Below are 54,901 nucleotides of genomic sequence, written 5' to 3' on the forward strand. Positions count from 1 at the left end.
GGCCGCAAGGTGCTCGTCCTCGAGCGCAACGACCGCATAGGCGGCTGCCTGCGCAGCGAGGAGATCACCGAACCAGGCTTCATCCATGATGTCATGGCAACGACGATGGTGCTGTTCCTGACGTCGCCGGCCTATGGTGCCATCGGCAAGGATTTGGAGGCCCGCGGCCTCGAATTCGCCCATGCCGACCTGCCCACCGGCGTGTTAAGACCGGATGGTTCGCACGTCATCTTCTCGAAAGATCGGCGTCGCAACATCGCCACCTTCGACGAACTGTCGCTCGGCGACGGTCAGACATTCCTGCGCGAGATGGATGCGCTGGCCGCCGACGCCCCCTTCCTGTTTTCGCTGCTCGGCGGCGCACTGTGGTCGGGCTCGACCTTGAAGGCCGTCGCCAAGCAAGGTTGGGGCCGCGGCCTGCGCAAGCTCGCCGCCTGGTTCGGCAACGCCTTGACGCCGGCTCGCGGCTATCTCGAAACCACCTATCGTTCTGAAGATATTCATGCGCTTTGGGCGCCGTGGGTGCTGCATTGCGGCCTCGGGCCAGAGAGCGCCTACTCGGCCGAGATGCTAAAGGTCATCGGCTTTGCCCTGGAGCTTGCCGGCACTCCCGTCGTCAAAGGCGGCACCGGTGCGCTGCTCACCGCCTTCGAACGGCTGATCACGGACAATGGCGGCGAGATCCGCACCGGCACCGATGTCGAAAGCATCGGTCCCGGCCCCGGCGGGCGCGCCGGCAGCGTCAAGCTTGCGGGTGGCGAAACCCTGAACGCCAATGCCGGCATCATCTGCTCTGTAACGCCGAACCAACTCTACGACCGGCTGCTGAAAGACTGGCCGACGCCGCCACCCCCGGACGTCAAGACGAGCGTTGCCCGTTATCGTTATGGCAAGGGCAATATGCAGATCCACTACGCGCTGTCCGAGCCGCCACGCTGGAAGGCGGATGCAGAACTTGCCAAGGTCGCGCTTCTTCATTTGACGCCAGGCCTCGACGGCGTTTCGCGCGCCGCCAATGAATGCGAACGGGGGCTGCTGCCGGCCGAACCGACCATCTGCGTCGGCCAGCCCACCTCCTTCGACCCCAGCCGAGCGCCAGCGGGCAAATCGATCCTCTGGCTGCAGCTTCCCGAGGCGCCGCGGCATATCAAGGGCGATGCGGCGGGCGATATTGCGATACCGGCTGACGGCCGCTGGACGGACGAGGTGCGCGAACGCTATGCCGACCGCATCGAGGCGGTGCTCGAAAGCCATATCGAGAACTTCTCCGGCATAAAGCTCGCCCGACGCGCCTATTCGCCCGCCGATCTCGAAGCCATGAACATGAATCTCGTCGGCGGCGACCCCTATGGCGGCTACTGCGGCATAGACCAGTTTTTCCTCTGGCGCCCCTTCAAGTCCTCTGTTAACCACCGCACCCATGTAGCAGGCCTGTACCACATTGGGGCTTCGGCACATCCTGGGCCGGGTCTCGGAGGAGGTTCGGGTTTCCTGCTTGCATCATCATTAAAATAACAGGAATCCACGGGGAGATATCATCTTATGGAGGAACGGTTTTCAGGTACCGTTTTGCGGCGTCGCAAGGAGGGCACGGAAAAACGTCCGACCATGGGCGAGATAGGGCTCAACCACTTTGCCCCCTACCTGATGAACCGGCTGATGGCCCGCTGGAACATCAACATGTCGGAAGAGCTGCGCGAATACGACATGACGACTGCGAAGATGCGGGCTCTCGCCGTCCTCAGCGTGTCCTCCTCGGTCACCATCAACGAACTCTCCGTCTTTGCCGTCACCGAACAATCGACGATGAGCCGCACGCTGGATTCGTTGGAGCAGCAAGGCTTCATCCGCCGCCAGCCCCGCACCGAGGACATGCGCATCCGCGACGTCTCCATCACCGAAGAAGGCCGCGCCGCCTTCGAAAAGGTCTGGCCAACCATGTACGATCTGTTTCTGCAGATGTTCGATGGCGTGGAAGAAACGGAGTACCGGGCGTTCATCTCGACGCTACACAAGGTGCTGCACAATATCCGCAAGCATGAGATTTGAGGACGCTTATCCCGCCCTTGGCAGGCGGGAAAGCAAATTCTTATATTTAGCCGCAAGGCTAAGTATTAGAATTTGCAAGGGCGGGGGTAGGCAGGGACGCACAGAACCCCTGAACTAAGTTGAGCAAGGCACGGACCCCTGCTCTGGCAATTTCAATGGCTTAGAAATTGCGCCAAACTTCCGCACATGGCGCGCCTCCTGTGCCGCAATTCCTAAACCAGTGAAATTGCTTTCTCGCCCGCCAAGGGCGAGATAAGACTCCGCGCTCGCCGCAGCTCCTCGGCCAGAGCGCACTCTTGAAGTAGAAAAAGCGAACTTCTCACTACGACGGAGATTGGACATCATCACCCAGCTTGAGTTTTTCTGCGTGATAGGTGCGTAACTCCTCGAAGACATCCTCAGCCGAGACATCTGGACGGCCGTCCTCAAGCGCTTGTCGTATCTTTGCCCGAATCTTCTCATTCTGGGCATGGTCGTCAATCATCACAGCGTCGCCACCGTCTTCAGCGCCCCATCGAGCGCAATCCCCTTCTCATCCAGCAACGCCGCCTGCCTCAACGTCTTCATCCACGCTGCCCCGTCGTCGCGATCACGCAGCATCGATAGCGCCGACATCACGCGATCGAACTTGGAAAGGCCGCGCGCATGGGTGTCGGAATAGCCTTTGACCAGACGGCGGTTGTTGAGGACTTCGACGGCGAGATCGTAGTTTACCTCAAACAAGTCGGTCGCGGCTGCAAGCCAGGTTTCGCGATGCTCGGTTTCGCGCATATGGCGCAGCGTACCGCGGCGGGTTCGGCGCAGCGCTGAGACGATGTAAAGCCCGAGGAACCAGAAGAGCGTTCCGGTCTGCACACGGCGGCCTTTGTTGACGAGACGATCCAGGCGATTGAAGAGCTTGGGCCGGCCCTCGATCCAGAGGCCGAGGCCTTTCGGCAAGGTGCCGCAAACCTCTTCCATGCGTGGATGCATATATTCGGTCACATAGACGATCTGGTCGTCCTTGGCGCCAACTTCCTTGCGTACGCGATCGAAGCGCGACGCGCGCACCTTCAGATCGGCGACGCGGATGACATCGTCATAGGCCATGGCGACCGCGGTATATTTCGCTGCCTGCACGGTGAAGGCGAAATCCTTGGCCGCGCCGCCGGCCTTCTGATCCAGGGCATAGAGCGCTGCAACGCGGGTCAGATATTCATCGGCATAGGCCGGGTCCTGATAGTCGGTGAGTTTCTTGACGCCGGCAAACAGCAGCGGCAACGCCTCTTCCGGAAACTCGGTGCGGATGCGATATACGAGACCATCGAGCGCCGGATGACCAGCCGTTTCCGGCAGGGCATCGAAATGTTTCGATGGCGTCGCGGAAACGGGATCGCGCGGCTTGTCCTTGGCGCGATCGAAGGCTGCATTGAAAGCCTTCAGGCTGGGTTCGATGCCCCTGCCGCCGGCACGGATCATGGCTTCAAAGGCCTGCTTGGCGAAGGGCAGCGCCCCCGAGGCCGCGAGCGCACCGAACATCGAAGCGGAAATCACGCTGCCGTTCTTGACCGCCAGTGTTTCCATATCGAAGGCGATGGTGCGTTTGGCGGCAAAATCCGTGGCATCGACCACCACTTCCGGATTGCCGATTCCATCGCCCGGCTTCTCCTTTTCGCCGACAGCGAAGGAGCGATGCGTCGAGGCGATCAGCACGGTCTTGTCGGGCGTGACCAGGCCGCGCAGCACGGAGCGGCCGGCTTCCATCAGCTCGGCAGCCAGGACGACATCGACATCGCCCGGCGTCGGCATCAGCGAAAAGATCGGCGCATGGCCGTCACGGACCGGCAGCATCTCGATATAGTAGATCGTGGCGCCCGTGCGCTGCGCCACGCCGGGGACAGAGGTGGTCTGCGCCATCCAGCCTTCCGCTTCGGCAAGCCCGACGATCCAGTCGGCCAAGACACCGCCACCCTGCCCGCCCATGGCGAGGACTGCCAGCGATAGCGGTTTGTCGGTCGACAGACGTTGGGCGCCAATATTATTGGTCATGCTGACATGCTCGTTCATATCGATCCCTCAGTCCGCAAAGACGATGCGGCCGGCCCGGCGGCGGGCCTGCAGCCAGCCGATGACGGCCGCGCGCATGCGGGCGAGGAAGCGATCCCAGCCAGAGGGATTGTGGATGATATCGGCGCGATAGAAGGAAGGACAGAGGACGGCAGCCTCCGCCACTTCGCCGCAATTGCCGCAGCCGACGCAATTATTGTCGACCGCCGCCACCGGATCATCCTTCAGCGGATCGTCGGTATGCTTGACCGACAGCGACGGGCAGCCGGAAAGACGGATGCAGGCATGATCGCCCGTACAGACATCCTCATCGACACCAAAGCGTTCCTTGACCATGCGCGCGCCGGCCTTCACCGCCTGCGCGAATTGCGGCTTCACGCGCCGCTGCTTGTTCAGCATGCATTCCGACGAGGCGACGATGATCTTCGGGCCGGGCTCCTTCGAAGTCAGCGCCTCGCGCAGCGTGTCGCGCATCTTGCCGACATCATAGGTCCGGTCGATCTGGCGAACCCAGGTGGCGCCGATGCCCTTGACGGCGTTGACGATGGAATTGTTGGTCTTGCGGCGCGGGTTCAGCGCCCGCGAAGACGGGATGTCCTGGCCGCCGGTTGCCGCCGAATAATAGTTGTCGACGACGAGAATGACGCCGTCCTGCTTGTTGAAGACGGCATTGCCGACCGAGGTCGCCAGGCCGTTATGCCAGAACCCGCCATCGCCCATCACGGAAATAGCCCGCTTGTCGGCGGCGACATTGAAGGCGGAGGCGGCCGCCGGACCGAGGCCATAGCCCATCGTCGTGCTACCAATGTTGAACGGCGGCAGGATCGAAAACAGGTGACAGCCGATATCGCCGGAGATGTGATGCTGGCCGAGTTCATTCTCAACCAGCTTCATCGCCGCGAAAATCGGCCTTTCGGGACAGCCGACACAGAACCCCGGCGGGCGTGGCGGCACGACTTCGGCCAGCGCCTTAACCTTCGGGTCGTTGAGAACAGGCGTCGGGTCCGGCAAAGGCGGCTGGTTGCCGAGCAACACGCGCTGATGCGTTTCGACGAAGTTCTTGATGCCCTTCACCAGCACCGGCGGGGTATATTCGCCACCCATCGGCAGGACATCCTTGCCGGAAACCTTGGTCTGGATGTCACGGCGGCGCAGGATGGTGTTGAGCGACTGTTCGATATATTCCGGCGCCCCCTCCTCGACCATCAGCACGGCCTTTTTGCTCGCGCAGAATTCGGCCATCTGATCGTCGATCAGCGGATAGGCGACGTTGAGGACATAAAGCGGAATAGCCGAGTTACCGTAGACATCGGCAAGGCCGAGCTGCTGCAGCGCGCGCATGACGCCGTTATACATGCCGCCCAGCAGGATGATGCCGACGTCGCCTTCGGACGGACCGAAATATTCGTTGAGCTGACGCTTCTTGATGAAGTCGACAGCGGCCGGCCAGCGCTTCTCCAGCTTCTCCTTCTCATGCAGGAAGGAGGCCGGCGGCAGCACGATGCGGTTGACGTCGCGCACCGGATTTTCCAGCGCCTGCCTAAGCGTATATTTCGGCCGCTTGTTGTCCTTGGCATCGAACTGGCCGTGAACATGGCAGCTACGAATGCCCACCTGCAGCATGACCGGCGTATTTGAGGCTTCCGACAGTTCAAAGCCCTCTTCGACCGCCTGCACGATCGAGGGCAGGTTCGGGCGCGGATTGAGCAGCCACATCTGCGACTTCATCGCATAGGCGTGGCTGCGCTCCTGCATGATCGAGGAGCCTTCGCCATAGTCTTCGCCGATGATGATCAGCGCGCCGCCGGTGACGCCACCGGATGAGAGGTTGGAGAGCGCGTCGGAGGCAACATTGGTGCCCGCCGTCGACTTCCATGTGACGGCGCCGCGCACCGGATACATGACCGAGGCCGAAAGCATGGCGGCAGCGGCAGCTTCCGAAGCCGAAGTCTCGAAATGAACGCCCAGGTCCTCCATCACATCCTTGGCATCGGCCAACACGTCCATGAGATGGGAAATCGGCGATCCCTGGTAGCCGCCGACATAGGAAACACCGGATTGCAGCAGCGCCTTGGTGATCGCGAGAATACCTTCGCCACGGAAGATATCGCCTTCTCCAAGCTTCAGATCCTCGACTTCGCGCGCAAACGACCGTTCGGCCATCGAAGCTACCCCTTTGCCTTATCGGGCTTGTTTTAAATCATTTGCAAAATCATATTTTGAACCCCATCCGGCTGTCAACGAACAAATGGGAAACCTCGCAATCCGGCGAATCGCGCGAGGCAGACATAGAGTTGAGGGTTCAAAAAATACTATTCTGAGTCATAAATGACGAACGTACATATATGCAATTGCATAAATTATGAGCTTCATCGCCGAAATCGCGATCAAAAAAGCACGCCGGAATCTGCGAAATGCCCAGAGAAAGCGCTTGCCGGTTTTGGAGGCTTATTTTAAGATTAAAACATTCCGAAAATAAATCGCCAGTGGCAGGTGGGCGTCACGCTTCTCTGCCGCTTAACAGGGGAACGGAGTGATCATGACGACACTTACTCGGCGCGAGGCATTGAGCCTCGGCGCGGCCGCTTTCATTACGGGAATTCTCGCAGGCAGGACGAGCGTGGAAGCCGCCGAGGCCGGCACGCTGACGATTGCCTTCAATGTCAATTTGCCCTCTTTTGACCCTACCACCGGCCCCTCGGCGGTCAATCCGACGATCCAGGCGATCTATCGCTCCGTCTTCGACCAATATATCGGCCAAGGCCCGGATCTGAAATTCCAGCCGGGCTTGCTCACCGCCTGGGGCTGGAACGACGACAAGACCAAGGTCTGGATGGATGTCCGCGAGGGCGTCACCTGGCATGACGGCTCCAAGTTCACTCCGGACGACGTCGTCTGGTCGCTGGAGCGCGCCGCCAAACAAGAGACCGGCAATCCGATCCAGTTCATCTGGTCGACGGCCAACAATTATAAGGTGGAAGGCAACCGCATCACCGGCGATGTCGTTCGCTTCGAGCCGACCTATTTCAAATGGATGGCTTTCCTGACCGGCTATGTCCTGCCCAAGGATTACTACAGCAAGGTCGGCGCGGAAGGCTTCGAAAAGAAGCCCGTCGGCACCGGCCCCTACATGGTCGACGCCTATGAGGGCAATTCCTATCTGCGGCTGAAGGCGAACCCCAACTATTTCGGCGGCAAGCCGGCCTTCGATACCGTCATCTTCAAATTCGTACCGGATACGACCAGCCGCGTCGCCGAGATCGAATCCGGCTCCTCCGACGTGACGCTCGAAATCCCCTACGAGGATTTCGACCGCCTGAAGAAGAAATCGGGACTTGCCGGCGTCGCCACACCGATCTCCGATATCGGCATGATCTTCATCAGCAATGTCGATCCGATGCTGGACAAGAATGTCCGCCTCGCCGCTAATATGGCGATCGACAAGGAAGCGATCATCAAGCGCCTTCTACGCGGTTACGGCAAGCCTCTGTCAACGCTGGAAGCGCCGGAATACGAGGCCTACGACGCCTCGATCAAGATCCCCTACGATCCGGAGCAGGCCAAGAAGCTCTTGGCGGCCAGCGGCTATTCGCCGGAAAAGCCGGTGAAGTTCGGCATCAAGACTACCCGCGGCTTCAAGCCAAAGGATTACGAGATGATCCAGGCGATCGTCGGCATGTGGCGCAAGGTCGGCATCGAAGCTGATATCGAGGTCTACGAAATCGCCAAGCATTACGAGCTGCGCGCCGCCCACAAGCTCGGCCCGGCCGCCTTCTACAACTGGGGCAACGCCATCGGCGACCCGACGACCTCAACCGGCTTCGCCATGTTCGGCCCCTCGCCGCACTCAGCCTGGAAGACCAAGGATGTTGACGACATGCTGGGGCCGCTCTGGGTCGAAAAGGACGAGGCGAAGCGAATTGCCGGCTGGAAGGCTGCGATCAAGTATATCGCCGAGCAGGGCTACGTGATCCCCCTGCTGCAATATGTCCAGCCGATCGTCTATAAGTCGAGCCTGAAGGTGACGCCGAATGTTTCTGGCGCCCTGCAGCCGACACTGGTGTCGAAGGCTTGATGGGCAGAGTTTCGCTCTTGCGGCTTTGCCCCTCACCCTAGCCCTCTCCCCGCAAGCGGGGCGAGGGAACGACCTTTGTACCCTCGCCCGGGAAGGCAGTCGGATGGAAGGCTGTGGATGCGTCTTTCCCCTTCTCCCCGTCAAAATGGGGAGAAGGTGCCCGACAGGGCGGATGAGGGGCTCGGGGCTCTCCATCGCCACCAGCGAATGCGATCGGAACTCATAACGAATGCTAGCAGTTTCCATTCTCAATCGCCTGATCATGGCCGCCATCACGCTGTTCGGCGTGGCGTTGATCGTCTTCGTGCTGCTGCGCGTCGTGCCGGGCGATCCGATTGCGATGATGATATCGCCGGGCGCTACTCCGACCGATATCGCCGCGCTGCGTGCCCATTACGGCCTCGACTCCAGCCTGCCGATGCAGTTCGGCATCTGGCTGAAATCGGTTTTGACGGGTGATTTCGGAACCTCGATCTCGTTGAAGCGTGACGTTCTCTCCTTGCTCGGCGAACGCCTGCCGGCGACGCTGGAGCTAGCCTTTGCAGCCCTGGCGCTGGCAGTTCTTCTCGGCGGCACGGTCGCCATTGTCGGCACGCTTGTCCGGCGCACGCCGCTGGAGCCCATTATCGATAGCCTCAACGGCCTCTTTCTCGCCGTGCCGGATTTCGTCTGGGCGCTTGCTCTCGTGCTGGTCCTCGGCGTTCTTTTTCCGCTCTTCCCGCTTTCCGGCCGCATCGATCCGAGCATCGACGCGCAATTCACGACGCCCTTCTATCTCATAGAAAGCCTGGTCACCTTCCGTTTCTCGATCTTCGCGGATATCGTCTCCCACATGGTCATGCCGGTGCTGGCGCTTGGCCTGCCGCTCGCCGCCATCATCGCCCGTGTGCTGAAGACGACGCTCTCGGAAGCCATGGTGCAGGACTATATTCTGCTCGCCAAACTCAAAGGCATGTCGAACCTGCGCCTGGTGCTGCAGGAAGCGCTCCGCAATGCTGTCGGCCCGACGATCGCGCTCACCGGCGTGCAGTTCACCTTCCTGATCGGCGGCACCGTCATCGTCGAGCGCATCTTCGCCTATCCCGGCATCGGCAATATGGCGATCGACGCCGTCATCAATCGCGACCTGCCCCTGATCCAGGGTCTTGTGCTGGTTTTCGGCGCCCTCTTTATTCTCATCAATCTGGCCGTCGATCTGCTGGTGGCCGCCTTCAATCCGAGGCTCGCCCATGGCTGATATCGCTGCGACCGCCTCCCTCAAACCACCACGCAACGCTAAGCGCCTGCGCGCGCTGCTATCGGAACCCAAGGTGATCTTCGGCGGCGGCTTCATCCTCATCCTGATCATCCTTGCGATCTTCGCACCCTATATCGCACCGAAAGACCCGCTGGAGCAGGACCTGATGTCGGGTACTTTGCCGCCCGTCTGGCTTAACGGTTCCGATCCGGGCTTTCTCCTTGGCACGGACGATCTCGGCCGCGACGTACTGTCTCGCGCCATCTTCGGCTCGCGCGTCGCCCTCATCGTCGCCTTCGTCGCGGCAGGCTTGGCGGCCTTGATCGGCACGCTGCTCGGCCTTTTCGCCGGCTGGTATGGCGGCTGGATCGACAAGGTGATCTCCAGACTCGTCGATATCTGGATGGCCTTTCCGCCGGTGCTGCTATCGATCCTGCTGGTGGCCGTTTTCGGCTCCGGCGTGCATTCGGTCATCGCCGCCATCGTCATCATCGACTGGACGCGCTTCTGCCGCGTCGTACGCTCCGAAACCCAGGCGCAGGCACAAATGGATTATGTCACCGCCGCCCGCACGATCGGCTTCTCGCGTGCAAAAATCCTGTTCAGCGAAATCCTGCCAAATGTCGCGCCTGTGCTGATCGCCCTCGTCAGCCTGGAGATGGGTATCGCCGTCATCGTCGAGGCCATCCTTTCCTTTGTCGGCCTGTCGGTCTCCTCGGACACGCCGACCTGGGGCGGCATGATCGCCCAAGGTAGGCAGATCATCTATGACGGCTGGTGGGTGCTCCTCGTGCCGCTCATCGCACTCTTCGCCACGGTGCTTGCCTTCAACCAACTCGGCGACGGCCTGCGCCGCGCCCTCGACCCGGTGATGCGCCGATGACCGAACCGCTTCTCTCCATCACCGGCTTGAACGCCGTCTCCGACCGCGATGACGGCGCGCCTATCCTGCGCGATGTCTCCCTGATATTGCAACGCGGCGAAGTCCGCGGCCTCGTCGGCGAAAGCGGCGCCGGCAAATCCACTATCGCCAAGGCCTTGCTCGGTATTTTGCCACGTACCGTACGCGTTACCAGCGGCTCAATTCTATTCGAAAGCCACGACTTGCTGAAACTGCCCGCGAAGCAGCTTCGCGACATCATGGGCAACGAGATCTCGCTGATCCCGCAGGACCCGCAGACCGCCCTCAATCCCGGCCGTCGCATCGAGGCGCAATTGACCGACGGTTTGCGGCTGAAGCGCGGCCTGTCTTCGCGCGATGCCAGGCTGCGGGCCCTGAAATTGCTGACGGAAGTACATATCCGCGATCCTGAACGGGTATTGCGCGCCTATCCGCACGAACTCTCCGGCGGCATGCGCCAGCGCATATTGATCGCCGCCGCCTTCGCGCTGGAGCCAAAACTGGTCGTTGCCGACGAGCCGACGACAGCGCTCGATGTCACGGTACAGAAGCAGATCCTGCGGCTAATCCGCGGCCTGCAGGAAGCGCACGGCACCGCCGTCATCTTCGTCACCCACGATCTTGGCGTCGTCGCGCAGATCTGCGACACCGTCACCCTGCTTTATGCCGGCAAGGTTATCGAGGAAGGCCGCACTGCTGACGTGCTCGGCAATCCCCAACACATCTATACGAAATCCCTCATCGCCGCCGGTCCGCGCTATGACCGGCCCGATGCCGGGCTGACGCCGGTGCCGCAAGCGGTTTTCGAACAATTGCGCCATGAAATCGGCATTCGGGAGGGCGGAAGATGAGTGCGTCCGACATACTCCTCTCCGCCAAAGGCCTCGACGTCACCTACGGCGCCAAGCGTCATCTTTTTGGCCCCGCCGACGGCGGCAACAGGGTGCTGCACAGCGTCGATGTCGACATCCGCCGCGGCGAGACTGTTGGCATCGTTGGCGAAAGCGGCTCCGGCAAGACGACGCTTGGACGGGCGCTGCTGCGGCTGGTCGACCTCTCCGCCGGCACGATCCATTTCGACGGCAAGGACATTACTCACATGCCGGACACCGAGATGCGGCCGCTGCGCCGGCGCATGCAGATGATCTTCCAGGACCCCATGGCCTCGCTCAATCCGCGCCATACGATCCGCCGCATTCTGGTCGAGCCGCTGTTGCTGCACGGGCTGGTGACTGACCGGCAGGCCGCCGAACGCCGGGTCGCTGCCATCCTCGACCGCGTGACGCTGCCGCATGCCTGTCTCGACCGCAATCCGCATGAGCTTTCCGGCGGCCAGCGCCAGCGCATCGGCATCGCCCGCGCCGCCCTGCTGGAGCCGGATTTCGTGCTTGCCGACGAAATCGTCTCCGGCCTCGATGTCTCGACGCAGGCGCAAGTGCTGAATTTGCTGAAGGAGCTTTCCCGCGATCTCGGCCTGTCCATGGCTTTCATCAGCCACGATCTCTCCGTCATTCGCGCCGTTTGCGACCGCGTCTATGTGATGCGCCGCGGCCGCGTCGTAGAGGAAGGCGATTGCGAACGTGTCTTTGCAGCACCGGCCTCCGGCTATACCCGCATGCTGCTGGACGCCATCCCGCTGCCGGAGATCGACCCGACCTGGCTCGGTCGCGAAACCGAGCAGGAGGATGCGGCTTAAGCCAGCTATTTGAGCCGAAAACGCTGGATCTTGCCCGATTCCGTCTTCGGCAAAGCGTCCACGAAGACGATCGAGCGGGGATATTTATAGGGCGCGATCATTGCCTTGACGTGATCCTGCAGCGTCTTCACCAGCAAATCCGAGCCGGCGATGCCGGGCATCAACACCACATGCGCCTGAACAATATGGCCGCGATCTTCATCGGGCTTGCCGACGACAGCGCATTCCAACACGTCACCATGCGATAGAAGTGCCGCCTCCACTTCCGGCCCGGCAATATTGTAGCCGGCCGAAAGAATAATATCGTCGGAGCGTGCGGCGAAGTGGAGATAGCCGTCTTCATCCTGGATGAAGCTGTCCCCCGTCACGTTCCAGCCATCCCTGACATAATCGCCCTGACGGTGGTCGGCGAGGTAGCGGCAACCGATCGGGCCGCGAACCACCAGCTTGCCGATCGTGCCGCGCGGGACTTCGTTCATGTCGTCGTCGACGACGCGCGCCTCGTAGCCGGCAAGCGGCTTGCCGGTGCAATTGGGCTTGGCATCGTCAAGCCGGTTGGAAATGAAGATATGCAGCAACTCGGTCGAGCCGATACCGTCGAGGATCGGCTTGCCAGTCTTTCGCGTCCACTCTTCGAAGATGGGCCCCGGCAGCGTCTCGCCGGCCGAAACCGCAATGCGGAGGGAAGAAAGATCCGCCCCTTCCTCCATCGCCGCCAGCATGGCGCGATAGGCAGTCGGCGCGGTGAAACTGATCGTCGCGCCATATTCCTGAATGATCTCGATCATATTCTTCGGCGAGGCGTTTTCGAGTAGCGCCGTCGACGCTCCGAACCGCAGCGGGAATACGACGAGACCACCAAGCCCGAAGGTAAAGGCGATCGGCGGTGAGCCGATGAAAACATCCTCGGGCGTTACCTGCAGGACTTCCTTGGCATAGGCATCGGCGATGATGAGGATATCCCGATGGAAATGCATGGTGGCCTTGGGAACGCCCGTCGACCCCGAGGTGAAGCCGAGCAGCGCCACATCATCCCGCCCCGTCTTTGCCGCCTCGAAACGCACCGGCTTGTTGAGCGCGATGCGATCAAGCTCTGCGTCGTGATTGGCGGTGCCGTCGAAGCCGACGACCTGCTTCAGAAACCGGCTTTCCTTCGCCGCCGCAACGAGATCTTCCAGCAGCCTCGTGTCGCAGAGCGCAAAAGTGATTTCCGCCTTGTCGATGATCTTCGACAACTCGCCTGATCGCAGCATCGGCATGGTGTTGACCGCGACGGCGCCGACCTTGGTCACAGCCAACCAGCAGGCAATCATCGCCGGATTGTTGCCCGAGCGGATGAGAACGCGATTGCCGGGCTTGATACCGAAATTCTCGACAAGCGCATGGGCGATGCGATTGGTCCAGTCCGCCAGCTCCTTGTAGGTACGCCGGCGGCCGTTGCCGATCAGCGCGACATGATCGCCGAAACCGCGCTCGACCATGCGGTCGCTGAGTTCGACACCGGCATTCAGCCATTCGGGATAGTCGAAACCGTCCAGCAGCAGCTCCGGCCATTCCCCTGCTAGCGGCAGGTTGTCCCGCGTGAATGTATCGGCATGACCCGTCGGTCCAAGCATGGTTCGCTCCCGCATTCCTCTCGACCCAATTCGACACCCAACGCCGATCTCCCGGTAGCGTGTGCAGCATCGCGGAAAATGATTGCACCGAAGGCGCAAATGTTCAAGCAAGAAATTTTAAGCCTAAAATAATTTAATACCCATTGATTTCACAGGATATTTTGATCTGATTGCGCCATCGGAATCGCATTTCGGGCTCAAAATCCCGCAACACAACTCTTGACGAATGGTGGCGACAAGATATTTTAAACTTAAATAATTTTCGTGACCCGGGCTTCGGCGTCACAGGAGGGATAAGCGATGCAAATCGTCTGTATCGGCGGCGGACCCGCGGGCCTCTATTTCGGGCTTCTGATGAAGAAGTTGCATCCCGAGCTTTCCATCAAGGTCGTTGAGCGCAACCGCCCCTATGACACCTTCGGCTGGGGTGTCGTCTTCTCCGATGCCACCATGGTATCGATGCGCGAATGGGATCCGGAAAGCGCCGCCGAGATCGAAGATGCCTTCAATCATTGGGATGATATCGAGGTCTGGTTCAAGGGCACGCGCCAGCGCACCTCCGGCCACGGCTTTGTCGGCATCGGCCGCAAGAAGCTGCTGAATATCCTGCAGAAGCGCTGCGAAGCGCTTGGCGTCGAGCTGATCTTCGAGACCGACGTAACGTCCGATCTCGACTTTCCGGACGCCGATCTGATTATCGGTTCGGATGGTCTTAACTCGAAGATTCGTAACCACTATCCCGACGTCTTCCAGCCGGACATGATCACCCGGCCGAATCGCTACATCTGGCTCGGCACCAACAAGCTCTACGACGCATTTACCTTCGATTTCCGCAAGAGCGAGTACGGCTGGTTCCAGGCGCATATCTACAAGTTCGACGACAAGACCTCGACCTTCATCGTCGAAACCACCGAGGAAGCCTATCTTGCCCACGGTCTCAACAAAATGGATCAGGACGGCTCGATCGCCTTCTGCGAAAACTTGTTCTCGGAAGTGCTCGACGGCGCCTCGCTGATGACCAATGCCCGCCATATCCGCGGCTCGGCCTGGCTGAACTTCAACCGGCTGATCTGCGGCAAGTGGAGTCATTTCAACGGCAATTCGCATGTCGTGCTGATGGGCGACGCCGCCCACACCGCGCATTTCGCCATCGGCTCCGGCACGAAACTCGCCATTGACGACGCGATCGAGCTGACCCGGCAATTCCAGATCCACGGGCACAGCAAGGAAAAGATTCCGGCGATTCTCGAAACCTATGAAGAGATCCGCCGCGTCGACGTCGCCCGCATCCAGAACGCGGCGCGCAATGCCATGGAATGGTTCGAAGTGGTCGGGAGGCGCTATGCCGACACGCTAGAACCCGAGCAGTTCATGTATTCGATGCTCACCCGCTCGCAGCGCATCAGCCACGAGAACCTGCGGCTGCGCGATAAGGACTGGCTGGAAGGTTATGAACGCTGGTTCGCCAAGAAATCCGGCCTTGCGGTCGGCAACGAGCGCTGCCTGCCGCCGATGTTCACGCCCTATCAGCTACGCGACGTGACGCTCATCAACCGCATCGTAGTCTCGCCCATGGCGATGTATTCGGCAGAAAACGGCGTGATGAACGATTTTCACATCATCCATCTCGGCTCACGCGCGCTCGGTGGTGCTGGTCTCGTCTTTGCGGAAATGACCTGCGTCACGCCCGATGCCCGCATTACCCCCGGCTGCCTCGGCCTCTGGAACGAAGAACAGGCGGCACAGTGGCGGCGGCTTGTCGAATTCGTCCATTCAAACAGCGCCGCCAAGGTCGGCATCCAGCTCGGCCATGCCGGCCGCAAAGGGGCAACCAAAGTTGCCTGGGAGGGCATCGATCAGCCAGTAGCCGAAGGCGAATGGCCGCTGATCTCGGCATCCGCCGTTCCCTATCTCAGGAATAGTCAGATACCCAAGGCCATGGACCGCGCCGATATGGACCGCGTCAAGGCCGATTTCGTCCGTGCGACGGAACTGGCGATCACCACGGGCGCCGATTGGCTGGAACTGCACTGCGCCCACGGCTATCTCCTGTCGAGCTTCCTGTCGCCGCTCACCAATGTGCGCGACGACGAGTACGGTGGCAGCCATGAAAACCGCGCCCGCTACCCGCTGGAAATCTTCCGGGCCATGCGCACAATCTGGCCGGAGGACAAGCCCATGTCCGTGCGTCTTTCCTGCCATGACTGGACCGATGGCGGCAACACGCCGGAGGATGCGGCGATTTTCGCGGCCCTGTTCAAGAAAGCCGGCGCCGATCTGATCGATTGTTCGTCCGGTCAGGTGTCGAAGGAGGAAAAGCCGGTCTATGGCCGCCTGTTCCAGACACCATTCTCGGACAAGATCCGCAATGAGATCGGCATTCCAACGATCGCCGTCGGCGCGATCTCGGAGGCCGATCATGCCAATTCGATCATCGCCGCTGGTCGTGCCGATCTCTGCGCTGTCGCCCGTCCGCATCTGGCCGATCCCGCCTGGTCGCTGCACGAAGCCGCCAAGATCGGCCTGACCTCGATCCCCTGGCCGAAGCAATATCTCTCCGGCAAGATGCAATATGAAAACAATCTTGCCCGCGCGGCAGCGGCCACGCCGGCGAAGTGAGCAACCGATGACGACATCAGGCAAATTTGTGGGCCGCCACGCCCTCGTCACCGGCGCCGGTAGCGGCATCGGCGCCGCGATCGCGCGGGCGCTCGCTGCCGAGGGTGCACGCGTGACGCTTGCCGGGCGAAAAAGAGAACCGCTCGAGGCCGTCGCTGCCGACATTGGCGCGAATGCTCTCGTCGTTGACGGTTTCGACGTCACCAGCGTCGAAGCGATTGCCGGCGGCGTGAACGCTGCCCGCGAAAAATTCGGCCCTGTCGATATTCTCGTCAACAATGCCGGCGAGGCACCAACTGCGCCTTTCGAGAAGACCAGCCTGGACATGTGGAATCGCGTCCTGACGGTCGATCTCACCAGCGTTTTCCTGGTGACGCAAGCTGCCCTACCCGACCTTAAAGCGCACGGAGCCGGCGCGCGCATCATCAACATCGCCTCGACGGCGGGCCTGACCGGCTACGGCTACGTGTCCGCCTATGTTGCCGCCAAGCATGGCGTCGTCGGCCTGACGCGCTCGTTGGCGCTGGAGCTGGCAAAGACTGGTATCACGGTCAACGCCGTGTGCCCCGGTTTCACCGATACGCCGATCATCGAACGCTCGATCGCCACCATCGTCGCCAAAACAGGGCGCACGGCGGAACAGGCGCTTGCGGAGTTCACGAAATCCAATCCGCAGGGACGGCTCGTCAAGCCCGAGGAGGTTGCCGACACCGTTCTTTGGTTGGCATCGCCGGCGGCGGCATCGATCAATGGTCAGGCAATTGCGGTTGCCGGTGGGGAGGTTTTAGCGGGATGAGCGATCGGGATATGACGATGCGGGGCCATCTGAAGCCCTTCAAAGATTACAAGCCGCAGCATTTCCTCTGGGAGGTCAGCGATGACGGCCGCGTCGCCACGATCCGGCTGAACCGCCCGGAGCGCAAGAACCCGCTGACGTTCGACAGCTATGCCGAACTGCGCAATCTCTTCCGCGACCTCGCCTACGCCTCTGACGTCCGCGCTATAGTGCTGACCGGAGCTGGCGGTAATTTCTCGTCCGGCGGCGATGTCTTCGAGATCATCGAACCGCTGACCCGCATGGCAATGCCCGAGCTTCTCGCCTTCACGCGCATGACCGGCGATCTGGTCAAAGCCATGCGCAAGTGCCCGCAGCCGATCATTTCCGCCGTCGACGGTATCTGCGCCGGTGCCGGCGCCATCCTCGCCATGGCCTCCGACCTGCGCCTGGCGACGTTCGAAGCCAAGACCGCCTTTCTCTTCACGCGCGTCGGCCTTGCCGGCGCCGACATGGGCGCATGCGGCATCCTTCCCCGCATCATCGGCCAGGGCCGTGCCGCTGAACTGCTGTTCACGGGTCGCTCGATGACATCGGCCGAAGGCCATGCCTGGGGTTTCTACAACAGCTTGCATGTCAGCGCTGATCTGGAGCCGGAAGCCATCAGGCTCGCCAGTTCGCTAGCGAATGGGCCATGGTTCGCGCATGGCATGACCAAGACCATGCTGAACCAGGAATGGGCGATGGGCATCGACGAGATGATCGAATCCGAGGCGCAGGCCCAAGCGGTCTGCATGGCCACCCAGGATTTCCGCCGTGCCTTCGAAGCCTTCGCCGCCAAGCGCAAGCCTGAATTCCAGGGGAATTGAGGCTATGTCCGCTGCATCAAGCCTCTCCGGGCCGAGCCGAGATCATCTGGATTGGCCGTTCTTCGATGAACGCCACCGGGAATTCGTGGCTGAAGTCGACGCTTTCGCCAAATCCTCCGCCATGGCCGATATCGACCATGGCGATGTCGACGGCACCTGCCGCAAGCTGGTCAAGGCGCTCGGCGACGCCGACCTCCTCGCTGCCGCCACAGGCACCTCGGACAGCGACCCGTTGATCGATTCCCGCCTCGTTTGTCTCGCGCGCGAAACGCTCGCCTGGCACGATGGCCTTGCCGATTTCGCTTTCGCCATGCAGGGCCTCGGCACCGGCGCGATCGGATTATCCGGCTCGCCCGAACTGCGCGACGCCGTGCTGCCGAAAGTTCGCGCCGGCGACTGGCTCGCGGCCTTTGCGCTGTCGGAAAAGGATGCCGGCTCGGATGTCGCCGCGATGAGTTGCGCGGCCCGCGCCGATGGCGATCACTATGTTCTCGATGGCGAAAAGACCTGGATTTCCAATGGCGGCATCGCCGATATCTACACCGTTTTCGCCCGCACAGGCGAGGCGCCGGGCACGCGCGGCATTTCCGCCTTCGTCGTCTTCGCTGATGATCCCGGCTTCTCGATCGCCGAACGGATCGAAGTGATCACGCCGCATCCGCTGGCGACGATCCGTTTCGAAAACTGCCGCATCCCCGCGTCGCGCCGGCTCGGCGCACCGGGCGAAGGCTTCAAGATCGCCATGCGCACACTCGATATCTTCCGCGCCTCGGTCGCCGCCGCCAGCCTTGGCTTTGCGCGGCGGGCGCTGGATGAGTCGCTGGCGCATGTCCGCACGCGGCCGATGTTCGGCGCGACGCTCGGCGACCTTCAGTTGACGCAGGCAGCCCTCGGCGATATGGCGACCGGCATCGACGCGGCAGCCCTCCTCACCTATCGAGCGGCCTGGCGTCGCGACGTGCAGCATCTGCCGACGACGCGCGAGGCGGCCATGGCCAAGATGACGGCCACGGAAACCGCGCAGGCCGTCATCGACCGCGCCGTCCAGCTTTTCGGCGGACGAGGCGTCAAAGCGGGAGAAATAACGGAAAAACTCTATCGGGAGATACGCGCACTTCGTATTTACGAAGGTGCGACGGAGGTTCAGAAACTGATCGTTGCGCGCGAACTTCTGAAGACAAATTGATGGAGATTGAGAGCATGAGCCGCGAGATTTTCGACTGGGCCGACCCGTTCCGGCTGACGGAGCAGTTGAGCGACGATGAACGCATGGTGCTTGATACCGCACATTCCTACGCGCAGGAGAAACTGGCGCCCCGCGTCCTCGAAGCCTTCCGCCATGAGAAGACCGACCCGTCGATCTTCCGTGAAATGGGCGAACTCGGCCTGCTCGGTCCGACGATCGCGCCGGAGTACGGCGGCGCCGGCCTTGGCTATGTCGCCTATGGCCTGATCGCCCGTGAGGTCGAGCGCGTCGACAGCGGCTACCGCTCGATGATGAGCGTGCAATCCTCGCTCGTCATGGTGCCGATCAATGCCTTCGGTTCAGAAGAGCAGAAGCAGAAATATCTGCCGAAGCTTGCCACCGGCGAATGGATCGGCTGCTTCGGCCTCACGGAACCTAACCACGGCTCCGATCCCGGCTCGATGGTAACCCGCGCCAAGAAGGTCGATGGCGGCTATAGCCTGACCGGTGCCAAGACCTGGATTTCCAATGCACCGATCGCCGACGTCTTCGTCGTCTGGGCCAAGACCGAAGACGGCGTTATCAGAGGTTTCATCCTGGAAAAGGGCTGGAAAGGCCTGTCAGCCCCCGCCATCCACGGCAAGGTAGGCCTGCGCGCCTCCATCACCGGCGAAGTCGTCATGGACAATGTCTTCGTGCCGGAAGAAAACCTGCTGCCGAACGTTTCCGGCCTCAAAGGCCCCTTCACCTGCCTGAACTCGGCCCGCTTCGGCATTGCCTGGGGCGCTCTCGGCGCGGCCGAGGATTGCTACGCCAAGGCGCGGCAATATGTGCTCGACCGCAAACAGTTCGGCCGGCCGCTCGCTGCCAACCAGCTCATCCAGAAGAAGCTTGCCGACATGGTGACCGAGATCACCCTCGGCCTGCAGGGTTGCCTGAGGCTCGGCCGCTTGAAGGAAGACGGCCATCCGCCGGTGGAGCTAACCTCGATCCTCAAGCGCAATAGCTGCGGCAAGGCACTCGAGATCGCCCGCGCCGCCCGCGACATGCTCGGTGGCAACGGCATTTCCGACGAGTTCGGCATCGCCCGCCATCTCGTCAACCTCGAAGTCGTCAACACCTACGAAGGCACGCACGACATCCACGCCCTCATCCTCGGCCGTGCCATCACCGGCATCGCCGCTTTTTCGAACTGAGGCCGGCCTTGGCATTCAAAACCACCAGACCCCTGCGCTTCGGAGACTGCGATCCCTCGGGGATCGCCTATTTCCCGTCGTATCTGAACATCCTCGTCGGGGTGCTGGAGGATTTTTTCGGCTCGTTGGGTTTTCCCTGGAAGGCGCTGGTCAACGACCGCCGCATCGGCGTGCCGACCGTACGGCTCGACTTGACCTTCGTGCGCCCTGGCTTTCAGGGCGATGAGCTTGATTTCGTGGTGGCGGTGCGCGGCATCGGTCGTTCCTCGCTCGATCTGGAACATCAGGTTTCGGCGAATGGTCAAGTCCTATGGACCGCCCGCCATCGTGTCGTTTCCACCTCCCTCGACACCCATCAATCGCTTGCGTGGCCGGACGATATCCGCGCTGCGCTGACCTCTCATCTGGAGATGACCGATGCACACCATCCTGCAACCTGAAGGCTGGGCCAAGCCGATCGGCTATGCCAATGGCATGGCGGCAACCGGTCGCATGGTGTTCGTCGGCGGCCAAGTCGGCTGGAACGCCGCGTGCGAATTCGAAAGTGACGATTTCGTCGAGCAGGTGCGCCAGACGCTGAAGAATGTCGTCGCCATTCTCGCCGAGGGCGGCGCCAAGCCGCAGCACATCACCTCGATGACCTGGTATTTCACCGATAAGAGCGAATATCTCGCCAATCTCAAGGGCATCGGCCAGGTCTATCGCGAGATCATCGGCCGGCATTTTCCAGCCATGGCCGCCGTGCAGGTCGTCGCCCTCGTGGAGGACCGCGCCAAGATCGAGATCCAGGCGACCGCCGTTATTCCGGAATAGGATGGGCTCGCCATGTCGGCATCGCGCTTTTCGGATACTGTTTCGGCGACGCTGACCGATGACGTTCTCGTCGTCACCATCGACAATCCGCCCGTCAATGCACTCTCCGCCGATGTCCGCGCCGGCCTCATGACGGCGCTCGATCGCGCCGAGAAGGACAACGCGGTCGTTGCTGTCATATTGACGGGGGCAGGCAACACTTTCATCGGCGGCGCCGATATTAAGGAATTCGGCAAACCGCCCGTTGAGCCGCTGCTGCCGCAAGTCATTGCCCGCATCGAAGATTTCTCCAAACCCGTTGTTGCCGCTATGAACGGCGCCACGCTCGGCGGCGGCCTGGAAGTGGCACTCGCCTGCCACAAGCGCGATGCCGTGCCCTCCGCGAAAATCGGCCTGCCAGAAGTCAAGCTCGGCATCGTTCCCGGTGCCGGCGGTACGCAACGCCTCCCCCGCCTGATCGGCACCGCCGCTGCCATCGAACTGATCTCCAATGGACGCGTTGTCTCGGCCAGCGAAGCAAACAAACTCAGTATCATCGATAGCCTGGTCGAAAACTCGCTGATCGCTGCGGCCATTGCCGCCGCCAAGAGCGCAGCCGATCTTCCCTTGCGACGCACCGGCAAATTGCCTGTCCCGTCAGACTCTGAGGAGGCCATCGACAAAGCGGTCGCGGAAGCTCTTCGCAAGGCGCGTGGTCAGCACGCGCCCGCCGAAGCCGTCCGCCTTGTTCGCCTTGCCGCGACGACATTGCTGGACGAGGGACTCGCCGAAGAACGCCGCACCTTCGTCGCCCTTCGGGATAGCGAAGAGGCTGCAGCCCTGCGCCACGTCTTTTTCGCGGAACGCGCCGCCGGCAAGGTCGAAGGCCTGGAAAAAGTTGCGCCGCGCAAGATCGAAACCGTCGGCCTCGTCGGCACCGGCCTCATGGGCTCCGGCATTGCAGTGGCGGCCTTGAACGCCGGCTACCGCGTCGTCGGCATCGAGCAAACCCGGGAAGCCGCCGACAAAGGCCGAGAGCGGATTACCGGCATCCTCGACAAAGCTGTACAATCCGGCCGCCTCGATACAGCAGGCCGCGACGATCGCCTGAGCCGGTTGGCGGTCGCCGCCGATGCGCAGGAGTTCGCGCAAGCCGATCTCATCATCGAAGCCGTCTTCGATGATCTGACCGTCAAGACCGAGCTGTTCCAGCGCCTTGATGGCATCGTACGCGCCGACACCATCCTTGCGACCAACACCAGCTACCTCGATCCAAATATCATCGCCGCCGCAACCGCGCATCCTGAGCGGGTCGTCGGCCTGCATTTCTTTTCGCCCGCCAACATCATGCGGCTGCTGGAAGTCGTGAATTGCCACAAGACCGCGCCTGATGTGCTGGCAAGCGCCCTCGCCTTCGCCAAGCGCCTCGGAAAACTACCGGTCGTCTGTGGCGTCACCGAGGGCTTCATCGGCAATCGCATCTTTTCTGCCTATCGCCGCGAAGCCGAATTCATGGTCGAGGACGGCGCGCTGCCGCATGAAATCGATGCGGCGCTGGAAGCCTATGGCTTCCCGATGGGTCTCTTCGCCGTCTACGACATGGCCGGCCTCGAAATCGCCTGGGCGCGGCGCAAACGCCAGGCGCCAACACGCGATCCTGCCGCCCGCTATGTCGTCATCGCCGATCGCCTCTGCGAAGCCGGCCGCTTCGGTCAGAAGGCCGGGCGGGGCTGGTACAGCTATCCGGATGGCCAGCGCACGGTAGATCCCGAAGTCACAGCGCTGATCGAAGCCGCCCGCGCCGAAAAAGGCATTGCGCCGAAGAGCTTTACCGCAGACGAGATCGTCACCCGGCTGCTGAAGGCGATGGCCGATGAGGGCGAGGCGCTCTTGGCCGAGGGCATCGCCGCCCGCGCCAGCGATATCGATCTGGTGATGATCAACGGCTACGGTTTCCCGCCGCACAAAGGCGGCCCGATGTTCGCCGGAGGTCGCCGTTGAGGTGATCAAGCCGCCGAAGACAGCAGCGTGAACAGCTCCTGCGGCCGGTTGACGCCGCGCAGCGCGTAGCGGCCGACGGAGACGAGATCGTTGCTCTGGCTGGACGCCAGAGCGGAGACGAAATTCGACGACATCAGGATGTTGCGATCGGCCGAACGGCACATGGACGCAATGCGGCTAACCTCGTTGACGGCCGGGCCGATGACGGTGAAATCCAGCCGGTCCATGCTGCCGATATTGCCGTAAAAGACATCGCCGATATGCAGGCCGAGATAGACGTCCGTCACCGGCCTGCCCTCGATCTGCCGCTGGGAATTGAGATCGCGCAGCCGCTGGCGCAGCAACGATTCCGCCATCAGCGCCGCAGCGCAAGCATCCCCCGCATCGCGCGCCTTGAAGATCGCCAGCGTGCCGTCGCCGATCAGCTTCAACACGTTGCCCCCTGCCTCGTGGATCGAGGAAATCACAGCGTCCGCATAAGCATTCAGCATCGGAATGATTTCATCGGGCTCGGCTGTGTCCGAAATGCGGGTATAGTTGGCGAGATCGGAGAACCACAGTGCCGCCGAGATCCGCTCGGCCTTACCGCGTGTGATCTTGCCTTCGAGAACATGCCGGGCGGCATCCTCGCCCAGATAGACCTCGGCAATGGTGCGCGCGATGCGTCCCATAGCAGTGCATTTGATCGCCAATGCCAGGGCCGGTGTCAGCTTACGCAGCACGCGCAGGTCCTCGTCAGGGAAACCCACTCCGGCGGTGGTGGCAAAATGAGAATAGAAACAATCCATCTCGCCGATGGTGCCGCCTTCCTCGAACCGGTGCACCATGGCGAGGTAATCGGTGTGGCCATCAGTCTTCAACGTGTCGAGCCCGAAGAAATCGATCGGGTCGCCGAAGCCGATGCGGCGACGCACCTCGTCTCCGCCTGTTTCCAGCAAATGATAGAAGGAGGAACGCAGCCAGTTCTCGGCGGCGATCCCTTGATGCGACGGCCCATATTCGAACTCGCGTTCAATCACCTGGTTGCCGTCCCAGCGGAAGGCTCGCCCCTCGTAGACCGGATGCAGCGTATCCATCAGCGCCATGGCGCGGTCGACGTTCAGCCCGCGCTCTCGGCATGCCTCGCAGAAGCCTGCCAGGATGTCGGCTTCTCCCATGCCTTTGAGGCCGCTCTGCATGAGCCAGGAGGCGATTTCGCCAATGTCCTTATCGTTCATGGATATCTCCCGCCCCAGAAAGGATTCGCTTTAATACCAAATAGGCAGGCTTGAAGTGTTGCACAACGCAAAATAGTCCACCCAAAACAAATGATCGCCGCTCCTGCGGGACGGAAGCGGCGATTTGACGCGCTGGTAGCGACGGGACTCATCCCGCCGCCACCTGGGAGGGTTCAGATCATGCCGCCATTGGCGCGCAGCGTCTGACCGTTGATCCAGCCGCCGTCCGGGCCGGCGAGGAATGAGACGGCAGCGGCGATGTCTTCCGGCGTACCCAGCCGCTCCAGCGGGTTCATCTTGGCCATGCGATCGATCAGCTCGTCGCTCTTGCCGTTGAGGAAGAGGTCGGTCGCCGTCGGGCCGGGCGCCACGGCATTGACCGTGATCGAACGGCCGCGCATTTCCTTGGCCATGATGCCGGTCAGCGTTTCGACGGCGGCCTTGGTTGCAGCGTAAACGCCATAAGTCTCGAGCTTGAGCCCGACGACGCTGGTCGAGAAGTTGATGATCCGGCCGCCGTCGCGCAGGCGCTTGCCGGCTTCGCGCAGCGCATTGAACGTCCCCTTCAGATTGATGGCGATGTGCCGATCGAAATGGGCGTCGTCGGCATCGGCGATCTTGGCGAGCTGCATGATGCCGGCATTGTTGACCAGCACGTCGACGCCCCCAAAAGCGGCTTCGGCAGCATCGAACATGCGACGCACGGCTTCGGCATCGGAAACATCAGCCTTGGCGGTCAGCGCCTTGCCACCCTTTCCTTCGATCTTGCGGGCAAGCTCCTCGGCGGCGGCTTCGCTGCCGGAGTAATTGATGACGACCGTGAAACCGTCCTTTGCAAGACGCTCCGCAACCGCCGCGCCGATACCGCGAGATGCACCGGTAACGATAGCTACCCTGTTGGAGTTATTGGCCATTGTCTTCATCCTTCGCTGTAATTGCGCTGTAGCGCGTTTCGATGAGAGGAAGATGCCTCTTTTCAAACGGCGGATAATCAGCCATTAATCGGCATCACTAGCCGAAATTTCCGAACAAAGAAAAATGGACAGATTCGATGCCATGCGGGTATTTTCCCGCGTCGTGGAACGGCGCAGCTTCACGCTGGCTGCTGAAGATACCGGTCTGCCGCGCTCCACGGTGACGGATGCCGTCAAACAATTGGAGGCGCGCCTCGGCGTTCGCCTGCTGCAGCGAACGACGCGGCATGTCAGCCCGACGTTGGATGGCGAGGCCTACTATCAGCGTTGCCTGCGCATTCTATCAGACATAGAGGACGCCGAGGGTGCCTTTGCCGGCGCCAAGCCGAAGGGTCTCCTGCGCGTCGACGTCCATGGAACATTGGCCCGGCATTTCGTACTCCCGAACCTGTCGTCTTTCCTGGAGACCTATCCGGAAATCGAGCTTTACATGACAGAGGGCGACCGCCTTGTTGACCTCATTCGCGAAGGCATCGATTGTGTGCTGCGTGTCGGCACACCACAGGACAGCGACATGATCGCTCGCCGCGTCGCCATGCTGGAGGAGATCACGCTGGCGGCACCTGCCTATATCGAACGCTTCGGCATGCCGCTGCATCCGGACGCCCTCGACGGTCACCGCATGGTCGGCTTCCGCTCCTCGGCGACCGGCGTATTGCTGCCGCTAGAATTCATCGTCGACGGCGCAGTGCGCAATATCGCCTTGCCCGCGACGGTCTCCGTCAATGCTGCAGAGAGTTATTTTTCAGCGGCCAAGCTCGGCCTCGGCCTGATCCAGGTGCCGCGCTATCACGCCGAATATGCCCTGAAATCCGGCGAGCTGGTTCACGTCCTCAAGGACTTTCCACTGACGAAGACACCCGTCTCCATGCTCTATCCCCGCAACCGCCAACTCTCACCACGGGTGCGCGTCTTCATCGACTGGCTCGTCAAGGTTTTTGCCCGGCAGACCGAGGTGGAAAGCGGCGCTGGATAAATATTCCATCGAACCGATCAAATAAATGAAATCGGCTCTTTGAATGCGCCGATTAGGCTCCTACGTCGAGGGAGACATTCTCGCTGGCTTGCCCGCACATGCCGCCATGAACCCGTGATGTTCGAGAGGGATGGACCCATGACTGAACAGAAGCAACTGAAGCTTGGGGCCTTCATGCGCCCCGTCAGCCTTCATACCGGCGCATGGCGCTATCCCGGCGCCTATCCGGACGCGAATTTCAATTTCAAACATATCAAGAGTTTTGCGCAAGCGCTGGAACAGGCAAAATTCGATGCCTTCTTCATGGCCGATCATCTTGCCGTGCTGAACATGCCCGTCGAGGCGCTGAAGCGCAGCCATACCGTCACGTCCTTCGAGCCCTTCACACTGCTCTCGGCGCTTGCCGCCGTCACCGAAAAGATCGGTCTCGTCGCCACGGCCTCCACCACCTTCGATCAGCCCTATCACATCGCCCGCCGTTTCGCCTCCCTCGACCATATCAGCGGCGGTCGCGCCGGCTGGAATATCGTCACGACATCCAATCCGGACGCAGCGCTGAATTTCGGCCTTGAAGAGCATATGGAGCACGGTGAGCGCTATCACCGCGCCCGTGAATTCTACGATGTCGTGACCGGCCTCTGGGACAGCTTCGCCGACGACGCTTTCCTCCGCAATGCCGAAAGCGGCCTCTTCTTCGATCCGGAAAAGATGCATGTGCTTGCCCACAAGGGCGAGGAACTGAGCGTTCGCGGGCCGCTCAACATTGCCCGCCCGCCGCAGGGCTGGCCGGTGATCGTCCAGGCCGGACAATCGGATGCCGGACGCCAGCTTGCCGCCGAAACCGCCGAGGCGGTTTTCGCCGCCCCACGCAATCTCGCCGACGGCAAGGCGATTTTCGCCGACATCAAGGGCCGGATGAAGCACATCGGCCGCAACCCGGATCACCTGAAGATACTTCCCGCCGCCTTCATCGTCGTCGGCGATACCGTCGAGGAGGCAAAGGCCAAACGCGCCAAGCTCGATAGCCTCGTCCATTACGAAAGCGCCATTGCCTCCCTGTCGATCGCCTTGGGCCATGACGCCTCAGGCTTCGACCCTGACAGTCCGCTGCCGGAGATCCCGGAAACCAATGCCAGCAAGAGCGGCAGGGAGCGCGTCATCGCATTGGCGGTGGAGGAGAAGCTGACCGTCCGCCAGCTTGCCCAACGGCTTGGCGGCTATGCCGGTCTCGCCTTCGTCGGCACGCCGCAGACGATCGCCGATGAGATGGAACAATGGCTGCGCGAGGAAGGCTCCGACGGCTTCAACGTCGTCTTCCCCTTCCTGCCGCAGGGCTTGCTGGACGTGACCACGCGCGTCGTTCCGGAACTGCAGCGCCGCGGCATCTTCCGCCGCGAATACGAGGGCACGACACTGCGCGACCATCTCGGCCTGCCGCGTCCGGCAAACCGCTTCTTCACCCCGACGTCCGAAGCGGCGCAATGAGAGACAACAGCCGATGAGCCATATCACGCCGATCGATTACGACACCGCTTCCGAAGCCGTCCGCGCCGAACACGACCGCGAAGTGCAACTGCGCGGCCGCATGACCAATATGAAGCGGACGCTGCTGCACTCGCCGGTGGCGCACCGCATCTACGCCGAATGGTTCACGTTGCGCGAAGAACTGCGCCCGGCGCTCGACGACCGCGCGGTCTGGCTTTTCTGTCATGCCATTTCGCTGCAAAGCCGCTCGATCATCCCGGTCGGCTTCTTCCGCCGGGCGCTGATCAATGCCGGCCTGACGCCGGAAACGCTCGTACCCGCGGAAGACGAGGCATTGTTGATCGATTTCGGCAAGGCGATCGTCAGGGATTCCAACACCGTGCCGGAAGAATTGTGGGACCGGTTGAAGGCACGCTACGACGAACCGACGCTCGCCAATCTCGTCGCTTTCGCCGGCATCATGATTGCGACGGCGGTCTACAACAATGTGGTCAAGGTGGATATCGATCCCGAGCTTGGGCCTTATCTGGAAGGATTCGAGCTGCCGCCAGAGTAGCGGAGAAAGCCCCTCACCCCAACCCTCTCCCCGTTTTGACGGGGAGAGGGAGCGACGTCGCCAAAACCCTCGCCCAACGCCATGCGGAGAGAGGGACGGTGATGGCGCTGCAATCCCCTTCTCCCCGTCAGAACTGGGAGAAGGTGCCCGACAGGGCGGATGAGGAGCTTTCGCTGCTTAATCCGATCTCACCCCGAAATCACCATCTCGAACTTCGGATTCCCCCGGATCGTGTTGCTGACCGTGCAAATTTCCTCCTCGGCAGCATGCGCGATGGCGCTGCGGATTTCGTCGCCGAAATCGCCCTTGATGGTGAAGGCGATGTTGAATTTTTCGACGCGTGACAGCCCTTCCGTCGCCTTCTCGCCGGTCACGACGGCAGTCACTTCCGTCAGCTTGTCGAGCACGCCGAGACTGCTCGCGGCCATGCGGGCGCTGAGCACGAGACAGGCGGACAGCGAGGAATAAAGCAGATCGAGCGGATTGAAGCCAGGCAGTGACGGCGAGGTGACGATATCGATCTCGCCACCGGTCACCGACGTCACATGCGGCAGGCCAGTGCGGCCGACCGTCGCTGTCGCGCCCGTCTGTCTCGTCTTCACCTTCAATTCGGCCATCTCGAAAATCCCTCGGATAAAATCGTTGAAACTGCTCCCTAAAACATAGGGATTGCGCTTACCCGACACAATCGGGCGTGACCTGCCCTTGCGTGTTCGCGCCAGTTGCGCCACCAAATGCTTATAAGCTCATCGCAGACAGGTAGATTTCCAAATGACCGTTTCCGATCCCCGCGCCTTCCTCACCTCCCTCTTCGATGCGGCCGTCCGCGCCGCCGATCCCATGACCGGCATCCGCGCCCATCTGCCGGCAAAGCCGAAAGGACGGACGGTCGTCATCGGCGCCGGCAAGGGATCGGCACAGATGGCGGCCGCCCTCGAGCAATGCTGGGACGGTCCACTGGAAGGGCTGGTGGTAACGCGCTACGGCTTCGCCGCCCCCTGCCAGTACATCGAAATCATTGAAGCCGCTCATCCCGTCCCGGATGAGGCAGGCCTCGTCGCCTCCGGGCGGCTATTGAAGCTGGTCGAAGGATTGACCGAGGATGACCTGGTGATCGCGCTGATCTCCGGCGGTGGATCGGCGCTGCTGCCCTCCCCCGCCGGTGCCCTCACCCTTGCCGACGAGATCGCCGTCAATAAGGCGCTGCTCGCCTCCGGCGCGCCGATTTCGGCGATGAACGTCATTCGCAAACATCTGTCGACCATCAAGGGCGGTCGCCTCGCCGCAGCGGCCTATCCGGCAAAGGTCGTCTCGCTGGTCGTTTCCGACATTCCGGGCGACGATCCGGCTCTTGTCGCCTCTGGACCGACCGTGCCCGGCGCTGGCACCCGCGCCGAAGCGCTCGACCTCATCCGTCTCTACCGTATCGAGCTTCCCGCCGCCGTCCTCGCGCATATCGAAAGGCCGGAAGCCGATGCGCCGCGGCCGGGGGATCCACGCCTTGCCGGCAATGAGGTGCATGTCATCGCGTCGGCCGGCGTTTCACTGGAGGCCGCGGCCGAAATGGCGCGCGAAGCCGGCATCGAGGCGGCGATCCTGTCCGATGCGATCGAAGGTGAAGCCCGCGAGGCAGCGCACATGCATGCCGCCCTCGCCCGCGAGATCCTCCATCGCAATCGGCCCTTCGCCAAGCCGATCGTGTTGCTGTCGGGTGGGGAGACGACGGTGACGCTGACGGGCAAGGGCAAGGGCGGCCGAAACTCCGAATTCCTGCTGTCGCTGGCGATCGATATCGACGGTCACGCCGGCATTCACGCCATGGCCGCCGACACCGACGGCATCGACGGCAGCGAAGACAATGCCGGTGCCTTTGCCGACGCAAGCACCGTGGCGCGGCTGCGCAAGGCCGGGCTTATGCCCGCTGAGATGCTGAGAAACAACGACGCCTGGTCGGCATTCAACGCAATCGGCGACCTCTTCGTCCCCGGCCCGACTGGCACCAATGTCAATGATTTCAGGGCGATCCTGATCGTTTGATCGTCAGGACCGGAACGCCTCACTGATTGACGGAACAATCCTCGCAGCGCCAATAGGCCGGCGCTGTCGACGACCACCGAAAGAAGTGGTGATGGCAATGCATGCACTCGATTTCGACGACATGCGTCTTTTGAGCAATGACGAACGCCTTGGGTTTGCTGTTGCGCTCGTTCTTCCACTGCTCAAGCTTCGTGACGGCCATCAATACCCCCATGCGATACTCCCGCCTCAACAAGTCCATTACCTAAAGTAGACTGCTCTGATGAAAGAAATATTGCGAGTGCGGGCAGGCATTTATCCCCGACATTTTAACGGATGCTAATACGAAAGATCGATTGCGCGATTTCCGCTAATACCCTGGAATTAATCCCCAATCGACGGGATGAGTATCTCGTCAATCTTGGAGAGGCCGGGTCGTCTTCTATCCGATCCAGATTCCGGGCATATGGCTGGCGCGGTCGCCGACGAAATTTGGCCGCAGAAATTATTCTTCAGCCCTAGACACAACGCTGGGCTGCCTTACCTGAAACTTGACTTAGGGAGGGACCATCATGCGCGAATTCCGCCAGCGGGCGATATCGTTAGCGACTATCTTTGCCTTCGGGCTCTTTTCCATCACCATCGTTCAAGCCGCAGCGCCGCAGCCGGTTGAAGCCGAGCATGGAATGGTGGTGACTGCCCAGCATCTGGCGACGGATGTCGGCGTCGACGTGCTAAAGAGCGGCGGCAATGCCGTGGATGCCGCGGTTGCGGTCGGTTACGCCCTGGCTGTGGTCTATCCGACCGCCGGCAATATCGGCGGCGGCGGCTTCATGACCATCCGAACGAAGGACGGCAAGACCGCCTTCCTCGATTTTCGCGAGCGCGCACCGCTTGCCTCGACCAAGACCATGTATCTCGACGACAAAGGCAATGTCGTCAAAGGCGCAAGCACGGATGGCTATCTCGCCGTCGGTGTGCCGGGCTCCGTCATGGGCTTCGAGACTGCCCGCGAGAAATACGGCACCAAAACCCGCCAGGAACTGATGGCGCCGGCGATCCGCTACGCCAAGGAAGGCTTCACGCTGAACCAGGCGGACGCCGCCGAGCTGAACGAAGGCAAGAAATGGCTGTCACGCGATCCGGCGACAGCGGCGATCTTCACGAAGCCGAACGGCGCCCCCTTCTCCAGCGGCGATCGGCTGATCCAGCCCGACCTTGCCGCGGCCCTCGCCAGCATTTCGGAACAAGGCCCGGACGGCTTCTACAAGGGGCCGACCGCCGACGCGATCGTCAAGGCCAGCCACGACAAGGGCGGCATTCTGGCGAAGGAGGATTTCGAGCAATATAAGGTCCGCGAACTCGACCCGGTGAAATGCAATTACCGCGGCTATGAGATCATCTCCTCGCCGCCACCCTCTTCCGGCGGCGTGATCATCTGCGAGATTCTCAATGTGCTGGAAGGCTACCCGCTTTCCTATACCGGTTACGGCTCGGCCGACACCGTGCATCTCATGGTCGAGGCCATGCGCCACGCCTATGTCGACCGCAATTCCGCGCTCGGCGATCCCGATTTCGTCGACAATCCCGTCAGCAAACTGCTGGACAAGAACTACGCGAAGAAGATCCGCGACAGCATCGATCCCTATCGCGCCGGCGTCTCCAAGGATCTGATGCCGAAGGGCCTCGGCGAGAGCACGGAGACCACGCATTACTCGATCATCGACAATGACGGCAATGCGGTTGCCGTTACCTACACGCTGAATGGCTCCTTCGGCGCCGGCGTGGTCGCGCCCGGCACCGGCATCCTGCTCAACAACGAGATGGACGACTTCACCTCCAAGCCGGGGGTACCCAATCTCTACGGTCTGGTGCAGGGCGAGGCCAACGCCATCCAGCCGAAGAAGACGCCGCTTTCCTCGATGAGCCCGACGATCGTCGCCAAGGACGGCAAACCCTTCATGGTGATCGGCAGCCCCGGCGGCGCGCGCATCATCACCATCACGCTCGAAGCGATCGTGAACGTCATCGATTTCGGCATGGATATTCAGCAGGCGATCGATGCGCCGCGTGTCCATCATCAATGGCTGCCGGATAAGATCTACACCGAGCCCTACACGCTGTCTCCCGATACGATCAAACTGCTGACTGGCATGGGCTACAATGTCCAAATCGGCGGCAGTTGGCCGGTCTGGGGTCAGGCCGCCGGCATTCTCGTCGGCGGCAAGAGCCTCGGCCAAATCGCCGAGGGAGGCGGTGCCCGCTACAACGGCGCGATGGACAGCCGCGCCGGCTCCGGTCTTGCCGAAGGCTATTGAGCGTCAACCGATCTTGGCAAGTTCGGCCAGCACAGTCTCATAAGGCGTGGCGGCAATGACGTGTTCATTGACGCCAGCCGGTTCGAAGTCGATCCAGCCGGAGTTGAAGCTTTCGATCATCTCGATGCGCGGCTCCGGCCAGGCAGCCCCCTGAGCCTTGAAACGCTCCTCCCATTCAGTGCGTGGGATAGGCTTGGCGATGACTGGACGACCGATTGCCTGGCCGATCAGCGTCGCGATTTCGATCTGGGTATAGCGTTTCGGCCCTTCGATCTCGATCACCCGGCGGCCGGTCCAGCGCTCGGCCATCGTCCGGGCCGCAATGGCGCCGATATCGGAGGTGGCGATCATCGCATAGGGCTTGTCGAGCGGCGCCAGATAGCTCGGCATGTCGCCGGTCTCGCGCGCCGGTGCCATATCCCACGACGAATTCTCCATGAACCACGCCGGCCGCAGCATGGCGACCGACATGGCCAACGGCGCCAGCGCCTCTTCCAGCATGTGCACCTGGGTGATGAGCCCGAGGCCGGAGGTACGCTGGCCGCCGATCGACGACAGCATCACCACCTTACCCGGCTGCGCGCGCTTTATGGCGGCCGCCTGCGCTGCGGCATCCCTGCGGGCGCTCGGAAAACCCGGATCGGGTGCGAAATTCGGCGAGGCCATGACGAAGACGCCTTCGGTGCCGTCAAAAGCCCGCGCGAGCGCATCGGCATCATCGAACGTGGCGAGGGCAACTTGCGCGCCGAGCCTTTCCCATTCCGCACCTTTCGCCCGGTCGCGAACGACGGCCCGGACCTTATGCCCGGCGTTCATGAGCGCGCGTGCGGTCGTGCCACCGACCTTGCCGGTGACGGCAGTGATTGCAAACATGATCTTCTCCATGAGGATTTGGTTAGGTGTCGGAAGCCAGACAGTCCGGAGTGGCCGGCGTCGAAAATCGCTGGCGTTCGCGCGGCGAGTGCCATGGAATCGCCAGACGCTATGGCGGTCTCCGGTTTGGCTTCGGAAACCTTTATGCAACAGCATGCGGCGTGACTTAAGTGCCGTTATGTCAGCTTATTCATGACGTGAAATCAACAATTGAAACACAGCATCTTACGCGGGAAAATCGACCGTGATCGACGCTACCACCGCTGCACTTGGCGTACGTTCATCTGGCATTCATCGGCTGTGACATTCCTGCCCGCCTGCGTCGTTTTTTCCATTTCGATCAATAAGATTTGCAAATTCGGATATAGTCATCCCGCCTGAGCGGGCGTATACCAGCCCTCGTTCCAATCGGCCTTTGCGCCGTCACCAGACTTGCGGTTCTGTCTTTGGACCCCACCGCACCATCGAGAGCGATCCCCGACAATGTCGGACCAGATTTTCCAGGCCGCCCCAACCCGGCGGGCCGCACCTAATTTTCGTGTAATCGCGCTTATCGTAGCAAGCGCCATGTTCATGGAGCAGCTAGACGCGACCGTGCTCGCCACCGCGCTACCGACCATGGCGAGAGATTTCGGCGTCAGCGCGCCGGCGATGAGTATCTCGCTGACATCCTATCTGCTCAGCCTCGCGATCTTCATTCCCGCCAGCGGCGCCATCGCAGACCGCTTCGGATCGCGCACCGTCTTCCGATACGCCATCGCGGTTTTCGTCGTCGGCTCGCTTCTGTGCGCGCAGTCGCCGAACCTGTTCTTCCTCGTGATCGCGCGGCTGCTGCAGGGTCTCGGCGGCGCGATGATGCTGCCGGTTGGCCGCTTGGTGCTGATGCGCAGCGTCGCCCGCAAAGACATGGTCAACGCCATGTCCTGGCTGCTGATCCCGGCGCTTGTCGGCCCCATTCTCGGCCCGCCGGTCGGCGGCATGTTCGTGACCTATCTCGACTGGCGCTGGATCTTCTACATCAACGTGCCGATCGGCATTATCGGCTTTATCCTGGTGTCGATGTTCATCGAAGAGGTGAAAGGGCCGCGCAATGGCCGCTTCGACCTTTCGGGCTTCATCCTGTCAGGCATCTCGCTCGGCTCGCTGCTCTTCGGTTTCGAAATGTCGAGCCGCGAGGGTGAAGGCTATCTGGCCGTCTTCCTGATTTCCACCGGCCTGCTGTTCGGCATCGCCTATCTGCGCCATGCCCGCAAGCATCCCTCGCCGATCATGGATTTCTCGCTGATGAAGGTGCCGACTTTCCGCACCTCGGTCATCGCCGGCTCGCTGACACGCATCAGCCAGGGCGCCCATCCCTTCCTCATCCCGCTGATGCTGCAGCTCGGCTTCGGCCTGTCGGCCGCTACGGCCGGCCAGATCGCCATTGCGACCGCGCTCGGCTCCATGGCCATGAAGCCCCTGCAGGTGCGCATCCTTCGGACGCTCGGCTTCCGCACAGCCCTCATCGTCTTCGGTCTGATCGGCACGCTCGGCTACGGAATGTGCGCCATCTTCCAGCCGAATTGGCCGTTGCCGGTCATCTTCGTGATCCTGTTCTTCTGCGGCTTCTTCATGTCGTTCCAGTTCACGGCCTACAACACGATCGCTTATGACGAGATCGAACGTGACCGGATGAGCATCGCGACCAGCTTTTATTCGACCTTCCAGCAGTTGATGCTCTCGCTCGGCATCTGCGTCGCCGCTCTTGCCCTGCACGGCTCGATGCAGTTCCGCGACCATGCGAAGGCCGAGATGATCGACTTCTCCGTCGCCTTCATCGTCGTCACGGCCATTGCGCTGCTCGCGGTGATCTGGAACGCCAGCTTTTCGCGTACCGCCGGCACGGAGATCAGCGGCCACCGCAAGAAGTCGGCAGAGGATGCACTCGGGGAGCACTGAGCTCCTCGAGCAAGATGCAAAAAAGGCCGGGCTAACCCGACCTCTTCCTCCATCGCCTCAACGATCGATGCCAGTACATCCGTGGTCAAAGACCGGAAGCAAATCCTTACAGGGATTCAAGCTGGTCAGCCGACATCTTGCCCGAACGCTTGTCCTTGACGAGCTCGTAGGAGATCTTCTGGCCGTCACGCAGCGTGCTCATTCCAGCGCGTTCAACCGCGGAAATATGCACGAAGACATCCGTTGCGCCATCATCAGGCTGAATGAAACCAAAACCCTTGGTAGCATTGAACCACTTTACAGTACCTGTGCTCATAACAATGACCTTTCAATCACTCATATAGAGATCGCATCCAGACAACCGCCCGGTGCAGTAGACCGATTTTGAGGAGGGAAGTTCGTCAATGTCGCGCAGAGTGCGGCGATGCAAAGTTCATTCACCAATATCGATGCACAGCTTATAGTGGATGGCTAGATGTGCCACAAGGAGAAACATGAGAAATATCGAAAATGGCTAGATATTTCGCATAAATCGGCTCGTGTGACATAAAATTATCGTTCGGTGAGGATCGAATTCGGATAGCCCTTTTGGAGCTGTTTCCGAGTTTTTTGCGCCATCCCATATAGAAATAACCGGCGCTTCTCTTTTTATCCCGGTTCCGGTGATGCAGTTCCGCCGTATTTCCTGTGAGCGCCAGAATTAACGCTAGCAATATGGATACCACCCGATGCAGGATGGTACTTCCCTCCAGTGGAAGCGGATGACTACCCGCTCAAATCCATAGGAAACGCCAACGCCGACACAAACCATGGAGGCCAAGATGGCGCCCAACAAAGACAATCTGTTCGGATCCAAGAAAGAGGCATCGCTAGTCAAGTCCAACCAGCTCGACTCTACCGTCAAGGAAATTCTCGCCAGCGAACAGATGAACCGCGAACGCAAAACGGCACGCCTGCGCGAACTGCGTCTCGAGAAGGAGGCGCTGCAGCCGCCACCGGAACCGAAGGCAAAGGCCAAACGAAAGACGACGAAGGCACAAGAATAGGCAAAGTTTGTTCCATCGATGGCTTGTTTCAGCGGCTGACGTTGCGCTTTCTGTGAACACTGCCTCCACGGGCAGCGCATTGAACTAGCGGAGGCTTCCGCCCTACATAGCGACCAAGTGCGCAACCCATCCTGGAGCATCAACATGGTCGCCGGCATTCACCACATCACGCTCATCACTCGCAAGGTGCAGGCGAATGTCGATTTCTACGCCGGTTTTCTCGGCCTGCGGCTGGTCAAACGCACCGGCGGCTTCGAAGACGCAACGCAGTTGCACCTCCTCTATGGCGACGCCAAGGGCACGCCCGGTTCGCTCGTAACCTTTCTTGTTTGGGAAGACGGCTCTCCCGGTCGTGCGGGCGTCGGTCAAGTCGGCGAAATCTCGCTCGCGATCGATCCCACAAGCATCGGCTTCTGGCTGACACGCGCCCTGAGCGCAGGGTTGAAACCGGAAGGCCCTTCCGAGGAATTCGGCGAACCGGTTCTGCGGTTGAAGGATCCGGATGGCGTCATCGTCAAATTGGTCGGAACCACTGCCCTGCAGGCGACGGCTCCCTGGACGAGCGATTCCATCCCGCAGGAGCACGCCATCCGCCGCATTCGGGGCGCTACGCTTTTCAGCGAGACGCCGGAGGAGACGCAAGCAATCCTGGTCGATCACTTCGACTACCGGCCGTTGGCAATCAGCGGAGCGATCAGCCGGCTCGTCTCGGAGCCTGGCGATATCCTCGACATCCGCGATGCACGCGGCTTCTGGGCCAGCGCCCCGGGCACGGGCACGGTCGATCACGTCGCCTTTCGCGCCACTGATGATGCCGAATTGCAGTCTGTTCGCACCGCGCTACAGGCTATCAACTCCTTGCCGACGGCGATGCATGATCGCAAATATTTCCGCTCGCTCTACGTCCGCGAGCCCGGCCGCATCCTGTTCGAACTCGCAACGGATGCGCCTGGCATGTTGATCGACGAGGACGAGGCAACGCTCGGCACGCGCCTCTTCGCCCCTGGTGACAGTCCGGCGCTTTTGGCCGAGCTGAACGTCGTGCTGCCGCAATTCTCCATGCCCGGCGACCCCCGCGTCATCTATCGCGATCTGCCCTTCATCCATCGCTTCTTCACGCCCGAGCAGCCGAATGGCAATATTTTCATTTTGCTGCACGGCTCCGGCGCCAACGAAACGACGATGCTGCCGATCGCCCACAAGATCGATGCAGATGCCACATTACTGACGGTGCGCGGCCGTGCGCTCGAGGAAGGTGCGCCGCGCTGGTTTCGCCGCAATGGCCCCATGATCTTCGATCAGGCCGATATCGCAAGCGAAGCCGAAGCCTTCGCCGCCTTTATTGACGGCGCGATTCATGCCTACGGGCTCGATCCGAACCGCATCGTCTATATCGGCTATTCGAACGGCGCCAATCTGCTGAACGCCATGCTGTCGCTCCACCCACATCTCATTCGCCGCGCCGTGCTTCTGCGCTCCATGGCCGCGCTCACCGATCCGCCGCCGGCGGACATGTCGGACGCCGATGTGCTTGTTATCGCAGGTGAGAAAGACATGTACGGCCCATACGCCCAGCCCCTTGCTGCGCGCCTGCGGAACGACGGCGCAAAGGTCGAGCTTGAGACTGTTCCCGCTGGTCACGAGCTTGACGATGCCGACGTGCCAGTCATTCAGGCGTGGTTGAGATAAAACACCTTCTCCCCAGCGGGGACCGTTGCAAAATTCTTCAGTTCGCAAATGTTCCTGGAACGTCTCCGATTCTTTTGCAGAACAATATGGAATCGAAGTGCGAACCATTCGTCCAAGCGTCGAATTATGCAACGGTCCCCAGCGGGGAGAAGGTGTTGTTACAACAGGCCTTTCGCGATCATCATACGCGCGGACCTTTGTATCTCCTTCTTAAGAGACGAAGGATCAGCCCTTGAACGTATATTGCGCAATCGACTCCGGCTTCATCTCGATCGAGAAGCCTGGCAGGTTTGGCGGCATATAGGCGGCGTCGCGGATTACGCAGGGGTCGACGAAATGTTCGTGCAGGTGGTCGACATATTCGATCACGCGGCCGTCCTTGGTGCCGGAAACGGCGATATAGTCGATCATCGATAGATGCTGCACATATTCGCAGAGCCCGACACCGCCGGCATGTGGCCAGACGGGCAGACCATATTTCGCGGCCACGAGCAGCACGGACAAGACTTCGTTCAGCCCGCCCATGCGGCAGGAATCGATCTGCACGATGTCGATCGCGCCTTCGGCGATGAACTGCTTGAACATGATACGATTCTGGCACATCTCCCCGGTCGCCACCTTTACGGGGCCGATCGCCTGGCGGATCTTGCGATGGCCGGCGACGTCGTCTGGGCTAGTCGGCTCCTCGATGAAGAAGGGTTTCGCAAAGGCAAGCTTTTGGACCCAATCGATCGCCTGGCCGACTTCCCAGACCTGGTTGGCATCGATCATCAGATAGCGATCGGGACCAATCACCTCGCGGGCGATGGTAAGACGGCGGATATCGTCTTCCAGATCGCGGCCGACCTTCATTTTCACATGGTTGAAACCGGCATCGATTGCCTCCTGGCATAGACGGCGCAGCTTGACATCGTCATAGCCGAGCCAGCCCGCAGACGTCGTGTAGCAGGCATAGCCTTCGCGCTCGAGGGTGGCGATACGTTCCGCCTTGCCGACTTCCGCCTTCTTCAAGATGGCGACGGCTTCGTCGCGGGTCAAAACGTCGGTCAGGTAGCGATAGTCGACGATATCGGCGATGCGCTCCGCATCCATCTCGGCCACCAGCCGCCAGACCGGTTTGCCGGCTTCCTTGGCGAGCAGGTCCCAGACAGCGTTGACGACGGCGCCGGTGGCGAGATGCATCGCGCCCTTCTCCGGGCCGATCCAGCGAAGCTGGCTGTCGCTCGTCAGATGCCGCCAATATTTGCCGGGATTTTCCAGCACGGTGGCAAGCTCGGTGCCCACGACCAGATGCCGCATCGCCTCGATCGCCATGCAGCAGATGTCGTTGCCGCGACCGATGGTAAAGGTCAGGCCATGGCCTTCGAGGCCCGGCTTGTCGGTATCCAGAATGACGTAGGCAGCGGAATAATCCGGATCTGGGTTCATCGCGTCCGAGCCGTCAAGGCTCTGCGAGGTCGGAAAGCGCAGGTCGAATACACGGAGGTTGGTAATGCGCGTCATGGGAAAACTCCTTTTAATTCTGTCGGGCGATCTCTCGGACACTCACCCGAGGTCGAACTCTTCCCAGATCGCCGCATTATGCTCGCCGACATGCGGGGCTGCACGTTCGAATTTTGGCCGCTGCCCGTCGATACGAACCGGCGAGCGCGTGGTGCGCACGGAAATGCCGTCCTCGCGACCGACGGTCTGCAGCATATCAAGCACGCCAAATCCCTCACTCTGCAACAGCTCCGGCCAGTTCAGCACCTTGGCACACCAGATATCAGCCGGCTCCAGGATTGCCAGCCAGTCATCCACGGTACCAGTGGCAATCCGCGCCGAGATCAGCGCCTTGATGTCATCGCGCGCCGTGAACCAGCTTTTCGGATCGTCGCGGTAGGGCGCGAGTTCATCCATGCCAAGCAGATCGGCGAGCTTCGAAATCGGTGTCATGGCAATGGCGAGATAGCCGTCGGCAGCGGGATAAACGCCATAGGGCGCGGAGAGATAGGCATGGGCGCTGCGGAATCCAGAGCGTTGGGGCAGCTTGTTGCCGCTATTCATGTGAACAGTCAGCACCTCTACCTGCAGATCGACCAGCGCCTCCAGCAGGCTCGTTTCCACCAGCCCGCCTTTGCCGGTGACGCCGCGGCGCACCAGCGCTGCCAGAATGCCTTGAGCCGCCGCCGCACCCGCCAGCATGTCGCCGATCGCCAGGCCGAACGGCAGAGGCCCCTGCCCCTCGTCGCCGTTTAGCCACATGACGCCGGAGCGCGATTGCGCCAACAAATCCTGCCCCGGACGCGACACCCAGGGACCTTCATCACCGTAGCCGCTGATCGAGCAATAGACGAGGCGCGGATTGATCTCCTGCGCCGCCGGATAATCCAACCCAAGCCGCTCGATCACCCCCGGCCGGAAATTCTGCACCAGGACATCAGCCTTGGAGATCAGCTTGCGCAGCGCCTGCATGTCGCGCTCACTCTTCAAATCGATCGCTAGGCTTTCCTTCGAACGATTGATTGCGTGGAAAATGGTCGAATCGCCGCTCTCGGTATCGCTGAGATAAAGCCCTCGCGAGAGATCGCCGCTTTCCGGCCGCTCGATCTTGATGACCCGGGCGCCGAGATCCATCAGTCTGAGGGTGCAATAGGGTCCGGACAGGAACTGGCTCATATCCACGACCACCAGGCCGGCCAACGGCAATTCCTTCTCCACCACCATGACTATTTCCGCTTCCTAGCATCGATCCGGCAGGCGGCGCATCCCCGCTTCGGCAGATTTTCGCCCGCCGAATCCCCTGCGTCCCGCGCCTCACTTTTCTTATGTGAATAGTATTTTCACATATGGATGATTTTTGCAAATGAAAAGAGGCGCCCTGGTCACGCGATCCTTCAGCGAAGACCGCGCGAAAATGCGCTATAGCTTTCGCACCAATTCGGATTGTTGGAAGGAGACTTGAGATGACGACAGTCAAATTGCTCGATGATGCGGAGATCGAGGCGATCCCGGCGGTGAAGGCCGTTTTCGATGACATTCGCGCCGTCAGAAAATCCGATTTCGTCAATAATTTCTGGCGCGGCCTCGCCAATGATCCGGCACTTTTGAAGCGCACCTGGGAAGGGCTGAAGGCGGTGATGATGGCTGACGGCACGCTCGATCCGCTGGTGCGCGAGATGATCTATATCGCCGTGTCCACCGCCAACGGCTGCACCTACTGCGTCCACTCCCACACCGCCGCCGCCAGGGCAAAAGGCATGACGGATGCACAGCATGGCGAATTGCTGGCCGTCATCGGCCTTGCCGGACAGACGAACCATTTGGTGACGGCGATGCAGATCCCCGTCGATCCGGAATTCGACGTCAGCCGTCGCTGATCTCACAAAAAACCCGCCGGTATAGTCCGGCGGGTTCCCTGATAAATCATGCGCTGTTTCTTATCGGTCTGACTGTTCCGCGGTCTGGCTCTCCGCAACGACGGCGGCGACATCGACACCGTTGTTGACGACCAAGAGACGCTTGCGGACGAGAACGCCCATGACCCGGGCGGCGGTCGAAAAGGTCATCGTGTCGAGAGGACCTTCGCCTTCCCAGGGCTTGGTCAACCGTTCCGTAACGGCCGAGACGATGTTGTTGGGCACGATGTCGGTGCATTCACGCATGGCTTCGAAAACGACGCTAACGGGAATAATCTTCCCTTCGAACATCACGATCGGTTCAGTGACTTCTGTGTCCCATTCCTCGAAAGCATAGAGCGCTTCCCTGAAGAGCTGCTGCAAAGTAATGGGGGCATGACCCTCATGAAGGGGCGGCAAGGCATTGCTCATGTCTGTCTCCTTTCAAGTGGAAGTCCGGCGCATAATTTGAAAAACTATCCGGTCTCTCGCAGAGAGGCCTACGCGCTGCTTCTGAATTTGGCGCACCCCGAACGCATTTGATCGGACAAGCGGCGCGGCAAACCATTTCTGACCGGCGCAACGCGGGATAACACGAAATGTTCCCACCGGTCACTTAACTTGATCGAGTCTATAGATTAATCCCGGCTTGAAAAGCCTCTTTCGAAACTTTCTGCGATTCCCTATATTTTTGAATGGTTTCGCCGTAGTCTGACTAGACACCAATCCCTGGAAGAGACGCGAATCCCTTCCTCGGCAACGAAAGGACAGCCATGAGCAACGATCATGAACACGATCATGGCGAGCACCACGAGCCGATCGATTGGCGCGAGCATGGCGTCAAAATCATCCCCGGCAATGCGCTCGATCCGAACACAGCGCAGACGCCGGGCATGAACCGGGCCACCGCCATCAATCATGCCCGCGCGGGCGCCGAGAAGATCTGGGCCGGAACGGTGACGATCCACGCCAACGCCAAGACCGGCGCACATCATCACGGCGATCTTGAAAGCATCATCTATGTCGTCAAGGGCAAGGCGCGGATGCGCTGGGGCGAGAACCTAGAATTCGTCGCCGAAGCCGGCCCCGGCGATTTCATCTTTGTGCCACCCTTCGTGCCGCATCAGGAGATCAACGCCAGCCGCGACGAGACGCTGGAATGCGTCCTCGTCCGCTCCGGGCAGGAGCCTGTCGTCGTCAATCTCGATATCGAACCGGTGGAAAAGCCGGAAGAAGTGCTCTGGAAAGACCCGATCCATCGCTGATTTGCGCAATTTCGATGCATTCGAAATCCGCATTGCACAAAAATCTACTATCTCTATAGAAAATTAGTTCACGATCCGCCGTACGCTAAAAAGAGTTTTTCAGAAGTGCTGCGCACAACAAATGATCCTGCTTCGCGTGACCCACAACCGTCTGAGATGATCCATGTGGTCAACGAGACAATGGCGTCTCAATCACATGGAACAGGATTTCCCATGACGAAAAAGTCTTCTGAAGGTCTAACTGCGCAGCGCTTCTCGCGCCGGACTGGCCTTGCAGCTCTCATCGCCTCCGCTGTCGCCGTCTTCGGCTTGACGGCAGCCGCCCCTTCCTTTGCCGCCGACAAGACGATCAAGGTCGGCATCATGAGCGGCGAAGATGAAGACGTCTGGCGCGTCGTCACCGCGGAAGCCGCCAAGAAGGGCCTGAAGATCGAGACCGTGGCCTTCAACGACTACACCCAGCCGAATGAAGCGTTGGAGCGCGGCGAAGTCGACGCCAACGCCTTCCAGCATCAACCTTATCTCGACAACCAGATCAAGCAGCACGGCTATCATATCGTCCGCGTCGGCTATACCGGCGTCTGGCCGATCGGCCTCTACACCAAGAAATACAAGACCGTTGCGGATCTGCCGAAGGGCGCGGTCATCGGTGTGCCGAACGACCCGTCCAACGAGGGCCGCGCGCTACGGGTGCTGCAGAACCAAGGCGTCATCAAGCTCAAGGACGGCACCGGCATTCTCGCCACCACCGCCGACATCGTCGAAAACCCGAAGAACGTCGAGATCAAGGAACTCGATGCCGGAATCGTCGGCCGCTCGATCGACGATCTCGACGCCGCCGTCGTCAACACCGACTGGGCGCTGAAAAGCGGGCTTTCGCCGAAGGACCGCATTGCCCAGGAGCCGATCGACGGCAATCCCTACCGCAACTTCATCGCCGTCAAGCAGGGCAGCGAGAATGAGTCCTGGGTGAAGACCCTGGTCGCCTCCTACCAGAACGATACGGTCAAGGCCGAGTTCGACAAGGTCTACAAGGGCACGGGTCTCAGCGCCTACTAACACCAATTCAGCGGCGGGGGCAGCGCTGAGCGCCTGGGCGGCCGGGGCATTCCTGCTCGGGTCGCCTTCGGTGTTTTCCGACAGGATGCGACATTCTCCAAACGATCTCCCCCCTTGTGGGGAAGATGTCACGAAGTGACAGAGGGGGATGCCAGAAGTGCGGCACATTCAAGGGCCGCTTTTTGCAAAGAGAACCACCATGAATCCCTTCATCCCAGCCATAGCCATTAAAGGACATACTCCGCCCGGTAGATCAGAGAGCGATGAGATCGTCCGCCTCGTCAATGTCCGGCGCCGTTTCGGTACGAACCCCGCGCTCGACGGCATCTCGCTTGCGGCCCGCCGCGGCGAGATCGTCGGCATTATCGGTCGCAGCGGCGCCGGCAAGTCAACGTTGATCCGTTGCTTGAACGGGCTGGAGCGCGCCGATAGCGGCGAAATCCATATCGAAGGGCGTGATATAGCCGGCCTGTCGGAAAACGAGTTGCAGCCGCTGCGCCGCCGCATCGGCATGATCTTCCAGCATTTCAATCTGCTTTCGGCAAAAACGGTCGAAGGCAATGTCGCCCTGCCGCTGAAGATCGAAGGTGTTGCCAAGGCGGAGCGGCTGGCGCGGGCCCGCGAGCTGCTCGAACTCGTCGGTCTTGCCGACAAGGCGAAGGCCTATCCTTCGGCTCTCTCGGGCGGACAGAAGCAGCGTGTCGGCATCGCCCGAGCGCTGGCCGCCCGCCCCGCTCTTCTCCTCTCAGACGAAGCCACCTCCGCGCTCGATCCCGAGACGACACGATCGATCCTGACGCTGCTGAAGGATATCAACCGCAAGCTCGGCCTGACCATCCTGCTGATCACCCATGAGATGGAAGTGGTGCGCTCGATCGCCGATCGCGTCGCCGTTGTCGATGCCGGTAAGATCGTCGAAGAAGGCCCGGTCTGGCAAATCTTCGCCAATCCGCAGACCGAGATCACCGCAAGCCTGCTCAGCATCATCCGCCCGCAACTTCCTGAGCATATTGCGGAGCGCCTGTCGCAGACGTCGGGTGTCGAGGCGATACTGAGCGTCGATCTCGCCGGCCCGGCCGCGCAAGGCGCGCTTTTCGCCGAGCTTTCGGCGGCGCTGCCGCATTCCTTCCGGCTCGTGCATGGCGGCATTGATCATATTCAGAACGAGCCCGTCGCCCGCTTCTTCATCGCCGTGCCGACACGCGATGCAGCACTGCCGGCACGGGTGACTGATTTTCTGACGGCCCGGTCCGCCCGGGCGGAGGTTTTAGGTTATGACAACTGACATCATCCTCGGCCTGCTCTGGCGCTCATTCTGGGAAACTGTCTGGATGACCGGAGCATCCGGCCTGATCTCGCTCGTCATCGGCCTGCCGCTCGGCCTCGCCCTGGTCGTCACCAGCCGCGACGGCATTGCCGAACAACTCACCGTCAACAGCATCCTCGCAGCGCTGGTCAACGGCTTCCGCGCCGTGCCTTTCATCATCCTGTTGATCGCCTTGATCCCGCTGACACGGCTGATCGTCGGCACCGCACTCGGCACGACTGCGGCGATCGTGCCGCTCACCATCGCAGCAATTCCCTATTACGCCCGCATCGCCGAAGTCTCGTTGCGCGAGGTCGATCGTGGCCTGATCGACGCCGTGCGCGCCATGGGCGGCAACCGCTGGACCATCATCCGCGAAGTGCTCGTACCGGAAGCCCTGCCCGGCATCGTCGCGGGCTTCACCGTGACGCTGGTGACCCTGATCGGCGCCTCGGCCATGGCCGGCACCATCGGCGGTGGCGGCCTCGGCGATCTGGCGATCCGTTATGGCTACCAGCGCTTTGAGACCGGCGTGATGATCGCGGTCGTCATCGTGCTGATCGTCTTGGTCTGCGGCATGCAATGGCTCGGCGACCGCCTCGTCGCCAAGCTCGATCATCGTTAGGACGAGCGCTTATTCGTGATGACGGAATGCGGCTGCCGGATGACTTGACGGCAGCCGCCCATCGCCGCGGCCAAACAATTTCTGGCGTAACGTCCCCTCGGCATAATCCGTCTTGAACAGCCCGCGTTCCTGCAACACGGGAATGACGAGATCGACGAAATCGCGCAGGCTTTCCGGCGCGACCGTCCGTGCCAGATTGAAGCCGTCAACGCCGCCCTCTTCCACCCAGACCTGCAAGCAATCGGCAATCTGCTCAGGCGAGCCGACCATCGGCTTCTGACGGCTGCCGAGCACCATCTGGTCGATGATCTGCCGTGGCGTCATCGCCGGCTTGCCGCTGACAACGGCAAGCGCCGATTGATTGGCATTGGTGGTCTTCTGCTCGATCGGCTCGTCCAGGCCGAACTTGGAAAGATCGATGCCGATCGAGCTGGAATAATGCGCGAGCGACGCCTCGACGCTGGCATGCCGGCGATAGTCCTCCAACTTGTCCTCGGCTTCCTTCTCCGTCCGCCCGACGACGACGGTGATGAGATTGAGGATGCTGAGATCATCGGCTTGTCGGCCGAAGTGAACGGCCCGTTGCCGAAGCGCCTCCGTCAGTGGCCTTGCGCCCTGCAGCGTCGGGCTCGCGATGAAGACGCATTCGGCATGGCGCGCGGCAAAATCCTGCCCGCGCGCCGAAGCGCCAGCCTGAAACAGCAACGGCGTGCGCTGCGGCGACGGTTCGCTCAGGTGAATGCCATCCATCCGATAATGGCTACCCTCGTGCCGGACGGCCCACACCTTGGACGGATCGGCGAAGAGCCTACCCACCTTGTCGCGCTTGACGGCATCATCGTCCCAGCTTCCCTCCCAGAGCTTATAGACGACCTCCAGGTACTCTTCGGCGGCATCATACCGAGCATCGTGATCCGGCTGGCGCTCCATGCCCATGCTGCGGGCAGCACTATCAAGATAGCCGGTCACGATATTCCAGCCGATGCGGCCCTTGGTCAGATGATCCAGCGTCGACATGCGCCGTGCAAAGAGAAAAGGCGGCTCGTATGTCGTGTTGACGGTAACGCCGAAGCCAAGATGTTTGGTCACATAGGCCATGGCCGACAATGGGATGATCGGGTCGTTGACCGGTATCTGCGCCGCCGTCCGGATCGAGGTCTCGGGGCTGCCCTTATAGAGATCGTAGACACCGACGACATCTGCCAGGAAAACGCCGTCGAGCTTGCCGCGTTCGGCCGTGCGCGCGAAATCCACCCAGTAGTCGAGGTCGGTATAGTTCAACGCAGTATCGCGCGGATGCGTCCAGAGGCCGTGATTGATGTGCCCGACGCAGTTCATATCGAAGGCATAGATCCGCATCGGCTTCATGGCCTTGTCCTCAACTCTCGACGTCATCGTCCTGCCTGTTCCTTGACTGATCGCAAAAGACCCGGAGTTTCACAATATTTGGAAGTGCGTTGCGGGGGATGCCGCAAATCCGGAATTTTATATCTCTATATTTTCTATCAATTTTACAATGATTAATACGGACCGGCTGCATCGTCAGCGGTTAAAGATCATTTCGCAACACCACGCCGGGGGAAACATGACCATCAACAGACGCAATTTCTTGACCACCACAGCCGTCGCTGTTTTTGCCGCGACTTTCGGTTCTTATGCAAGTGCCGCAGATGTAACGCTCAATATTGGCTATCAGCCGATCGTCGAGCCGTCGCGCGTACCGCAGGCCGACGGTGAATATGACAAGGCAACCGGCGCCAAGATCAGTTGGCATAAATTCGACAGCGGCGCCGATGTCGTTGCCGCCATCGCCTCGGGCTCGATCGATATCGGCTATGTCGGCTCCTCGCCACTTGCCGCCGCCGCCAGCCGCGAACTGCCGATCGAGACCATCTTCGTCGTCGGCAACATCAGCGACGCGGAAGCGCTCGCAGTCAAGGGCATAGACAAGCCGGAGGATTTGAAAGGCAAGAAGATCGCGACACCTTTCGTCTCCACCTCGCATTACAGCCTGCTGACCGCGCTGAAGCATTGGAACATCGATCCGAAATCGATGCAAATCCTCAACCTGCGCCCGCCTGAAATCGCCGCCGCCTGGGAGCGCGGCGATCTTGATGGCGCCTATGTCTGGGATCCGGTGCTGTCGCAAATCAAGAAGAACGGCAAGGTCCTCGCGACATCAGGAGATGTGGCAAAATGGGGTGGCCCGACCTTCGACGCCTGGATCGTGAGCAAAAAATTCGCAGACGCTCATCCCGACGCCGTGACCGGTTTCGTTCAGGTCACCGGCAAGGCCTATGCTTCCTACCGCGCCGATCCGGCGAGCTGGAGCGCGTCGTCGCCGCAAGCCGCCGCGATCGCCAAGCTCACCGGTGCAAAGCCGGAAGAGGTGCCGGAACTGCTGAAAGGCTATTATTTCCCGACGCTCAAGGAGCAGGCGAGCGCCGAATTTCTCGGCGGCGGCACGACGACCGCGATCGCCCAGACATCTGCCTTCCTGCTGGAACAAGGCAAGGTCCCCGCCGTGCTGAAAGACTATGCACCCTACGTCAACGCCAAATTCGTCACCGATGCGGCGAAGGCCGGCCTCTGATTCACGCGTTCGGCGCAGACCGGAGTTTTCCGGCCTGCGCCCATTCACTGGAGTACCCGCGCATGAGCATCCTGTCCCTGCAATCCATTTCGCTGAACTTTCCGGGCGGCCGTCGGGGGCAGAATAGCCATCGCGTGCTCGATAATCTGACACTGCATATTGCCTCCGACGAATTCGTCACAGTCATCGGCCGTTCCGGTTCAGGCAAGACCAGCTTGCTCAATCTAGCCGCTGGCTTTCTGACGCCTTCCGAAGGGCGCATCCTCGTCGACGGCAAGGAGATCGAAGGGCCGGCCGCCGACCGGGCTGTCGTCTTTCAGGATGATGCGCTTTATCCCTGGCTGAATGCTCGCGACAACATCGCCTTTCCTTTACGCCTGCACGGCGTGCCGAAAGAGGAGCGCCGCCGCCGCGCCGATGCTTTGCTCGCCAAAGTCGGTCTCGACGGCGCCGGTGACCGCAACATTTGGGAACTATCTGGCGGCATGCGCCAGCGTGTCGGCATCGCCCGCGCGCTAGCCTCCGATCCGCGTTTTCTGCTGATGGACGAACCGCTCGGCGCACTGGATGCCCTGACCCGCACGCGCATGCAGCAATTCCTGCTGAAGGTCTGGTCGGAGAGCGGCACAGGCGCGCTGTTGATCACACACAGCATCGACGAAGCCCTGATCCTTGCCACCCGCGTCATCACCCTGGCGCCGAATCCCGGACGCATCACCGCCGATATCCCGCTTTCCTTCGGCAAGCGTTACCTTGCCGGCGAGCCGCTTGCCGAGATCAAAGCTTCGGCTGAATTCAAAAGGCTGCACGATGAGTTGACCGGCCTGATCCACGACGAGACTGAGGAGGAGGCCGCGTGACCGCCGATATCGAAAAAATCGCAGCCATTGACACCCAATCCGACGCAGGGACTACTGGCAAAACCAGCTCGTCCAGCTCGACGCTGTGGATTTCGCTTGCAACTGTCCTGGCGCTATTGGTGATCTGGGCGGTCGCAGCGGCCTATGGCATCGTCTCGCCGGTCTTTCTCCCCTCGCCCTGGACCGTCGCGAAGGCGATTTACACGCTGAACACTGCCGGCTTTGTCGATTCGACGCTGGCCGAACACGCATTCGCCAGCCTGTTCAGGATTTTTGGCGGCCTCGCCGTTTCGCTGGTGATCGGCATTCCCGCCGGGCTGGCGATTGCCACCAGCCGCATCGGCAAAGGCATCCTTGACCCGATCGTCGAATTCTTGCGACCGCTTCCGCCGCTCGCCTATCTGCCGCTGATCATCATCTGGGTCGGTATCGGCGAAGCCTCGAAGATCACCGTCATCGCGCTCGCCATGCTGCCGCCCATCATTCTATCGACTGCCGCCGGCGTGAAAGCCGCGCCTGTCGACTATATCAATGCGGCCCGCTCCTTCGGCGCCGGCAGAGCGCAGGTGTTGCGCCATGTCGTCCTGCCGGGCGCCATCCCGTCGATCCTCACCGGCATCCGCATCGCGCTCGGCGCCGGCTGGTCCACGCTCGTCGCGGCCGAACTGGTCGCAGCCACACAGGGCCTCGGCTTCATGATCCAGTCGGCGGCGCAGTTTCTGGTGACCGACATCGTCATCAGCGGCATCATCGTCATCGCGCTGATTGCCTTCCTGTTCGAAATCGGCGTCCGGCTGATTGAACGCCGCTTCGTACCTTGGTCAGCTCATCGCTGAGCCGATCGTCAAAGCTGACCCTACTGCTGTCCAGCCACCGGCACGACGGAATTCTGCCGCGCGTCGAGATTGAGCATAGGCACCGAGGCATTCGGCAGCATGGTGGTCGGCAATTGCCCGTTCCATTTTTCCGCCTGAGTGAGGAAGATCAGGTTGGGATTGTCACGCAACGCGTCGCCGCGCGCCTTGATCGCTTTTGCCTCCGCATCTCCACGGAGCTGGATCGCCTGTGCATCGGCTTCCGCCTGCAGCCGCACGGCGTCGGCCTGAGCCTGCGCATCGGCGCGGCGTGCATCGGCAGCCGCTTGGGCCTGTGTCACAGTGATTTGCGCCTGCACCTTTTCCCGCTCGGCGTTCTGCCGCAGCTTCTGCACCTCGACTTCGGCCAGCATGCGCTGCTCTATGCTGTTCTCATAGGCATCGGAGAAATCGATATTTTCGACCTGGACGCTGTCGATCTGCACCGGCCCCTGAATGCCAGCCTCGATCGCCGCCTGAACATCGGTATTGAACTGCGCCCGGTTCTGAATGACGGAGGCGGCGGTGAATTTGCCGAACACAGTCTTCACATCCTGCGGCGCGCGGCGCGAAATCAACCGCGATTCCAGGTTACCGAGCGAACCGAATTCGGAATAGACTTTCTCGACCGCATCCGCCGGCACATGCCAGGAAATAGTCACGCGCATATCGGCGGGCTGCTGGTCCTGTGAATAGGCCTGCATCTGTTGATGCTCGCCGGTCTGGCAGCTCGTGCCGCTCTGGCAGGTCCAATAGGTTACCTGCTGGGTGACGGGAATTTTGACGACGGTTTCAATCCACGGCAGTTTGAAATGCAGGCCCGGTTCCGCGGTGCCGACCATGGCCCCGGTGCGAAGGATCACACCGCGCTCGCCCTGGTCGATCGTGTACCATGAGCTGAAGATGATCATTGCAACGGCGATAACGGCGACAATGCCCAAAAATGCTGTCATTCGGCTCCTGGTTGCCACAGACGCCACGTCGATTTCCCGGTTCGCCATCGATTTCCTCATCATCTCTTCGATGGCGGAGACATAGATGAGTCGGCGCGGAAATGCACCCATTGCGGGTCTGCATGGCGAAGTTACAGCTTCAGTTTCTAGTCACCGGCTTCGAGCGCATCCGCGACACCGTTTCGCGCTCCGCCCGCTTGCAGCGCATTGGCGGCAGGCCGCGATCCATCAGGTCCATATCTTCCAACACCATGTCGCCCATTTTCTTGAAGGCGCTGTCAAGGGCACCGGCGCGATGCGCCGAGCGGATGAAGCCTTTGAGGCCGCGCACCGGATGGTCCTTGCCAAGCGGTTCCTCCGGATAGACATCGCTCGCCGCAACGATATGGCCGGAGGCGACCTCGGCCATCAATGCGTCGAAATCCACCACATCGGCACGGCTGAGCAGGATGAAGGCCGCCCCCTTGCGCATGCGCGCAAAAGCCTCGGCGCCGAGAAAACCCTTGTTCTCGCTGGTGACGGAGGCCACCACGAACAGGAAATCGCTGCCCGACAGCACCTCGTCGAGGCCGGCCGGCTGGACGCCATGTTCCCTGAGGATCGAAGGCGGCATCCAAGGGTCGAACACCCTGACCGTCGCGCGAAAGCCCGACAGCACCCTGCTCAGCGCCTTGCCGAGATCACCGAAGCCGACGATACCGATATCGCTGCCGGAGATCAGCCGGGCCTTGGCATTGCCATCACCGCCCCAAAGCTCCCTGCCCTCGCGAAAATCGAGATCCGCATCGACGATGCCGCGTGCCAGGCTGAGCGCAAACCCGAGCCCGATTTCAGCCACCGGCTCGGCAAAGACCTGTCCGGTCGTCACGACATGAATGCCGCGCTGGAACAGGACATCATAGGGCATGTTGTTGATGAGATTGCTTTCGACATTCAGGATGCAGCGCAGGCGCGGCATGCGGTCGAGCGTGTCCTTTGAAAGCGGCGGCTGGCCGATGATATAGCGCGCCTCGCCGAGCACATCGTCGCCAAGCCCGGCAATATTCTCCGGATCCGCCTCGACGATCCGGTATTTCGAATGGAGGAGCGACAGCGCATCCTTGCTGAAGATGAGTTCAAGCGAGCGCGGCTCGGGCGCGCTGATGGCCAAAGGCCTGTTATCAGTCGACATGAAAGTCTCTCCCTATTCTCAGAGACGATCCAATATCATTCGACCAGCCAAATCAATCAGGGCTCGTCTTCCCCTCCCGGCATGCCCACAGAGAAGGCGCAGATGCGCGAGAGATAGGTTTGCGGCAGGCCCGTTTCCGCGGCCCAGGCATTGAACCGATCCTGGATCAGCTTGAAATCTTTCTTGGTCGGCTTCGTCTCCGAGATCAGCAGGCCAGAAAGGCGCAGGCAAACGAGCACGTCATGGCTCATGACGAAACTGTCGCGTCCGATGGCGCGCAGGAAATATTGGCCGCTCATGCCGCCGAGGCGGTTGGCGCGCTTGTCGAGAACGGCGAGCAGGCCGATATGATCCTCCACCGGCCAATCGGCGAAGAAGCGCCCGGCGCTGCCATGTTCCTCGGCAAGTTGGCGAATGAAATGCGCATTGGCCCGCACGGACATGATCTTGGCGCCGTTGCGCACGACGCGCGTGTCCGAGGTCAGATCATGCCAGTAATCGTCGGGCGCGAAATTAAGGAACACCGGATCGAAACCGGAGAAAGCCGCTTCGAAACCCGGCCATTTGGAATCGATGACATTGCGCACGAAGCCGGCATAGAAGACATAGCGCGTCATTTCCGACAGCAACCTGTCGTCTGGCATGGCGCGCAAGGCATCATGATCGGGCGCTTTCGGCATCAGCGCTTTCAGCGCTTCCGCCCCGCCTTTGCGCTTTTCCGCCCGTTCCAGAATTTCCGCGAAGCTGCCCACCTGCCCCTCCTCTCTGACGAAGACTCAAGTCTTTTACGATCTCGTGCCTCCGCGCAAGGTAACGCGCGCTGGACATCCGCTGCAATTTTACTTGTACCTTCGCCCACCCTGGCGTTAACGTGAGCGCGTGGGTCGGAGCTGGAATGATGAGTAATAGACATTGGAATTTCCCGGTGATGGTCATCTGCACGCGAACAGGGAAAATCTATACCGTTGGCACCACGAAAGAGGCATTGGACATGCTCTTGAATGCATGGCCCGTTGCCGAAGGCAAGGCGTTCATGATGGCCTTGCAGATATGCACGGATGTTGAAAGCGGGATCAGGCAACCGCTGGAAGCGCGCAACAGTTTCGTCGCCGCCGCCAAGGAAGCAGGCGTACCGATCGAAACCACAATGGCCGAATAAACCGCCGCATCACCTGATTCTCCTCTCGCGCCGTGGCTTTGTGCCTCTGTCCGCAACAATGCTTGGAACGAAACCGCCGCTATCCCGTTTTGAAATGCCAAAACGAGGAGCGCGATGTTTCAAACCGCCTGGAGAAAGCCTGTCGTCGTACGCCTGCCGAAAAATATCCGCATCATCCGGACAGCGGCCGAGGCTACGGACTGCCTGACCGTGGATTGGCCGATACGCCACGGAAACGCCTATGAGGCCGCGTTGCGCGCCTGCATCGATTGCTTTGAAGGATATACCACCGCGAACGAAACCCGCATGGCTTTCGTCGCCGCCTGCCGCGAGGCGCATGCCCTGATAAGCGCATGACGCCGGGCAAACACATTTTCATGGCGCGGAGTATTAGGCCGGATCTTTTGCTAAGAAAAACTGGAGTTTGACGGTCGTTAATTCAAAATTAAAAGCAAACGAATAAAAGCGGTCTTGGGTCGCGAGAAGTCTGCTGAAAAACGCGATTCGCCCATGAGTAAAAGACGCATCTGGGCGAACGGGGGTAGCAGGCAAGACGTCAGCGTCCAATGGCGTAGGGATCAGGGCCGTGCATGGCTCTGGAAGCATGATGCCCTTCCAACGCGCCGGCTCGTCCGAGCCATGTTCCGTGTAACTTCATTCTCTTCCGACAGGACGCCCGAATTGTCGACGCCGGTATTGGTGTCCGATTAAGCGGGTAACGCTGCCAGCAAACGCGCGTCCAACGACGCCGTAAAGGGACTTTGCTGGTCTTCTCGCGCGGCCGACGGCAGAGGGGTGATATTCGCATTCAGCTAACACTAGGGGCGCGTCCATGACTTCAGTTATTTCTTCTCTGAGCATCACTCAGATCAAAGCTCTTTCCACCACAACGATTAAGCAGCTCACCACCGACGACGTGGCAGCACTGAGCACCACGCAGATCAAGGCGCTGAGCTCAACGCAACTCTCCGCTTTTGAAACGCAGGACATCTCCACCTTCACCTCCACGCAGATTGGCGCCGTATCGACGAGCGCCATTCTTGGTTTGAACCTGGACCAACTGGCTGTTCTCTCCACGACCCAGCTCGGGGGCCTCTCGACCGAACAGGTCGCCGCGCTCACCACAGCCGACGTTGCCGGCCTCTCCACCGATCAGGCCAAGGCTCTCTCCACCAGCCAGGTGGCCGCTCTGACCTCGAAGCAGGTTGCAGTCCTCTCCACTGACGATGTTGCCGCCCTCTCCACCGACCAGATCGGTGTTCTGAAGACCGCGCAGGTCGCAGCCATGAAGTCGGCCCAGATCGCAGCTCTCTCCACCGACCAGGCCGCTGCACTGTCCTCGACGCAGATTGGCGCCCTGACGGCAACAGAAGTTGGCGCTCTCTCCACGGCCGACATCGCAACCTTCTCGACCGACGAAATCGCAGCGATCAGCACCGCGGCTTTGTCCGGCCTGACCTCTGATAAGGTCGCAGCGCTCTCTACTGATCAGGTTGCGGCTCTGAAGACCAGCCAGATCGCTAAGTTGAGCAC

The 54,901-nt window shown here is 60.9% G+C and carries 50 protein-coding genes and 1 pseudogene (1 of these 51 cut by a window edge); 34 read left to right on the forward strand and 17 right to left on the reverse strand.

Annotation, left to right across the window (positions count from 1 at the left end; genetic code table 11):
- Positions 1-1,515 carry the 3' portion of a phytoene desaturase family protein gene (locus tag QD357_RS09055; RefSeq protein ID WP_107109030.1) on the forward strand. Its footprint begins 75 nt before the window's first position, so only the last 1,515 of its 1,590 coding nucleotides appear in the window; the start codon falls outside the window, past its left edge; it ends in the stop codon at positions 1,513-1,515.
- 27 nt (positions 1,516-1,542) lie between these two features.
- A complete protein-coding gene (locus QD357_RS09060; RefSeq protein WP_028754698.1) occupies positions 1,543-2,049 on the forward strand; it encodes a MarR family winged helix-turn-helix transcriptional regulator in 507 nt (168 codons plus the stop codon).
- Between the two features lie 322 nt (positions 2,050-2,371).
- Here QD357_RS09060 and QD357_RS09065 read toward each other — a convergent pair whose 3' ends face one another.
- The 3 genes from QD357_RS09065 to QD357_RS09075 are packed head-to-tail and all read right to left on the reverse strand — an operon-like array spanning position 2,372 to position 6,258.
- Positions 2,372-2,533, reverse strand: coding sequence for a hypothetical protein (locus QD357_RS09065; protein ID WP_181316091.1), 162 nt, complete (start codon positions 2,531-2,533; stop codon positions 2,372-2,374).
- A complete protein-coding gene (locus QD357_RS09070) occupies positions 2,533-4,095 on the reverse strand; it encodes an indolepyruvate oxidoreductase subunit beta family protein (protein WP_414124139.1) in 1,563 nt (520 codons plus the stop codon). Before QD357_RS09070 ends, QD357_RS09065 begins: the two co-directional genes overlap by 1 nt.
- A 9-nt stretch (positions 4,096-4,104) precedes the next feature.
- Entirely contained in the window at positions 4,105-6,258 is a 2,154-nt protein-coding gene (locus tag QD357_RS09075) for an indolepyruvate ferredoxin oxidoreductase subunit alpha (protein WP_107109032.1), read from the reverse strand.
- 376 nt (positions 6,259-6,634) lie between these two features.
- On the opposite strand from QD357_RS09075, the gene QD357_RS09080 reads away from it, so the two are divergent.
- The 5 genes from QD357_RS09080 (at position 6,635) to QD357_RS09100 (ending at position 12,004) form a co-directional block, all read left to right on the forward strand.
- Positions 6,635-8,170, forward strand: a complete 1,536-nt coding sequence (locus tag QD357_RS09080; RefSeq protein ID WP_107109033.1) for an ABC transporter substrate-binding protein — start codon at positions 6,635-6,637, stop codon at positions 8,168-8,170.
- 229 nt (positions 8,171-8,399) lie between these two features.
- Positions 8,400-9,407, forward strand: coding sequence for an ABC transporter permease (locus QD357_RS09085; RefSeq protein ID WP_107109034.1), 1,008 nt, complete (start codon positions 8,400-8,402; stop codon positions 9,405-9,407).
- Positions 9,400-10,290: an ABC transporter permease gene (locus QD357_RS09090; RefSeq protein ID WP_107109035.1), complete on the forward strand. Its 891-nt coding sequence runs from the start codon at positions 9,400-9,402 to the stop codon at positions 10,288-10,290. The genes QD357_RS09085 and QD357_RS09090 overlap by 8 nt, the downstream gene beginning before the upstream one ends.
- Positions 10,287-11,159 carry an ABC transporter ATP-binding protein gene (locus tag QD357_RS09095; protein ID WP_107109036.1) on the forward strand — a complete coding sequence of 291 codons (873 nt, stop codon included), beginning with the start codon at positions 10,287-10,289 and terminating at the stop codon, positions 11,157-11,159. Before QD357_RS09090 ends, QD357_RS09095 begins: the two co-directional genes overlap by 4 nt.
- Entirely contained in the window at positions 11,156-12,004 is an 849-nt protein-coding gene (locus QD357_RS09100) for an ATP-binding cassette domain-containing protein (RefSeq protein ID WP_107109037.1), read from the forward strand. Before QD357_RS09095 ends, QD357_RS09100 begins: the two co-directional genes overlap by 4 nt.
- A gap of 5 nt (positions 12,005-12,009) precedes the next feature.
- Here the strand turns inward: QD357_RS09100 and QD357_RS09105 are convergent, their stop codons facing one another.
- The gene (locus QD357_RS09105; RefSeq protein WP_107109038.1) at positions 12,010-13,620 is read right to left on the reverse strand and encodes an AMP-binding protein; all 1,611 of its coding nucleotides are present in this window, start codon (positions 13,618-13,620) and stop codon (positions 12,010-12,012) included.
- A 300-nt stretch (positions 13,621-13,920) separates the two neighbouring features.
- On the opposite strand from QD357_RS09105, the gene QD357_RS09110 reads away from it, so the two are divergent.
- Genes QD357_RS09110 through QD357_RS09145 form a run of 8 tightly spaced genes read left to right on the forward strand, consistent with a single transcriptional unit; the run spans position 13,921 to position 23,058 of the window.
- Positions 13,921-16,239 carry a bifunctional salicylyl-CoA 5-hydroxylase/oxidoreductase gene (locus QD357_RS09110; protein ID WP_107109039.1) on the forward strand — a complete coding sequence of 773 codons (2,319 nt, stop codon included), beginning with the start codon at positions 13,921-13,923 and terminating at the stop codon, positions 16,237-16,239.
- A 7-nt stretch (positions 16,240-16,246) separates the two neighbouring features.
- Positions 16,247-17,035, forward strand: a complete 789-nt coding sequence (locus tag QD357_RS09115; RefSeq protein ID WP_107109040.1) for an SDR family NAD(P)-dependent oxidoreductase — start codon at positions 16,247-16,249, stop codon at positions 17,033-17,035.
- Positions 17,032-17,883, forward strand: coding sequence for an enoyl-CoA hydratase family protein (locus QD357_RS09120; protein ID WP_107109041.1), 852 nt, complete (start codon positions 17,032-17,034; stop codon positions 17,881-17,883). Before QD357_RS09115 ends, QD357_RS09120 begins: the two co-directional genes overlap by 4 nt.
- A 4-nt stretch (positions 17,884-17,887) precedes the next feature.
- Positions 17,888-19,069, forward strand: coding sequence for an acyl-CoA dehydrogenase family protein (locus QD357_RS09125; protein WP_107109042.1), 1,182 nt, complete (start codon positions 17,888-17,890; stop codon positions 19,067-19,069).
- A gap of 14 nt (positions 19,070-19,083) precedes the next feature.
- Positions 19,084-20,265, forward strand: coding sequence for an acyl-CoA dehydrogenase (locus QD357_RS09130; RefSeq protein ID WP_107109450.1), 1,182 nt, complete (start codon positions 19,084-19,086; stop codon positions 20,263-20,265).
- A gap of 8 nt (positions 20,266-20,273) precedes the next feature.
- On the forward strand, positions 20,274-20,705 hold the full coding sequence (locus QD357_RS09135) for an acyl-CoA thioesterase (RefSeq protein ID WP_107109043.1): 432 nt from the start codon (positions 20,274-20,276) through the stop codon (positions 20,703-20,705).
- On the forward strand, positions 20,683-21,078 hold the full coding sequence (locus QD357_RS09140; protein WP_104824096.1) for a RidA family protein: 396 nt from the start codon (positions 20,683-20,685) through the stop codon (positions 21,076-21,078). Before QD357_RS09135 ends, QD357_RS09140 begins: the two co-directional genes overlap by 23 nt.
- A gap of 12 nt (positions 21,079-21,090) precedes the next feature.
- Complete coding sequence (locus tag QD357_RS09145) at positions 21,091-23,058, forward strand: 3-hydroxyacyl-CoA dehydrogenase NAD-binding domain-containing protein (RefSeq protein ID WP_107109044.1); 1,968 nt, start codon at positions 21,091-21,093, stop codon at positions 23,056-23,058.
- A gap of 5 nt (positions 23,059-23,063) precedes the next feature.
- On the opposite strand, the gene QD357_RS09150 is transcribed toward QD357_RS09145, so the two are convergent.
- Positions 23,064-24,275 (reverse strand): adenylate/guanylate cyclase domain-containing protein, encoded by a 1,212-nt coding sequence (locus QD357_RS09150; RefSeq protein WP_107109045.1) that lies wholly within the window; start codon positions 24,273-24,275, stop codon positions 23,064-23,066.
- 173 nt (positions 24,276-24,448) lie between these two features.
- Entirely contained in the window at positions 24,449-25,189 is a 741-nt protein-coding gene (locus tag QD357_RS09155) for an SDR family oxidoreductase (RefSeq protein ID WP_107109046.1), read from the reverse strand.
- A gap of 124 nt (positions 25,190-25,313) precedes the next feature.
- Between QD357_RS09155 and QD357_RS09160 the strand changes: the two genes are divergently transcribed.
- From QD357_RS09160 to QD357_RS09170, 3 genes are all read left to right on the forward strand, one after another.
- Positions 25,314-26,225 (forward strand): LysR family transcriptional regulator, encoded by a 912-nt coding sequence (locus QD357_RS09160; RefSeq protein ID WP_107109047.1) that lies wholly within the window; start codon positions 25,314-25,316, stop codon positions 26,223-26,225.
- 138 nt (positions 26,226-26,363) lie between these two features.
- A complete protein-coding gene (locus QD357_RS09165) occupies positions 26,364-27,710 on the forward strand; it encodes an LLM class flavin-dependent oxidoreductase (protein ID WP_107109048.1) in 1,347 nt (448 codons plus the stop codon).
- Positions 27,711-27,723: 13 nt separating this feature from the next.
- The gene (locus tag QD357_RS09170) at positions 27,724-28,266 is read left to right on the forward strand and encodes a hypothetical protein (RefSeq protein WP_107109049.1); all 543 of its coding nucleotides are present in this window, start codon (positions 27,724-27,726) and stop codon (positions 28,264-28,266) included.
- A gap of 188 nt (positions 28,267-28,454) precedes the next feature.
- On the opposite strand, the gene QD357_RS09175 is transcribed toward QD357_RS09170, so the two are convergent.
- On the reverse strand, positions 28,455-28,883 hold the full coding sequence (locus QD357_RS09175; protein WP_107109050.1) for an OsmC family protein: 429 nt from the start codon (positions 28,881-28,883) through the stop codon (positions 28,455-28,457).
- Positions 28,884-29,037: 154 nt separating this feature from the next.
- On the opposite strand from QD357_RS09175, the gene QD357_RS09180 reads away from it, so the two are divergent.
- Positions 29,038-30,303 (forward strand): glycerate kinase, encoded by a 1,266-nt coding sequence (locus tag QD357_RS09180; protein WP_107109051.1) that lies wholly within the window; start codon positions 29,038-29,040, stop codon positions 30,301-30,303.
- Positions 30,304-30,322: 19 nt separating this feature from the next.
- Here the strand turns inward: QD357_RS09180 and QD357_RS09185 are convergent, their stop codons facing one another.
- Positions 30,323-30,517, reverse strand: coding sequence for a hypothetical protein (locus QD357_RS09185; RefSeq protein ID WP_245407501.1), 195 nt, complete (start codon positions 30,515-30,517; stop codon positions 30,323-30,325).
- 337 nt (positions 30,518-30,854) lie between these two features.
- On the opposite strand from QD357_RS09185, the gene ggt reads away from it, so the two are divergent.
- On the forward strand, positions 30,855-32,600 hold the full coding sequence (gene ggt / locus QD357_RS09190; RefSeq protein ID WP_107109053.1) for a gamma-glutamyltransferase: 1,746 nt from the start codon (positions 30,855-30,857) through the stop codon (positions 32,598-32,600).
- A gap of 3 nt (positions 32,601-32,603) precedes the next feature.
- Here ggt and QD357_RS09195 read toward each other — a convergent pair whose 3' ends face one another.
- Positions 32,604-33,473: an NmrA family NAD(P)-binding protein gene (locus QD357_RS09195; protein ID WP_107109451.1), complete on the reverse strand. Its 870-nt coding sequence runs from the start codon at positions 33,471-33,473 to the stop codon at positions 32,604-32,606.
- A 483-nt stretch (positions 33,474-33,956) separates the two neighbouring features.
- On the opposite strand from QD357_RS09195, the gene QD357_RS09200 reads away from it, so the two are divergent.
- Positions 33,957-35,411 (forward strand): MFS transporter, encoded by a 1,455-nt coding sequence (locus QD357_RS09200; protein ID WP_107109054.1) that lies wholly within the window; start codon positions 33,957-33,959, stop codon positions 35,409-35,411.
- Positions 35,412-35,517: 106 nt separating this feature from the next.
- Here QD357_RS09200 and QD357_RS09205 read toward each other — a convergent pair whose 3' ends face one another.
- A complete protein-coding gene (locus QD357_RS09205) occupies positions 35,518-35,727 on the reverse strand; it encodes a cold-shock protein (protein ID WP_104824108.1) in 210 nt (69 codons plus the stop codon).
- 505 nt (positions 35,728-36,232) lie between these two features.
- Here QD357_RS09205 and QD357_RS09210 point away from each other — a divergent pair.
- Together QD357_RS09210 and QD357_RS09215 are read left to right on the forward strand one after the other, a co-directional pair.
- Positions 36,233-36,457, forward strand: coding sequence for a hypothetical protein (locus QD357_RS09210; RefSeq protein WP_107109452.1), 225 nt, complete (start codon positions 36,233-36,235; stop codon positions 36,455-36,457).
- A 144-nt stretch (positions 36,458-36,601) separates the two neighbouring features.
- Positions 36,602-38,146, forward strand: coding sequence for a VOC family protein (locus QD357_RS09215; protein WP_107109055.1), 1,545 nt, complete (start codon positions 36,602-36,604; stop codon positions 38,144-38,146).
- A 225-nt stretch (positions 38,147-38,371) separates the two neighbouring features.
- On the opposite strand, the gene QD357_RS09220 is transcribed toward QD357_RS09215, so the two are convergent.
- Both QD357_RS09220 and QD357_RS09225 read right to left on the reverse strand, forming a co-directional pair.
- Positions 38,372-39,649 carry an L-fuconate dehydratase gene (locus QD357_RS09220; RefSeq protein WP_107109056.1) on the reverse strand — a complete coding sequence of 426 codons (1,278 nt, stop codon included), beginning with the start codon at positions 39,647-39,649 and terminating at the stop codon, positions 38,372-38,374.
- A gap of 42 nt (positions 39,650-39,691) precedes the next feature.
- Positions 39,692-40,852 (reverse strand): CaiB/BaiF CoA transferase family protein, encoded by a 1,161-nt coding sequence (locus QD357_RS09225; RefSeq protein ID WP_107109057.1) that lies wholly within the window; start codon positions 40,850-40,852, stop codon positions 39,692-39,694.
- 239 nt (positions 40,853-41,091) lie between these two features.
- Between QD357_RS09225 and QD357_RS09230 the strand changes: the two genes are divergently transcribed.
- Entirely contained in the window at positions 41,092-41,505 is a 414-nt protein-coding gene (locus QD357_RS09230) for a carboxymuconolactone decarboxylase family protein (protein ID WP_107109058.1), read from the forward strand.
- A 60-nt stretch (positions 41,506-41,565) separates the two neighbouring features.
- Here QD357_RS09230 and QD357_RS09235 read toward each other — a convergent pair whose 3' ends face one another.
- Positions 41,566-41,955 (reverse strand): hypothetical protein, encoded by a 390-nt coding sequence (locus QD357_RS09235; protein ID WP_107109059.1) that lies wholly within the window; start codon positions 41,953-41,955, stop codon positions 41,566-41,568.
- A gap of 341 nt (positions 41,956-42,296) precedes the next feature.
- Between QD357_RS09235 and QD357_RS09240 the strand changes: the two genes are divergently transcribed.
- The 4 genes from QD357_RS09240 to QD357_RS09255 all read left to right on the forward strand — a co-directional run bounded on the left by QD357_RS09240 (position 42,297) and on the right by QD357_RS09255 (position 45,778).
- Positions 42,297-42,788, forward strand: coding sequence for a cupin domain-containing protein (locus QD357_RS09240; RefSeq protein ID WP_107109060.1), 492 nt, complete (start codon positions 42,297-42,299; stop codon positions 42,786-42,788).
- A gap of 213 nt (positions 42,789-43,001) precedes the next feature.
- The gene (locus QD357_RS09245; protein ID WP_107109061.1) at positions 43,002-43,847 is read left to right on the forward strand and encodes a MetQ/NlpA family lipoprotein; all 846 of its coding nucleotides are present in this window, start codon (positions 43,002-43,004) and stop codon (positions 43,845-43,847) included.
- A gap of 199 nt (positions 43,848-44,046) precedes the next feature.
- On the forward strand, positions 44,047-45,132 hold the full coding sequence (locus tag QD357_RS09250; protein WP_107109062.1) for a methionine ABC transporter ATP-binding protein: 1,086 nt from the start codon (positions 44,047-44,049) through the stop codon (positions 45,130-45,132).
- Complete coding sequence (locus QD357_RS09255) at positions 45,122-45,778, forward strand: methionine ABC transporter permease (protein ID WP_107109063.1); 657 nt, start codon at positions 45,122-45,124, stop codon at positions 45,776-45,778. The genes QD357_RS09250 and QD357_RS09255 overlap by 11 nt, the downstream gene beginning before the upstream one ends.
- A 9-nt stretch (positions 45,779-45,787) precedes the next feature.
- Here the strand turns inward: QD357_RS09255 and QD357_RS09260 are convergent, their stop codons facing one another.
- Entirely contained in the window at positions 45,788-47,146 is a 1,359-nt protein-coding gene (locus QD357_RS09260) for an LLM class flavin-dependent oxidoreductase (protein ID WP_414124145.1), read from the reverse strand.
- Between the two features lie 217 nt (positions 47,147-47,363).
- Between QD357_RS09260 and tauA the strand changes: the two genes are divergently transcribed.
- The 3 genes from tauA to QD357_RS09275 all read left to right on the forward strand — a co-directional run bounded on the left by tauA (position 47,364) and on the right by QD357_RS09275 (position 50,067).
- Positions 47,364-48,371: a taurine ABC transporter substrate-binding protein gene (gene tauA, locus QD357_RS09265; protein WP_107109064.1), complete on the forward strand. Its 1,008-nt coding sequence runs from the start codon at positions 47,364-47,366 to the stop codon at positions 48,369-48,371.
- Between the two features lie 62 nt (positions 48,372-48,433).
- A complete protein-coding gene (locus QD357_RS09270; protein WP_107109065.1) occupies positions 48,434-49,231 on the forward strand; it encodes a taurine ABC transporter ATP-binding protein in 798 nt (265 codons plus the stop codon).
- A complete protein-coding gene (locus QD357_RS09275) occupies positions 49,228-50,067 on the forward strand; it encodes an ABC transporter permease subunit (protein WP_107109066.1) in 840 nt (279 codons plus the stop codon). Before QD357_RS09270 ends, QD357_RS09275 begins: the two co-directional genes overlap by 4 nt.
- A gap of 20 nt (positions 50,068-50,087) precedes the next feature.
- Here the strand turns inward: QD357_RS09275 and QD357_RS09280 are convergent, their stop codons facing one another.
- From QD357_RS09280 to QD357_RS09290, 3 genes are all read right to left on the reverse strand, one after another.
- Positions 50,088-51,086, reverse strand: a complete 999-nt coding sequence (locus QD357_RS09280; RefSeq protein WP_107109454.1) for a prohibitin family protein — start codon at positions 51,084-51,086, stop codon at positions 50,088-50,090.
- 91 nt (positions 51,087-51,177) lie between these two features.
- A complete protein-coding gene (locus QD357_RS09285; RefSeq protein ID WP_107109067.1) occupies positions 51,178-52,209 on the reverse strand; it encodes a hydroxyacid dehydrogenase in 1,032 nt (343 codons plus the stop codon).
- A 56-nt stretch (positions 52,210-52,265) separates the two neighbouring features.
- Positions 52,266-52,961 carry a DNA-3-methyladenine glycosylase I gene (locus QD357_RS09290; RefSeq protein ID WP_107109068.1) on the reverse strand — a complete coding sequence of 232 codons (696 nt, stop codon included), beginning with the start codon at positions 52,959-52,961 and terminating at the stop codon, positions 52,266-52,268.
- A gap of 146 nt (positions 52,962-53,107) precedes the next feature.
- Between QD357_RS09290 and QD357_RS09295 the strand changes: the two genes are divergently transcribed.
- From QD357_RS09295 to QD357_RS09305, 3 genes and pseudogenes are all read left to right on the forward strand, one after another.
- Positions 53,108-53,368: a DUF982 domain-containing protein gene (locus QD357_RS09295; protein ID WP_107109455.1), complete on the forward strand. Its 261-nt coding sequence runs from the start codon at positions 53,108-53,110 to the stop codon at positions 53,366-53,368.
- 114 nt (positions 53,369-53,482) lie between these two features.
- A complete protein-coding gene (locus QD357_RS09300) occupies positions 53,483-53,725 on the forward strand; it encodes a DUF982 domain-containing protein (RefSeq protein WP_107109069.1) in 243 nt (80 codons plus the stop codon).
- A gap of 475 nt (positions 53,726-54,200) precedes the next feature.
- Positions 54,201-54,901 (forward strand): annotated as a pseudogene (locus tag QD357_RS09305) (hypothetical protein); the annotation flags it as partial.

Source organism: Rhizobium sp. BR 317, assembly GCF_047445835.1.
Taxonomy (GTDB): domain Bacteria; phylum Pseudomonadota; class Alphaproteobacteria; order Rhizobiales; family Rhizobiaceae; genus Rhizobium; species Rhizobium paranaense.

Coding starts and splice junctions, on each gene's coding strand:
- QD357_RS09060 (WP_028754698.1), top strand. CDS start 1,543: ATGGAGGAACGGTTTTCAGGTACCGTTTTGCGGCGTCGCAAGGAGGGC.
- QD357_RS09065 (WP_181316091.1), bottom strand. CDS start 2,533: ATGATTGACGACCATGCCCAGAATGAGAAGATTCGGGCAAAGATACGA.
- QD357_RS09070 (WP_414124139.1), bottom strand. CDS start 4,095: ATGAACGAGCATGTCAGCATGACCAATAATATTGGCGCCCAACGTCTG.
- QD357_RS09075 (WP_107109032.1), bottom strand. CDS start 6,258: ATGGCCGAACGGTCGTTTGCGCGCGAAGTCGAGGATCTGAAGCTTGGA.
- QD357_RS09080 (WP_107109033.1), top strand. CDS start 6,635: ATGACGACACTTACTCGGCGCGAGGCATTGAGCCTCGGCGCGGCCGCT.
- QD357_RS09085 (WP_107109034.1), top strand. CDS start 8,400: ATGCTAGCAGTTTCCATTCTCAATCGCCTGATCATGGCCGCCATCACG.
- QD357_RS09090 (WP_107109035.1), top strand. CDS start 9,400: ATGGCTGATATCGCTGCGACCGCCTCCCTCAAACCACCACGCAACGCT.
- QD357_RS09095 (WP_107109036.1), top strand. CDS start 10,287: ATGACCGAACCGCTTCTCTCCATCACCGGCTTGAACGCCGTCTCCGAC.
- QD357_RS09100 (WP_107109037.1), top strand. CDS start 11,156: ATGAGTGCGTCCGACATACTCCTCTCCGCCAAAGGCCTCGACGTCACC.
- QD357_RS09105 (WP_107109038.1), bottom strand. CDS start 13,620: ATGCTTGGACCGACGGGTCATGCCGATACATTCACGCGGGACAACCTG.
- QD357_RS09110 (WP_107109039.1), top strand. CDS start 13,921: ATGCAAATCGTCTGTATCGGCGGCGGACCCGCGGGCCTCTATTTCGGG.
- QD357_RS09115 (WP_107109040.1), top strand. CDS start 16,247: ATGACGACATCAGGCAAATTTGTGGGCCGCCACGCCCTCGTCACCGGC.
- QD357_RS09120 (WP_107109041.1), top strand. CDS start 17,032: ATGAGCGATCGGGATATGACGATGCGGGGCCATCTGAAGCCCTTCAAA.
- QD357_RS09125 (WP_107109042.1), top strand. CDS start 17,888: ATGTCCGCTGCATCAAGCCTCTCCGGGCCGAGCCGAGATCATCTGGAT.
- QD357_RS09130 (WP_107109450.1), top strand. CDS start 19,084: ATGAGCCGCGAGATTTTCGACTGGGCCGACCCGTTCCGGCTGACGGAG.
- QD357_RS09140 (WP_104824096.1), top strand. CDS start 20,683: ATGCACACCATCCTGCAACCTGAAGGCTGGGCCAAGCCGATCGGCTAT.
- QD357_RS09145 (WP_107109044.1), top strand. CDS start 21,091: ATGTCGGCATCGCGCTTTTCGGATACTGTTTCGGCGACGCTGACCGAT.
- QD357_RS09150 (WP_107109045.1), bottom strand. CDS start 24,275: ATGAACGATAAGGACATTGGCGAAATCGCCTCCTGGCTCATGCAGAGC.
- QD357_RS09155 (WP_107109046.1), bottom strand. CDS start 25,189: ATGGCCAATAACTCCAACAGGGTAGCTATCGTTACCGGTGCATCTCGC.
- QD357_RS09160 (WP_107109047.1), top strand. CDS start 25,314: ATGGACAGATTCGATGCCATGCGGGTATTTTCCCGCGTCGTGGAACGG.
- QD357_RS09165 (WP_107109048.1), top strand. CDS start 26,364: ATGACTGAACAGAAGCAACTGAAGCTTGGGGCCTTCATGCGCCCCGTC.
- QD357_RS09170 (WP_107109049.1), top strand. CDS start 27,724: ATGAGCCATATCACGCCGATCGATTACGACACCGCTTCCGAAGCCGTC.
- QD357_RS09175 (WP_107109050.1), bottom strand. CDS start 28,883: ATGGCCGAATTGAAGGTGAAGACGAGACAGACGGGCGCGACAGCGACG.
- QD357_RS09180 (WP_107109051.1), top strand. CDS start 29,038: ATGACCGTTTCCGATCCCCGCGCCTTCCTCACCTCCCTCTTCGATGCG.
- QD357_RS09185 (WP_245407501.1), bottom strand. CDS start 30,517: ATGGGGGTATTGATGGCCGTCACGAAGCTTGAGCAGTGGAAGAACGAG.
- ggt (WP_107109053.1), top strand. CDS start 30,855: ATGCGCGAATTCCGCCAGCGGGCGATATCGTTAGCGACTATCTTTGCC.
- QD357_RS09195 (WP_107109451.1), bottom strand. CDS start 33,473: ATGTTTGCAATCACTGCCGTCACCGGCAAGGTCGGTGGCACGACCGCA.
- QD357_RS09200 (WP_107109054.1), top strand. CDS start 33,957: ATGTCGGACCAGATTTTCCAGGCCGCCCCAACCCGGCGGGCCGCACCT.
- QD357_RS09205 (WP_104824108.1), bottom strand. CDS start 35,727: ATGAGCACAGGTACTGTAAAGTGGTTCAATGCTACCAAGGGTTTTGGT.
- QD357_RS09210 (WP_107109452.1), top strand. CDS start 36,233: ATGGCGCCCAACAAAGACAATCTGTTCGGATCCAAGAAAGAGGCATCG.
- QD357_RS09215 (WP_107109055.1), top strand. CDS start 36,602: ATGGTCGCCGGCATTCACCACATCACGCTCATCACTCGCAAGGTGCAG.
- QD357_RS09220 (WP_107109056.1), bottom strand. CDS start 39,649: ATGACGCGCATTACCAACCTCCGTGTATTCGACCTGCGCTTTCCGACC.
- QD357_RS09225 (WP_107109057.1), bottom strand. CDS start 40,852: ATGGTGGTGGAGAAGGAATTGCCGTTGGCCGGCCTGGTGGTCGTGGAT.
- QD357_RS09230 (WP_107109058.1), top strand. CDS start 41,092: ATGACGACAGTCAAATTGCTCGATGATGCGGAGATCGAGGCGATCCCG.
- QD357_RS09235 (WP_107109059.1), bottom strand. CDS start 41,955: ATGAGCAATGCCTTGCCGCCCCTTCATGAGGGTCATGCCCCCATTACT.
- QD357_RS09240 (WP_107109060.1), top strand. CDS start 42,297: ATGAGCAACGATCATGAACACGATCATGGCGAGCACCACGAGCCGATC.
- QD357_RS09245 (WP_107109061.1), top strand. CDS start 43,002: ATGACGAAAAAGTCTTCTGAAGGTCTAACTGCGCAGCGCTTCTCGCGC.
- QD357_RS09250 (WP_107109062.1), top strand. CDS start 44,047: ATGAATCCCTTCATCCCAGCCATAGCCATTAAAGGACATACTCCGCCC.
- QD357_RS09255 (WP_107109063.1), top strand. CDS start 45,122: ATGACAACTGACATCATCCTCGGCCTGCTCTGGCGCTCATTCTGGGAA.
- QD357_RS09260 (WP_414124145.1), bottom strand. CDS start 47,146: ATGAAGCCGATGCGGATCTATGCCTTCGATATGAACTGCGTCGGGCAC.
- tauA (WP_107109064.1), top strand. CDS start 47,364: ATGACCATCAACAGACGCAATTTCTTGACCACCACAGCCGTCGCTGTT.
- QD357_RS09270 (WP_107109065.1), top strand. CDS start 48,434: ATGAGCATCCTGTCCCTGCAATCCATTTCGCTGAACTTTCCGGGCGGC.
- QD357_RS09280 (WP_107109454.1), bottom strand. CDS start 51,086: ATGGCGAACCGGGAAATCGACGTGGCGTCTGTGGCAACCAGGAGCCGA.
- QD357_RS09285 (WP_107109067.1), bottom strand. CDS start 52,209: ATGTCGACTGATAACAGGCCTTTGGCCATCAGCGCGCCCGAGCCGCGC.
- QD357_RS09295 (WP_107109455.1), top strand. CDS start 53,108: ATGAGTAATAGACATTGGAATTTCCCGGTGATGGTCATCTGCACGCGA.
- QD357_RS09300 (WP_107109069.1), top strand. CDS start 53,483: ATGTTTCAAACCGCCTGGAGAAAGCCTGTCGTCGTACGCCTGCCGAAA.